Origin of the sequence: Paraburkholderia sp. USG1 (genome assembly GCF_031570135.1) — a bacterium.
In the GTDB taxonomy this organism is placed as follows: Bacteria; Pseudomonadota; Gammaproteobacteria; order Burkholderiales; family Burkholderiaceae; genus Paraburkholderia; species Paraburkholderia dioscoreae.
On the sequence record NZ_JAMWXW010000001.1, the window covers coordinates 170,130 to 227,139 of the forward strand.

General features: G+C 64.1%; 52 protein-coding genes and 1 tRNA gene (1 of these 53 running past the window's edge). 28 read left to right on the plus strand and 25 right to left on the minus strand.

Going from position 1 to position 57,010, the window contains the following annotated elements; translation table 11 throughout:
* From NE850_RS00840 to NE850_RS00875, 8 genes are all read right to left on the minus strand, one after another.
* Positions 1–233, minus strand: partial view of a porin gene (locus tag NE850_RS00840; protein ID WP_310698289.1) — the 5' end (the start) only. 763 nt of this gene lie to the left of the window's left edge; only the first 233 of its 996 coding nucleotides appear in the window; its start codon is at positions 231–233; its stop codon lies beyond the left edge, outside the window.
* A 109-nt stretch (positions 234–342) separates the two neighbouring features.
* Positions 343–888: an amino acid synthesis family protein gene (locus NE850_RS00845; protein WP_310698290.1), complete on the minus strand. Its 546-nt coding sequence runs from the start codon at positions 886–888 to the stop codon at positions 343–345.
* On the minus strand, positions 885–2,297 hold the full coding sequence (locus NE850_RS00850; RefSeq protein WP_310698291.1) for an amidase family protein: 1,413 nt from the start codon (positions 2,295–2,297) through the stop codon (positions 885–887). Before NE850_RS00850 ends, NE850_RS00845 begins: the two co-directional genes overlap by 4 nt.
* A gap of 53 nt (positions 2,298–2,350) precedes the next feature.
* On the minus strand, positions 2,351–3,529 hold the full coding sequence (locus NE850_RS00855; protein ID WP_310698292.1) for an ABC transporter substrate-binding protein: 1,179 nt from the start codon (positions 3,527–3,529) through the stop codon (positions 2,351–2,353).
* Positions 3,530–3,547: 18 nt separating this feature from the next.
* Positions 3,548–4,291 (minus strand): ABC transporter ATP-binding protein, encoded by a 744-nt coding sequence (locus NE850_RS00860; protein ID WP_310698293.1) that lies wholly within the window; start codon positions 4,289–4,291, stop codon positions 3,548–3,550.
* Entirely contained in the window at positions 4,278–5,012 is a 735-nt protein-coding gene (locus tag NE850_RS00865) for an ATP-binding cassette domain-containing protein (RefSeq protein WP_310698294.1), read from the minus strand. Before NE850_RS00865 ends, NE850_RS00860 begins: the two co-directional genes overlap by 14 nt.
* Positions 5,009–6,085, minus strand: coding sequence for a branched-chain amino acid ABC transporter permease (locus tag NE850_RS00870; RefSeq protein WP_310698295.1), 1,077 nt, complete (start codon positions 6,083–6,085; stop codon positions 5,009–5,011). Before NE850_RS00870 ends, NE850_RS00865 begins: the two co-directional genes overlap by 4 nt.
* A gap of 5 nt (positions 6,086–6,090) precedes the next feature.
* Complete coding sequence (locus tag NE850_RS00875) at positions 6,091–6,966, minus strand: ABC transporter permease subunit (protein ID WP_310698296.1); 876 nt, start codon at positions 6,964–6,966, stop codon at positions 6,091–6,093.
* Positions 6,967–7,192: 226 nt separating this feature from the next.
* On the opposite strand from NE850_RS00875, the gene NE850_RS00880 reads away from it, so the two are divergent.
* From NE850_RS00880 to NE850_RS00890, 3 genes are all read left to right on the plus strand, one after another.
* Positions 7,193–7,432, plus strand: a complete 240-nt coding sequence (locus tag NE850_RS00880; RefSeq protein ID WP_310698297.1) for a helix-turn-helix transcriptional regulator — start codon at positions 7,193–7,195, stop codon at positions 7,430–7,432.
* A 342-nt stretch (positions 7,433–7,774) separates the two neighbouring features.
* On the plus strand, positions 7,775–8,014 hold the full coding sequence (locus NE850_RS00885) for a helix-turn-helix transcriptional regulator (protein WP_310698298.1): 240 nt from the start codon (positions 7,775–7,777) through the stop codon (positions 8,012–8,014).
* Positions 8,015–8,328: 314 nt separating this feature from the next.
* Positions 8,329–9,753, plus strand: coding sequence for an amidase family protein (locus NE850_RS00890; protein ID WP_310698299.1), 1,425 nt, complete (start codon positions 8,329–8,331; stop codon positions 9,751–9,753).
* 44 nt (positions 9,754–9,797) lie between these two features.
* Here the strand turns inward: NE850_RS00890 and NE850_RS00895 are convergent, their stop codons facing one another.
* Entirely contained in the window at positions 9,798–10,634 is an 837-nt protein-coding gene (locus NE850_RS00895; RefSeq protein WP_310698300.1) for an FCD domain-containing protein, read from the minus strand.
* 275 nt (positions 10,635–10,909) lie between these two features.
* Here NE850_RS00895 and NE850_RS00900 point away from each other — a divergent pair, with 275 nt between their 5' ends.
* The 12 genes from NE850_RS00900 to NE850_RS00955 all read left to right on the plus strand — a co-directional run bounded on the left by NE850_RS00900 (position 10,910) and on the right by NE850_RS00955 (position 22,987).
* Positions 10,910–12,091, plus strand: a complete 1,182-nt coding sequence (locus tag NE850_RS00900; protein WP_405044785.1) for an acyl-CoA dehydrogenase family protein — start codon at positions 10,910–10,912, stop codon at positions 12,089–12,091.
* A gap of 53 nt (positions 12,092–12,144) precedes the next feature.
* Positions 12,145–12,420: an acyl carrier protein gene (locus tag NE850_RS00905; RefSeq protein ID WP_310698303.1), complete on the plus strand. Its 276-nt coding sequence runs from the start codon at positions 12,145–12,147 to the stop codon at positions 12,418–12,420.
* 16 nt (positions 12,421–12,436) lie between these two features.
* On the plus strand, positions 12,437–13,420 hold the full coding sequence (locus tag NE850_RS00910; RefSeq protein WP_310698304.1) for a 3-oxoacyl-ACP synthase: 984 nt from the start codon (positions 12,437–12,439) through the stop codon (positions 13,418–13,420).
* A 3-nt stretch (positions 13,421–13,423) separates the two neighbouring features.
* Entirely contained in the window at positions 13,424–14,365 is a 942-nt protein-coding gene (locus tag NE850_RS00915; protein ID WP_310698305.1) for a 3-oxoacyl-[acyl-carrier-protein] synthase III C-terminal domain-containing protein, read from the plus strand.
* Between the two features lie 25 nt (positions 14,366–14,390).
* Positions 14,391–15,995 carry an acyl-CoA ligase (AMP-forming), exosortase A system-associated gene (locus NE850_RS00920; protein WP_310698306.1) on the plus strand — a complete coding sequence of 535 codons (1,605 nt, stop codon included), beginning with the start codon at positions 14,391–14,393 and terminating at the stop codon, positions 15,993–15,995.
* Positions 15,992–17,194 (plus strand): pyridoxal-dependent decarboxylase, exosortase A system-associated, encoded by a 1,203-nt coding sequence (locus NE850_RS00925; RefSeq protein WP_310698307.1) that lies wholly within the window; start codon positions 15,992–15,994, stop codon positions 17,192–17,194. Before NE850_RS00920 ends, NE850_RS00925 begins: the two co-directional genes overlap by 4 nt.
* 85 nt (positions 17,195–17,279) lie before the next feature.
* Positions 17,280–18,347 carry an acyl-CoA dehydrogenase family protein gene (locus NE850_RS00930; protein WP_310698308.1) on the plus strand — a complete coding sequence of 356 codons (1,068 nt, stop codon included), beginning with the start codon at positions 17,280–17,282 and terminating at the stop codon, positions 18,345–18,347.
* A 22-nt stretch (positions 18,348–18,369) separates the two neighbouring features.
* Positions 18,370–18,924 (plus strand): GNAT family protein, encoded by a 555-nt coding sequence (locus NE850_RS00935; protein ID WP_310698404.1) that lies wholly within the window; start codon positions 18,370–18,372, stop codon positions 18,922–18,924.
* Positions 18,921–19,982 carry a 3-oxoacyl-ACP synthase gene (locus tag NE850_RS00940; RefSeq protein ID WP_310698309.1) on the plus strand — a complete coding sequence of 354 codons (1,062 nt, stop codon included), beginning with the start codon at positions 18,921–18,923 and terminating at the stop codon, positions 19,980–19,982. The genes NE850_RS00935 and NE850_RS00940 overlap by 4 nt, the downstream gene beginning before the upstream one ends.
* Complete coding sequence (locus tag NE850_RS00945) at positions 19,979–20,905, plus strand: 3-oxoacyl-[acyl-carrier-protein] synthase III C-terminal domain-containing protein (RefSeq protein ID WP_310698310.1); 927 nt, start codon at positions 19,979–19,981, stop codon at positions 20,903–20,905. The genes NE850_RS00940 and NE850_RS00945 overlap by 4 nt, the downstream gene beginning before the upstream one ends.
* A 480-nt stretch (positions 20,906–21,385) precedes the next feature.
* Positions 21,386–22,084, plus strand: a complete 699-nt coding sequence (locus tag NE850_RS00950) for a LuxR family transcriptional regulator (protein ID WP_310698312.1) — start codon at positions 21,386–21,388, stop codon at positions 22,082–22,084.
* 168 nt (positions 22,085–22,252) lie between these two features.
* The gene (locus NE850_RS00955; protein ID WP_310698313.1) at positions 22,253–22,987 is read left to right on the plus strand and encodes an acyl-homoserine-lactone synthase; all 735 of its coding nucleotides are present in this window, start codon (positions 22,253–22,255) and stop codon (positions 22,985–22,987) included.
* 36 nt (positions 22,988–23,023) lie between these two features.
* Here NE850_RS00955 and NE850_RS00960 read toward each other — a convergent pair whose 3' ends face one another.
* Positions 23,024–23,593, minus strand: coding sequence for a hypothetical protein (locus NE850_RS00960; RefSeq protein WP_310698314.1), 570 nt, complete (start codon positions 23,591–23,593; stop codon positions 23,024–23,026).
* Between the two features lie 571 nt (positions 23,594–24,164).
* Between NE850_RS00960 and NE850_RS39380 the strand changes: the two genes are divergently transcribed.
* Positions 24,165–24,332 carry an EamA family transporter gene (locus NE850_RS39380; RefSeq protein WP_405044788.1) on the plus strand — a complete coding sequence of 56 codons (168 nt, stop codon included), beginning with the start codon at positions 24,165–24,167 and terminating at the stop codon, positions 24,330–24,332.
* Positions 24,333–24,511: 179 nt separating this feature from the next.
* On the plus strand, positions 24,512–24,847 hold the full coding sequence (locus tag NE850_RS00965) for a hypothetical protein (protein WP_310698315.1): 336 nt from the start codon (positions 24,512–24,514) through the stop codon (positions 24,845–24,847).
* A gap of 382 nt (positions 24,848–25,229) precedes the next feature.
* Here NE850_RS00965 and NE850_RS00970 read toward each other — a convergent pair whose 3' ends face one another.
* The 9 genes from NE850_RS00970 to cysS form a co-directional block, all read right to left on the minus strand.
* Entirely contained in the window at positions 25,230–25,457 is a 228-nt protein-coding gene (locus tag NE850_RS00970) for an AlpA family transcriptional regulator (RefSeq protein WP_310698316.1), read from the minus strand.
* A gap of 343 nt (positions 25,458–25,800) precedes the next feature.
* The gene (locus NE850_RS00975; RefSeq protein ID WP_310698318.1) at positions 25,801–26,994 is read right to left on the minus strand and encodes a phage integrase central domain-containing protein; all 1,194 of its coding nucleotides are present in this window, start codon (positions 26,992–26,994) and stop codon (positions 25,801–25,803) included.
* Positions 26,995–27,563: 569 nt separating this feature from the next.
* Positions 27,564–28,811 (minus strand): phage integrase central domain-containing protein, encoded by a 1,248-nt coding sequence (locus NE850_RS00980; RefSeq protein ID WP_310698319.1) that lies wholly within the window; start codon positions 28,809–28,811, stop codon positions 27,564–27,566.
* A gap of 138 nt (positions 28,812–28,949) precedes the next feature.
* Positions 28,950–29,043: transfer RNA gene (locus NE850_RS00985), tRNA-Ser, on the minus strand.
* Positions 29,044–29,224: 181 nt separating this feature from the next.
* The gene (locus NE850_RS00990; RefSeq protein ID WP_007181380.1) at positions 29,225–30,475 is read right to left on the minus strand and encodes an aspartate kinase; all 1,251 of its coding nucleotides are present in this window, start codon (positions 30,473–30,475) and stop codon (positions 29,225–29,227) included.
* A gap of 374 nt (positions 30,476–30,849) precedes the next feature.
* Complete coding sequence (tilS, locus tag NE850_RS00995; RefSeq protein ID WP_165186288.1) at positions 30,850–32,280, minus strand: tRNA lysidine(34) synthetase TilS; 1,431 nt, start codon at positions 32,278–32,280, stop codon at positions 30,850–30,852.
* Positions 32,281–32,328: 48 nt separating this feature from the next.
* The gene (locus NE850_RS01000) at positions 32,329–33,300 is read right to left on the minus strand and encodes an acetyl-CoA carboxylase carboxyltransferase subunit alpha (protein WP_007181378.1); all 972 of its coding nucleotides are present in this window, start codon (positions 33,298–33,300) and stop codon (positions 32,329–32,331) included.
* A gap of 124 nt (positions 33,301–33,424) precedes the next feature.
* Positions 33,425–34,474: a DNA-3-methyladenine glycosylase gene (locus tag NE850_RS01005; protein ID WP_007181377.1), complete on the minus strand. Its 1,050-nt coding sequence runs from the start codon at positions 34,472–34,474 to the stop codon at positions 33,425–33,427.
* A 47-nt stretch (positions 34,475–34,521) separates the two neighbouring features.
* A complete protein-coding gene (cysS, locus tag NE850_RS01010) occupies positions 34,522–35,919 on the minus strand; it encodes a cysteine--tRNA ligase (protein WP_007181376.1) in 1,398 nt (465 codons plus the stop codon).
* Positions 35,920–36,151: 232 nt separating this feature from the next.
* On the opposite strand from cysS, the gene NE850_RS01015 reads away from it, so the two are divergent.
* From NE850_RS01015 to NE850_RS01030, 4 genes are all read left to right on the plus strand, one after another.
* Positions 36,152–36,970, plus strand: coding sequence for a tetratricopeptide repeat protein (locus NE850_RS01015; protein ID WP_035518029.1), 819 nt, complete (start codon positions 36,152–36,154; stop codon positions 36,968–36,970).
* A gap of 48 nt (positions 36,971–37,018) precedes the next feature.
* Positions 37,019–37,600, plus strand: a complete 582-nt coding sequence (locus NE850_RS01020; protein WP_310698322.1) for a peptidylprolyl isomerase — start codon at positions 37,019–37,021, stop codon at positions 37,598–37,600.
* Between the two features lie 163 nt (positions 37,601–37,763).
* Positions 37,764–38,258 carry a peptidylprolyl isomerase gene (locus NE850_RS01025; protein ID WP_007181373.1) on the plus strand — a complete coding sequence of 165 codons (495 nt, stop codon included), beginning with the start codon at positions 37,764–37,766 and terminating at the stop codon, positions 38,256–38,258.
* Between the two features lie 58 nt (positions 38,259–38,316).
* Positions 38,317–39,114: a UDP-2,3-diacylglucosamine diphosphatase gene (locus tag NE850_RS01030; RefSeq protein ID WP_007181372.1), complete on the plus strand. Its 798-nt coding sequence runs from the start codon at positions 38,317–38,319 to the stop codon at positions 39,112–39,114.
* Between the two features lie 185 nt (positions 39,115–39,299).
* On the opposite strand, the gene cysE is transcribed toward NE850_RS01030, so the two are convergent.
* Entirely contained in the window at positions 39,300–40,145 is an 846-nt protein-coding gene (gene cysE / locus NE850_RS01035; protein WP_007181370.1) for a serine O-acetyltransferase, read from the minus strand.
* Between the two features lie 199 nt (positions 40,146–40,344).
* Complete coding sequence (locus NE850_RS01040; RefSeq protein WP_007181369.1) at positions 40,345–41,181, minus strand: RNA methyltransferase; 837 nt, start codon at positions 41,179–41,181, stop codon at positions 40,345–40,347.
* A 398-nt stretch (positions 41,182–41,579) separates the two neighbouring features.
* Between NE850_RS01040 and NE850_RS01045 the strand changes: the two genes are divergently transcribed.
* The 4 genes from NE850_RS01045 (at position 41,580) to NE850_RS01060 (ending at position 48,095) form a co-directional block, all read left to right on the plus strand.
* Positions 41,580–42,383, plus strand: a complete 804-nt coding sequence (locus NE850_RS01045) for an inositol monophosphatase family protein (RefSeq protein ID WP_007181368.1) — start codon at positions 41,580–41,582, stop codon at positions 42,381–42,383.
* 210 nt (positions 42,384–42,593) lie between these two features.
* The gene (lplT, locus tag NE850_RS01050) at positions 42,594–43,892 is read left to right on the plus strand and encodes a lysophospholipid transporter LplT (RefSeq protein WP_011488924.1); all 1,299 of its coding nucleotides are present in this window, start codon (positions 42,594–42,596) and stop codon (positions 43,890–43,892) included.
* 173 nt (positions 43,893–44,065) lie between these two features.
* Positions 44,066–46,750 carry a DNA mismatch repair protein MutS gene (mutS, locus tag NE850_RS01055; protein WP_310698325.1) on the plus strand — a complete coding sequence of 895 codons (2,685 nt, stop codon included), beginning with the start codon at positions 44,066–44,068 and terminating at the stop codon, positions 46,748–46,750.
* Entirely contained in the window at positions 46,737–48,095 is a 1,359-nt protein-coding gene (locus NE850_RS01060; RefSeq protein ID WP_007181365.1) for a hypothetical protein, read from the plus strand. The genes mutS and NE850_RS01060 overlap by 14 nt, the downstream gene beginning before the upstream one ends.
* On the opposite strand, the gene NE850_RS01065 is transcribed toward NE850_RS01060, so the two are convergent.
* Positions 48,075–48,614, minus strand: a complete 540-nt coding sequence (locus NE850_RS01065; RefSeq protein ID WP_007181364.1) for a peptidylprolyl isomerase — start codon at positions 48,612–48,614, stop codon at positions 48,075–48,077. The genes NE850_RS01060 and NE850_RS01065 overlap by 21 nt on opposite strands.
* A 32-nt stretch (positions 48,615–48,646) precedes the next feature.
* Between NE850_RS01065 and NE850_RS01070 the strand changes: the two genes are divergently transcribed.
* Positions 48,647–49,906, plus strand: coding sequence for a cupin domain-containing protein (locus NE850_RS01070; protein ID WP_007181363.1), 1,260 nt, complete (start codon positions 48,647–48,649; stop codon positions 49,904–49,906).
* A 232-nt stretch (positions 49,907–50,138) separates the two neighbouring features.
* Positions 50,139–50,408, plus strand: coding sequence for a hypothetical protein (locus NE850_RS01075; protein WP_310698326.1), 270 nt, complete (start codon positions 50,139–50,141; stop codon positions 50,406–50,408).
* Between the two features lie 152 nt (positions 50,409–50,560).
* Here NE850_RS01075 and NE850_RS01080 read toward each other — a convergent pair whose 3' ends face one another.
* The 3 genes from NE850_RS01080 to NE850_RS01090 all read right to left on the minus strand — a co-directional run bounded on the left by NE850_RS01080 (position 50,561) and on the right by NE850_RS01090 (position 54,165).
* Complete coding sequence (locus NE850_RS01080; RefSeq protein ID WP_007181362.1) at positions 50,561–52,816, minus strand: ATP-dependent DNA helicase; 2,256 nt, start codon at positions 52,814–52,816, stop codon at positions 50,561–50,563.
* Positions 52,817–52,880: 64 nt separating this feature from the next.
* Complete coding sequence (locus tag NE850_RS01085) at positions 52,881–53,099, minus strand: DUF465 domain-containing protein (protein WP_007181361.1); 219 nt, start codon at positions 53,097–53,099, stop codon at positions 52,881–52,883.
* Positions 53,100–53,226: 127 nt separating this feature from the next.
* Positions 53,227–54,165, minus strand: a complete 939-nt coding sequence (locus NE850_RS01090) for a hypothetical protein (RefSeq protein ID WP_007181360.1) — start codon at positions 54,163–54,165, stop codon at positions 53,227–53,229.
* Between the two features lie 402 nt (positions 54,166–54,567).
* On the opposite strand from NE850_RS01090, the gene NE850_RS01095 reads away from it, so the two are divergent.
* Entirely contained in the window at positions 54,568–56,916 is a 2,349-nt protein-coding gene (locus tag NE850_RS01095) for a Tex family protein (RefSeq protein ID WP_035518025.1), read from the plus strand.
* The last annotated feature ends 94 nt before the right edge of the window (positions 56,917–57,010 follow it).

The window sequence follows — 57,010 nt, forward strand, 5'->3', positions numbered from 1 at the left end:
TTAATCCGGTAGAAGCTCTCCAGCGTAAAGATCGCCTTGAGCCCGCCTCCCAGATCTTCGGCGCCCGACATTCCCCAGTACGACGTCGACATGCCACCCGATCCAGCCTGCCATGCATTCGACGAACCCGGCGTGCGTATCACCCCTGCGAACGCGTCGGCAAGCCCGTATAGCGATACCGACGATTGCGCCTGCGCGGCGCCCGCCACAGCACACAGCCCGAGCGCTGCCATTGCTTTGCTCCATGTTCCCCGCCTGTCCCAGCCCATGGTCTCTCCTTCTTCGCTTGTGAATGTCCTGTGTGACGCTGCCGCGCAGCCGGCCAACCCTGTCGCCTGCACCTCATGCCGGCCTCACCCGGGCCAGCGGTCTGCCGCTGTCGGCGAGCGCGACGGCGACCAGCAGTTCGGCCGGGCCCGGTGAATCGGCCACCGACAGGCTCGCCGTGTCGAAGTGGTCGAAGCTCCACATGTCCGCGGTCCCGTGCAGCGGAACATCGACGGTCGCACCGGCCGTCGCGCGCTTCGTGACTGATGGCATGATCGAAGTCGCGCCTGGAAGACACGCGCGTACGGCCTTGCCCAGACGTGGATGGAGCAACGCAGCGCCCCATTCGAGTGGAACGTCCATCCCGACGAGCGCGGCCTTGCCGTAGGCCTGCACCGCGGCAGGCGCGCAGCCAAGGGCCTGCAGCGCGCGACCGGCGAGCATCCGGCCGAGGTCGTCGCCGAGCGCGCACAGGACCGTGAGGTCATCGTCGATGTCGGCGAACGCGGGTCTGAGCACGGCTGCCGCAATCACCTGCCGGTGGGGCGATGTCAGCGGCGTGTCCAGTTCGGCGCACCGCTCGACAAGCTGGATGACGACGCGCGTCACAGTGAGGCTCATGATTCCGTCTCCGTCGCGCCGGCCCCGAGCAGCCTCACGTCCGGCGACGGGAAATCGCCTCTCGCGCGCTCATACGCATGCGCGGCCCGCAGCACCAGCGCATCACATCCACGTCGGCCAACGAGCTGTACGCCGACCGGCATCCCACCGGCAAAGTCACAGGGCACGGATATGGCGGGTACGCCAGCCTGGTTGCACCACGCAGTCAGAAGCGGCGCCGTGCGCAGACGACCGGGCAACCCGGGAACCGGAGGCGGGCCGCAATGGAAGGTTGGCGTGATCAGCAGGTCGTATTGCGCGAAGAAAGCCTCTATCGCGACGCCGAGCGCGTGCCGCGCGAGCAGGGCGTCGGCAAACGTCGCGGTATCGATCTGCGTCCCCGCTTCCGCCAGAGCCAGCAGTTCTGGATCAAGCAGGGTCCGGTCAGCCAGTTCCATGTGACGGACACGCTGCGCGAAGAACACCGACCACTGGATCGAATGCATACGGCCGTCGCCGTAGTAATCTGCGACCGGTTCGACGTTGGCCGGCACGACTGTCGCGCCGAGTCCGGCGAACGCGTCTGCGACCTTGCTGATGCTCGCCGCAATGTCCGGTTCCACCTCAATGCCGCCAGGCGACGCGCAGTACGCGATCCGCAAGCCTGCGACACCGCCGTCAAGGGCTGCCGTATAGCACGGTGGCGCGCCGGTGCCGGGATATCCGTCATGGGCACCGGCCATGGCGTCGAGCATCAGCGCGGCATCGCGAACGGTGCGCGCGATCGGCCCGAGCGTGGACAGTGCCGTCCACGACGCGGCCCTGCCTGCCGGCACCAGTGCAAACGTCGGCTTGAAACCCACCACTCCGCTCCAGCACGCTGGAATCCGGATCGAGCCGCCGCCGTCCGTCGCGAGCGAGAGCGGTCCCATGCCGAGTGCCACGGCAACTGCGGCTCCCCCGCTGCTGCCGCCGGATGACAGTTGCGTATCCCAGGGGTTACGGGTAGCGCCCGTCAGAGGACAGTCGGTGACGATCTTGTTGCCGAACTCGGAGGTCGTCGTCTTGCCAAAGAGAATGGCGCCCGCGCTGCGTAGCCGCGCGACGGCCGGCGCATCCTCGTACTCCCGGTCGGGCGACGAGGTCCACGATCCATATCGCGTCGGGAGTCCCCCCACCGCCACGAGATCCTTCACAGAGACAGGCACGCCATCGAGCGGGCCGCACGACTCGCCCTTCAGCCAGCGGCGCTCCGAGTCGCTCGCAGCCTTCAGCGCGCGCTCCTCGTCGAGCGCGCAGAACGCATTGACCGCCGGATCAAGTTTCGTGATCCGGTCGAGCACCGCGCACATGACCTCGACAGGCGACAGTCGCCGCTGCCGGTAACCGGCCAGCAACTGGGCCGCATTCTGCATCACCACGTCATCCATTCTGTAGTCCTGATTGATTCATATGAAAACGGCCCCACTGACGTGAACCGTGACTATCCCTCGCAGGCCGGTGTGACCGGACCCGTGGAGTCGAGAATCGAAAAACTGTTGTCGGCGAGTGCCTGACCGATCCGGGTCTGGCAGAGGACGTGACCGCCGTCGTGGCTCAACCCGGTCCTGCCGCGCGGCAGCGCCACGGACACCACAGGCAACGCGGCACGGACGCGGGCCGCGTCTACGCTTGCGGCCGACTTCACCGCCTCGGCAAAGAGCCGGATACCCGCGTACGTGTTCTCGCCATGCGGCAGCACCACTGCATACCGGCCCAGGCGAGGATCGCGCGCGTCGGCGTAATGCGCCGTATAGCGCGTGAGGAACGCTTCGTTTTCCGGGTTGTCGATGCTCATGAAATACGACGACACGCCGATCGTGCCCGTCGATGCGCCGGTCGTCGCAATCGACAGCGATTCATGCGCGATGTCCGTCACGAGCTGCGGCTTCATCGCGAACGAGCGGTACTGCTTGACGAAGGTCACCGGATCGTCGCCGATGCTGTGCCACACGATCTGGGGGCCCGCACTGGCGACGCGCTGCAGGACCGCGCCGTAATCGCGCGTGCCGAACGGCAACCAGTAGACGTCGAGAAACTTTCCGCCGTGCCGGGTCACTGCCGCCTGCAGCTGTGGGATCAGTACCTTCCGGTTACTGCCGATGTCCGAGACGACTGCGCAGACGGAGCGCCCACCATCGCGCATGAGCCACGCGATAAGCGGATCGATGCGCTGGCTTGCAGCAAGGCCCGTCGTGAGCAGCTGTGGATCACACCGCCCCTCGTCGAAGTTCGGATAGACCACGAGCTTGCGGGCCGACCTCGCCGCCTGAAGGGCCGCTTCGCGCTCCGACGGCAGCACCATGCCGGTGATCATCGCCACGTCGTCGCGCATGAAGAGCTGCCGTGCCTTTTCGAGCGTCACAGCCGTCGACATCTGTGTGTCCTCGACGCTCAGCTGCAGCGGCCGTCCGAGCAGGCCGCCTGCAGCATTGATCTCGTCCACCGCCAGCGCAGCGCAGTTGCGGTTCGTCTGCCCCACCCGCGTGAGAGGTCCGCTGAGAGGCGCGAGCAGGCCGATCTTCAGCGGCCCGGCTGCACGCGCGAACGGGGAAACGGCCGATGTGGCGAGGGAGGCGGCTGCACCGAGCAGCACGGTTCGGGAAAATTCACGTCGGTTCATGCGTGGTCTCTGTGATAGTTACTGGATGTTTTCAGGGCGAAGGTCCGCCTCGACTTCGGCGGCCGGAGAGAGCCATCGCGCGAGCGGGTGTTCCTCCGTTCCGCTGCGAGGCGGCTCGACCGGGCCGGCATGCACGAGCCGGCCGTTGCTGAGCACGATGCAACGCTGTGCGCTTCCCAGGACGAGGTCGAGGTTCTGCTCGACAAGGAGAACGGCCAGCTTCGAGCGGCGGCAGAGTTCTGGAATCACCTCCCCGATGCGCTCGACCAGGTTCGGCTGCACCCCGTCGGAGGGCTCGTCGAGCAACAGCAGCTTTGGACGGCCGCACAGCGCGCGGGATATGGCGAGGACCTGCTGCTCTCCACCGGAGAGCGTCCCGCCCTGCTGGGACAGTCGCTGCTTGAGCACCGGAAAATAGTCGAACACCTCCTCGAGGATGTCGGCACCCCCTGCGGCCTGCGTGCCCATCAGGAGGTTTTCGCGCACGGTGAGCCTCGGAAAGATCCAGCGCCCCTGGGGCACAAGACCGATACCCCTGCGGGCAATCTCATGCGTGCGCAACCCGTTGAGCGGCTGCTCCAGGAAGTGCACGGTGCCGCTCGTGCGCGCAAGCAGTCCCATGATCGCCTTCACCAGCGTGGACTTGCCTGCGCCATTGCATCCCAGCACCCCGACAACCTCGTTGGGCAGCACGTCCAGCGAGAGCTGATGGATCACGTCCACGTCGCCATACCCGGCGCACAGGTTCTCAATGCGCAGCATGAGCGGCCCCCCTGCCCAGATAGATGCGGCGGATCTCCGGGTCCCCCGCTATCTGCGCGAACGATCCCCGGCGCACCACCTCGCCCCGGTGCATTACCCAGGTCTCGCAGGACAGGGCCTGCACGAAGCCGAGGTCGTGCTCGATCGCAAGTACAGCGCACCGCTCACGCAACCGGTGGATGAGGCGAACGAGACGCTGTGCATCCTTCGTGGACAGACCGGCCGCCGGCTCATCCAGCAGCAGCAGCGTCGGCTGGCACATGATGGCCATGCCGATCTCCAGCCACTGGCGCTCGCCGTGAGACAGGTGCGAGGCAAGCCGGCCCGCCTCTGCCGACAGACCAACCTCTTCCAGCACTGCATCGGGGTCCGGCATCGCCGAATCGCGGTACGCTGCGACGCCCATCCCGGCAACCATCAGGTTGTCGCGCGCGCTCATCGCCAGAAAGGTGTTGGTGCCCTGGAACTTGCGCACCACGCCACGGCGGCAAAACTGATGCATCGGACGGCCCGTCATCCGCTCGCCGTCCAGATACAGCTCGCCGCTGCCGGCCGCGATGGCGCCGGAGAGCAGACCCACGAGCGTGCTTTTACCGGCGCCGTTCGGCCCTATCACGCACAGCAGGTCACGAGAACCGATCGCGATATCGACGCCGGCTACGGCCTTGATGCCACCGAACGCCCGGGACAGACCCGCGCCCTGGAGAAAGGGCGCGCTCATTGCCGCTCCTCCTGCGCGTGCCTCGCGCGATGGAACGCCGTAGTGTTCGACGTGGACCGGGAAATTCGACGCGCCGCGCGCACGATGCCGGACACCCGAACGCCGTTGGGCAGGAAAAGCACGCACACGAGAAAGAGACCACCAAGAATCAGTGGCCAACCGTCTGTGCTGTAGCTCGACACGACCTGTTTGACCAGCGTCAGGACCACAGCGGCGGCGACGGGTCCTCCGGTCTTTCCGCGGCCGCCGATGGCCACCCAGAGAATCACCTCGGTCGAGAGCAGCGGCGAGAAAACGTCAGGCGCGACGACACCGGAGCACGCGCCCATGAGCGCGCCGGCCAGGGCCGCCAGCATCGCCGAGACAACCAAGACCAGCAGAAGGTGGGACGCGGTGTGATAGCCACATGCCTTGGCGCGCCACTCATTGCTCGCGATCGCATCGAGTACCTTGCCGTACCGGCTGCGACACAGCAACCACAGGAGTGCGGTCGCCGCCAGCAGAACCACGGACACGGCATACCAGGAGGCAGCGGGCGCGCCGAAATCGACTATGTAACTGCCGATGGCGAACGAGAGTGCGGGGATGCCGAGGATACCGGTGTCGCCTCCCGTGACGGACTGCCAGCTGACGGCGAGCTGCTGCGCAACGATCAGCACCGCGAGACTGATGATGGCGAAGAAGTGCAGCCGCACGCCAGCGAACAGCAGGAAGTAGCCGATCACCATCGCAACGACCGCGGCGCATCCCACCGCACACACAAGTCCGATTACCGGCGTCTGCGCGAACTGCACCGTCGCAATGGCAAAGCCGTAGGCACCAAGCCCGAGAAACGTCGTATGTCCGAGCGTGAGAATGCCGGCACGTCCCCAGAGCAGGTCATAGCTGAGCGCGAGGATGCCCATGATCAGCGCGTCGCGGACCGTCGACAATATCCAGGGTCCGGCAAAGAGCGGCACAAGAATACCGGCGACCGCGGCTGTGCCCCACATCAGCATGGGTGGAACGTCCCTGGCGCCGAGTGGTGGCTGCGAAAACCACAAATGCAGAAGCGCTGCGTGTTTCCCTGACATGCGTTTTATCCTTTACCGAGAAGCTGATGGGCGGCGCTGAACCCCGGGATCAGGCCCTGCGGCCTGAACCGGATCACCACGATCGAGAGGATCAGCACGACGGCCGATGCCAGAGAGGGATCGACGCGATAGCTGAGCAGCGTTTCTGCGCTGCCGATGACCACACTGCCGAGGATGCTGCCGGCGATGGAACCGATGCCGCCCAGGACGATCACGAAAAACGCCTTGGCGAGGTATGAGACCCCCATGTGGGATTCCACCGAGACCATGGGCGCCACCAGTACACCGGCGAGTGAGGCGAGCGCCGCGCCGCCCGAGAAGGCGATGCGGTTCAGCCGCCTCGTGTCGATGCCCGCTGCCTCCGCCATGGCGGGATGCTGTATGACAGCCCGCAACTGGGTGCCGAAGCGCGTACGGGCGAACAGCAACCAGCAACACGCGATGACTATGAGCGCCACCGCGATCACGAAGATGCGGTAGGCGGGATAACTTCCGCCCGGCACTGGAACCGCACCATCGAACGGCGCGTACACGAGCATCGGCTGGGTACCGAAGATGATCTCCAGTCCCTTCTGCAGGATCAGGCTGATCGCATAGGTCGCGAGCATCGTATCGAGCGGACGCGCGTACAGCATCCGGATAACCAGTCGCTCAAGACACCAGCCAAGTCCCCCCCCCACTGCAGGTGCCACGAGCAGCGCAACCCAGTAGCCGTGCGCACCGGTGACTGCCTGGACGGTCGCCAGCGTATAGGCGCCGATCGTGACCCACTCGGCGTGTGCGAGATTCACGATATCCATCATGCCGAACACCACCGCCAGGCCCACCGCAATCATCGCAAGCAGACAGACGTAGCTCGCAATATTCAGGATCACTACCATCCTTTCCTCACAGATCGATCACTTCCCCATCACTCCAGTCACCAGCCAGCACGGTGCCGGGACGCGGCGTCCCGTGCTGACTGCCCCCCGACTACCCGGCTTCCCACAGCGCGTTTACACAAAATATTGTGTGTTTTACGGCGATAAATTGCGTTTACACAATTTATTGTGAATTTGTCAGCGTTCGCTCCCCGATACTCGATGCGTCCCGCCCAAACGAGTCCGCATGACCAAGGAAGCACTGACCGAAGCGCTCGGGAAAGAGATCCGCTCACGCCGCAGGCAGAAGAAACTGACGCAGACCGGTCTCGCCCTGCGCGCCAACGTTCATCTCAATACCATCTCGCTCATCGAGCGCGCCAAGACGTTCGGCGGCATCGATGCATTATTCGATATCGCCCGCGCACTCGACATATCCCTTTCCCAGCTGCTCAAGGCCGCAGAAGAACGCGCAGACGGTCGCTGACGACACCGCCCCGGCCTTCTGACTGCCGTCATCCGGGAACGGCTCGCGTCATCTGCGGCCGGCCCCCTGACGTCAACAGTGACTACCTACGACGCCAGCACCCCCGCTAGCCTCACGCCCCCAGCCCTAGACAGCACGCACGCACCCTCGTCCCCGGTCAGCGCACCGAAAACTGTTCTCCCTGCCAGATGGCTTCTTTGCCACGGCACGCACTTCGCGCCAAGCCGGTTTACACAAAATATTGTGAATTTTAGTCCGCAAAAAACCCGTTTACACAATCTATTGTGAATTTCATGACGTTCGTTCCCCGATACTCGATCAGCCCTACCCACTTGTGTCCGCATGACCCCGGAAGCACTGATCGAAGCACTCGGGAAAGAAGTCCGTTCGCGCCGCCGGCTGAAGAAGCTGACGCAGGCTGGTCTTGCCCTGCGCGCTAGCGTTCATCCGAACACCATCTCGCTCATCGAGCGCGCCCAGACGCCCGTCGGATTCGATGCGCTTGTCGACATCGCAAACGCGCTCGGCACCACGGTTTCGCAATTGCTCAAGTCCGCCGAGGATCGCGCCAGCCCGCGCTGAACTGTCGCGCAGCGGACTCCTTCGCACGCGGCACGCTGACCGGCCAAAACGTCGCCGGCCGCCTATCCCCCGTCCCCGACACTGTATGACAAACGGTAGTCATCACGCACGCCCAGACTCGAAACATAAGCGGTCGCCACCGTTCGTGACCGGCTATTCATTAATATTAAATTAGGCTCGCCGAAATCTGGTGTCAACCGGCGCTTGTACCGCGTTTACCCCTATTATCATGGCCTATGTACGGACGAACTCCGTTCTTGACATTGAGCCCAATCAGCAATATTGTCGATTTGTTATAATTAATTGGTGGCGACATGCAGGGCGAACTCTGTGAATTGACGGCGAGCGAACTCCTGGCGCTTTACCGCACCCGGGCGGCTTCGCCGGTAGAGGCCATGTCCGCCGTACTCCAGCGCATCGAGCAGCTTGATCCGGCGGTGAATGCCTTCCGCGAAATCGCGACCGACGCGATCAGCATGGCCCGGGCATCCGAAACGCGCTGGCAGCATGGTCGCCCCCTCGGACCACTGGATGGCATTCCAGTCAGTATCAAGGATAACGTGGCGGTTTCCGGTCTTGCCACACGTTATGGCTCACGCGCGTCCGACGCGTCACCATCCACGACGGACAGTCCTTGCGTCGCCCGGCTGCGCGAGTCCGGCGCCATCTGTTTCGGCAAGACTACACTGCCAGATTTCGCCCACAAGATCGTCACCGACAGTCCGCTCACGGGCATTACCCGGAACCCCTGGGACAGGGACCGCACGCCCGGCGGCAGCAGCGGCGGTGCTGCGGCGGCGGTCGCGCTGGGCATGGCGCCGGCCGCGATCGGTACCGATGGCGGCGGATCGATCCGGATTCCGGCCGCCTTCACAGGCACCTTCGGCTTCAAGCCGAGCTTCGGGCGCGTTCCCCATGCGCCGAGGGGACCGTTCGGGCTGATGAGTCATGTTGGGCCGATGACCCGTTGCGTTGCGGATGCCGCCCGCATCCTTACCGTGATCAGCCGGCCGGACAGCCGGGACTGGTATGCACTGCCCTTCGAGGCGAGCAATTACGAACTGGGCCTCAAATGCCAGCCGACACCGGGCGGCATCCGCATCGCATATAGTCCCGCTCTGGGCCTGGACGTCACTCCCGAGCCGGACGTCCAGAATGCAGTCATCCGGGCTGTGGAGGTCTTTCGACAGCTCGGCGCGCAGGTGCAGCCGGAGGATCCACCCGGAATTGCCCGGTGCAACGCGGTCCACGCCACCCTGTGGCCTGCCTGCTGCCGCCAGCTCGCCGATGGCATGACTGACCGCGGCGCGGCACTCGATCCCTCGCTGCTGGCCTATGCCGACACGGGCGCCGCAGTCTCCCGCGAGGCGCTGCTCGCCGCACTGATCGAGCGCGGCGAACTCGGAGCGGCAGTCAATGCCTTCTTCGAGCGGCACGACCTCATCATCTGCCCCGTCTACTCCCGGGTCGCAATGCGGCTCGCCGACCTTCCGGCCGTTGACAACCTGTTTCCGCATTTCACGGCCTGGTGCAACCAGCTCGGATTACCGGCTGCCAGCGTCTTCGCGGGCACGACAGTCGAAGGACTGCCGCTGGGTATCCAGATCGTCGGCGGCCGTCACGCCGATGCCCTGGTACTCTGGGCAAGCCATATCATTGAACGTGCCTTCGGACTCGCTCCCCTGGCCGACCTGGCCCGCTCGCTCTCCGCCTCCCTCGCCAACCGGAAACCTCACTAAGATCGGCCCGCAACGGCCCCCCGCGATCGATGTCCGGACGCCCGCTACGGGCTCTCCTTCCGGCCCCCATGCAGGTCGAGATCTGAGTCGAGCACAAGCTTCTGGCGCAGGGCCGCATGTACCTTGCGCAGCTGCGCTTCAGCTTCGTCCATATGCGCCGCCATCAGCTTCTCGACCGCAGCGACGTCACGTCTGCGCGCGGCATCCAGAATGGCCCGATGGGCCGCGACCGTCTGCCTGCCGAATGCCTGGTACTCATGCTGCGTCACGTTGCCGGCGACGATCACCAGGCTATGCAGCATCTGGTTGATGATCTGGCAGACGCAGCGCAGGAAAGCATTCGGATTCGCCAGCGCCAGTACATCATGGAAATGGATGTCCTCATGCCGCTGGTCCAGCGCGTGCTCGTGACTGGCGACAAACGGCTCGCAGACTTCCACGCTACGCTCGAGCGCCTCCAGGTCCGCCTCTGTCAGATACTCGACCGCCCCCGCCGCCAATAGTGGCTCCAACACGCGCCGCACCGCGTAGATGTCCTCGAGGCTGATGCTCTCGAAAAAGAGGTAGTTCTGCAGTGCCTGGAAAGCACGCGCAAGGGGCACTCGGGTAATGGTCGCGCCCCCGTCCGGTCCCGTACTGAGCCGCACCAGGCCCTGCACCTCCAGCGCCTTGAGCGCGTCGCGCATCGAGCCGCGGCTGACGTTGAACATCTCCTGAAGCTCCGCTTCCTTGTTCAACCGCACGCCGGGACGCACCCTGCCATCGGTAATCCAGCTCTTGATGAGCTCCGCTACCTGATCACCCCGCTTGGTCGTGCGCGGTCCCCGTTTGTCCCGCTGCGGCAATGCCTTTTTTGCTGTGGTCTCTTTTCGCCCTGCCATACGTCACACCCGTAGTTGGCCATTCGTCGTTCGGTTCAGGCGTCATTATCGGCCATCGCCGGGCCCCACGCCCTCACGCCGCCGCCGGCTTCAGCGCGCACCCTCCGAAGGTTCGGGGGTGACGACGGTACCTCCCGGTGTCTACGCTTAATTCACACGATGCCTGAGCGCCTTCCGGGCGCCCTGGCGGCAGCCGTGCCTGGGCGCAATTGCGCTGGTTGGGGGGAGAACGGGTCATGACGCGGCATGCAGATACATCGCAGCCAGCACACTCGATGAGCGAAATAGATCTGGCGCTCACGCGCCGCGGCGCGGATCTTGGGCAGCTCGCCAGGGGCATGCGAGCATTCAGCCGGGATTCCGACGCGAGCGGTGACATCGCCGGACCGCCCTGGCGCCCCGAAGACGTTCCTGCGCTGAACCTTAGCCTGGTGCCCGAGACCTATGGCGGATGCGCCGAGACGCAGCCTCTGGTCGCGCAGGCCACGCTGATGTCCTGGCTCGCAGAGGCCGACGCCAGCCTTGCGCTCGCATTGCCTGGCCCCGGTCTCGCCATGCCACCGGTCGTCGCGCTGGCATCGGCCGCGCAGCAGGCGCAGTTCTTCCATCGCTTCCGATCAGTCACCCCACGCTGGGGCGCATTCGCGATTACCGAACCCGACTGCGGTTCGGACGCAACCGCAATGCGCACCACGGCGCGCCAAACCGCCCGCGGCTGGGTCCTGAACGGCACCAAATGCTTCATCACGAACGGCGCCCGCGCTGACTGCGTGGTCACCTTCGCCACACTCAACCGGCAGATGGGCCGCTACGGCATCCGTGCCTTCCTGGTCGATCGCGAGACGCCAGGCTTCTCGGTCACGCGTATCGAAAAAATGGCCGGCCTGCGTGCAAGCCAGCTCGCGATGCTGTCGTTCACCGACTGTGAGGTGCCACACGACGCCATGCTCGCGCGCGGTGACGAGCAGCCGCTTGACGACGCATTCTCGGGCGCGCAGCGCTCGTGGGACTACTTCCGCCCCCTCCTTTCCGCAGTCATGGTCGGTACGTGCCGCCGCGTACGCGCCGAACTCGCCGCCTGGCTCGAGGCGGGCGGCACGCCCGCGGCGCCCCGACTTCGCGTCGCCGACATTGACGCGCTCCTGCTCGACATCGACCGCCAGATCACCTCCGCATGGCTCCTCTGTCATTGCACGGCATGGAAAACCGACCAGGGACTTGCGACCTCCGTGGAGTCGTCCATGACCAAGGCTTACGCCTCGCGCGTAGCGGCCAGGGTAGCGCGTACCGCAATCGACGTGGCCGGGATCGACGGCGTTGCCGCGCATCCCGCGCTGGATCAGGGTTACCGCGACGCCAAGGCGTTCGACATCATGGAAGGAACCGGTGATTTCCAGCGGCTCATGATCGCGCGAGCTGCGCTCCGGTCCCCGCAACAACCGTGGGATACCGCGTAGCCGGCAGCAACGACGACCCGACCACCGAGTATTCCCCCTGACGGAGACATTCGATGACGCAGATCCCCAGTTCGGCCCGCGAGGACATCGCGGCCACCATCAAGACCTGCCTGCTGGCCAGCATCGGCAGTACCCTGGACACGACGTTGATCTCGGACGACACGAACCTTTTCGATCTGGGCGTCGACTCGATGAACATGACCGAACTGCTGCTGCAGCTCGAACAGCGTTTCGGCTTCACGCTGGCCCCCGAGGACCTCTCGTCCGACCTCTTCGTGCGCTTCGGCAATCTGGTCTCGTTCGTGCAATCCCATGCGCAGCGCAACTGATCCGGCGCGCGCAGCGATGCGCATCAGCACCACGTCGCGATACATCCCGAGCGGGCGCGTACCGCCGCAGGCGCAACTGCGCGGTGCGGCCGGGGCCTCCACGTCCTCCCGCGACGTCGTCATGCAGTCAATCTATTCCGACGTGCTGAGGTGGCGGATTGCAGCCTGTCCGCCAGATGACGTAGATGAAACCTTTCGGCCGCCCTCCCCGCAGCAGGTAGCGATCGAACGCAACATCACGCTGACGGACATGGCTTTGCTGGCCGCCCGGCAGGCAGTCCGGCGATCGTCGTCCGAGGCAAGGCAGACCGTGGACCAGATCGTCGTGTGCGCGACCAGTCTCGAGCACGACCTCGCCATGTCATGTGCGGGGCGGCTGCACAGCGAGTTCAGGTCGACCCGACCGCCGCTCGCCGTCGGGCAGCTTCAGGGTGTCGCGTCATTCCTGGGACTTCGGATTGCCCGCGGCATGATGGCCGAAGACGGGGACCTCGAGTCGGTCCTTGTCGTGGGCGCCGAACGATGGCTTTCCCCCTTTTCCCGTCTGGCCGGTGCCGTCGCTGCGCTGGGCGACGGCGCCGCGGCCGCCGTTGTCCAGCGCGGCCCAGCCGGGGGCTGGTCAGTGCGCAGCGTGACCGTACGAACGCCGCCCCTTCGCCGCAGCGTCGAAGCCTGGATCGATGACGAGGCCCTGTCCAGCGTCATTGACGAAGCCTGCAGCACCGCCGGACTAACCGCGCGTAGAGTCCAGTGGATCGTTCCGCCCTGCATCGCGCCCGCGCTCGTCCGCACGATCGGTGCACGCGCTGGCTTGCCGGCCGACCGGACATGGAGTGCCGGGCCCAACGACATCGGTTATCTGTGCGCTGCGGATCCGCTCGCGCAGTTCGACGCGTTTCTCAGCGTAGTCACGCCCGCCGTCGGAGATCACGTACTGCTGTGGTCCACTGGCCTGCAGGGACAGGCTGCCTGCGCTGTTCTCGAATATCAGGCGGGTTGAACCATGTTCGCGTCCGCCAGCACACTGTCCCTGTCTGCCGTCGCCTTCCGGCTGCCGAAGCAGACCGTCGACGCTAATACCTGGGCGCGTCGGTGCGGGCTCCCCGGGCAGCGGGCCGAAGCACTGATGCGCAATGGTGTGCACCAGTTCCATGACGCGGCAGCTGGATCGCCGGTAAGCCTTGCATGCGATGCCGTATCGGCGCTGCTCGCACAGACTGGCGCCGCGCCCCCGGACATCGACGCTCTGGTCTATACGCACACGATCCAGAGCAGTGTGCTCGCCCCGCCGGCCGGCACTGCAGCGTTCATCCAGTCGCACATGGGCCTGAGACGCGCACTTGCGTTCTCGGTCATGCAGCAGAACTGCGTCTCGCCGATGGCCGCAGTCCGCATACTTCAGGCGCTGTCGGTGGAAGGCCAGCCGCTTCGGCGCGCCATCGTGGTGTGCGCAGACGTCATCGGTTCCGGATGCGACCATCTGCGTGCGATCGAGGATCTCGCGCTCCACGGCGACGGTGCGTGTGCCTTTCTACTGGAGCGGGATTGCGATCGCAACCGGATTACCGGCCTGCACCTGTATACCGACCACCGTTATTTTCGCGGCACGGATGACGAACTGCAGCCCGTTCCCGATGACCGCTACTACTGGTCCGCATTCACCACGATGCGCGCCGCCCTCGCGCAGGCCGGGATCACGGGACGTGACCTCGCGGCCGTGTTTCCTCACCACGTCAACCTTCCTGGCTGGTCCCGCCTGATGACGATGCTGGCCGTGCCCCACGAGCGGCTCGTCACGTCGAACTTCGGGAAATTCGGTCACGTCTTCGGCGCCGATCCATTCATCAATTTCGGTACGTCCCCGCACCGCGCGCCAGGCACGTCCTCGCTGCTGTTTTCGAGCGGACTCGCCGGCTGCTTCGGCGCGATGGTCATACGCCACTGACCAGGAACGTCATCGGAGTCCAGCAATGAGAAATCTCCTTGACCTCGTCCAATCACACGCACGGCGTACCCCGGATGCACAGGCGCTCGTCTGCTCAGAGACCGTCGTCACGTACAGGGAACTGGTCAACAGCGCCCACGCGTTCGGACATGCCCTGACCGCGCTCGACATCCCGCCAGGTGCGCGCGTCGCGATCTTCCTCGACAAGCGCGTTGAGGCCGTCGTTGCCATGCTGGGCGCGACTGCCGCGGGCGGCGTGTTCGTTCCGGTCAATCCGCTTCTCAAGCCGGCGCAGGTCAGCCACGTGCTGCGCGACTGCGGCGCGGCATGTCTCGTCACCTCAGGCTTGCGCGCCCATACCCTGGCTGAAGCAGGGTCCTCGCCCGTGGCAGACGTCATCATCGTGGATGAGCCCGGCGTGCCTCCCGCGAATCTGGAAGCGGCTGGCCGGATTCATCGCTGGCCCTGGACCACCGCCGTTACCCCGAATGACGTTGCAGACACAACCTTCTGCAAAGCGTGCGTCGACACGGATCTCGCCGCCCTGCTCTACACCTCCGGCTCCACAGGACTACCCAAGGGCGTGATGCTCAGCCATCGCAACCTCCTCGAAGGTGCATGGAGCGTCGCCGAGTACCTTGGCCACGGGCCGTCAGACCGCATCCTCGCAGCGCTCCCGCTGAGCTTCGACGCCGGACTGAGCCAGCTCACATCCGCCTGGGCCGCCGGCGCCACGCCCGTTCTCCTGAATTACCTGACGGCCCACGACGCGATCGCAGCGTGCGAGCGCGAGCACATCACCGCGCTCACCGGTGTGCCGCCGCTGTGGATGCAACTCGCGGGCGCGGCATGGTCCGACGCGGCGCGACGCCACCTGCGCTACTTCGCGAACACGGGCGGCCGCCTGCCACTGCCGGTGTTGCAGAAACTGCGGGCGTTGTTTCCGGGTGCGAAGCCGTTCCTGATGTATGGCCTCACCGAGGCCTTCCGCTCGACATTCCTGGACCCCGCTGAGGTCGACCGGCGACCGGACTCCATCGGCAAGGCCGTCCCGAACGCACGCGTGCTTGTCGTGCGTCCGGACGGTACGCCATGCGAGCCCGGTGAACCCGGCGAGCTGGTGCACACAGGCGCCTTTGTCACGCTCGGATACTGGAACGACACCGCACGGACCACCCAACGCTATCGCCCATCCCCCGAAGTGAAACCGGGCGGCGCGCAGCGGGACACCGCGGTCTGGTCCGGTGACCTCGTGCAGCGTGACGCAGAAGGCTTTCTCTATTTCATCGCCCGCAACGATGCCCAGATCAAGAGCTCAGGTTATCGCATCAGCCCCGAGGAAATCGAGGAAACCGTCCACGCAAGCGGTCTCGTGCACGAAGTCGCCGCGTTCGGCATACCGGACGGGGAACTCGGCGAAGCTGTCGCCCTGATGGTGGTCATGACAGGCGACACAGTGACAACCGACGGGGTACGCGACTGGTGCATCAAGCAGCTGCCGCGGTACATGGTCCCCCGAGATATCGTCCGTTGTGCGGAGATTCCACGCAACGCCAACGGCAAGTTCGACCGCGCTGCGCTGCGCACGGCATTCGCGGCCCACGCTTCAGGCTCCGGACAGACATCATGAACCATTCTCTCTCCAGCCCGGGCCAGCCGTTCGGGGGTGCCGACATCCGTCAGCTTGCCGAACGCGCCGGGCGCACACCGTTCTTCGCCTACGACCGCGCCGCGATCACGCAACGCATCCGGGAACTACGCCGCCTGATACCCGGCAACATGCAGCTCCACTATTCGATCAAGGCCAACCCGATGCCGTCCGTCGTTCATCATCTCGGCGGGGAAGTCGACGGCTTCGACGTGGCTTCGGCGCAGGAAATGGCCCTCGCGCTCGATGCGGGTGCGCCACCTGGAGACATCGGGTTCGCCGGCCCCGGCAAGTCCCACGACGACCTGCGGCGCGCCGTTGCATGCGACGTCAACATCCATATCGAATCGGAGACGCAGCTGCGCCTTGTCACCGCACTGGGATGGGAACTGGGCGTGAAACCCCGTGTCGCGATCCGGATCAATCCCGACTTTCAGGTCAGCCACAGCGGCATGCGCATGGGCGGCGGCGGCACCCCGTTCGGCGTGGACGTCGATCAGGTGCCGACGCTCCTGCGCGAACTGGCAGCACGGGAAGTCGCACTCAGCGGTTTTCACATTTTCTGGGGCTCGCAATGCCTGCATGCGCCGACAGTGATCCAGGCGCAGCGACTAAGTGCGGAACTCGTCGAGCGCCTGGCCGGCGACCTGAGCGTGGAACCCGGCTTCGTCAATCTCGGCGGCGGCTTTGGCATCCCCTATTTCCCGGGGGAAACACCGCTGGATATCGAGGCCGTCTGTGGCGCCATGCACGGCTGGCACGCGCGGCTTCACTCACTGCTTCCACACACGAAAACCATCCTGGAACTCGGACGATATCTGGTCGGCGAAGCAGGCATCTATGTGTGCCGCGTCATCGACCGCAAGGTCTCGGGCGGCAAGACGTTTGTCATCACCGACGGCGGTCTGCATCACCATCTGGCGGCCTCCGGCAACTTCGGCCAGGTTCTGCGCCGGAATTTCCCGGTCTTTCTCGGAAACCGGGCCGATGCCACGTCGTACGAGCGCTGCCACGTGGTCGGCTGCCTGTGCACGCCTCTCGACCGGCTCGCCGACGACGTGGAATTGCCCGCGTCGCGTATCGGGGATTATGTGGTGATCAGGCAATCGGGTGCCTATGGCCGCTCAGCCAGCCCGGAGCATTTCCTGGGTCACCCGGCCCCCGTCGAGATGCTCGTCTAGCCTGGACACCACGGAGAACAGCATGGTAATGACTGGATGTTCTGTCGCGGTACCTGAACGCGCAACATGGGATCTCAGTGAAGAAGTGCAGGACCTGCGTGCAGCGACCGAACGGTTCGCGCGCGACCGCCTTGAGCCGCTGCTTCGGCAGCCGCCCAATCCTTCGGCATGGCTCGAGACTGTCCGGCTGGCTGCAACGCTCGAAGTGGGACGCATGATCCTGCCGGAAGCTCGCGGCGGCATGAACATCAGCCGGCACGACCTGGCGCTCATCATGGAACAACTCGCCGCCGGCCCGCTTGAGCGGGCCGTCCAGCTCTCGCTCAGCAGCCCCGCACTGATGACACTGCGCGATTGCGAGGCGCTTGACCGTCTGCCTGATCACGACGTCAGTCACTATTTCGACGGCACGACGTCGATCGCACCGGGTATCGTCGACGTCGACGGTACCGGCGTGTGGGTGCTGCGCCAGCACCGCAGTTCGCCCTTCATGACGATTCAGGAGCGCGACGGGCACATCACTCTCGTCATCGCGACAGCAGATGCAAGCTCACCGGAGCCCGGCAACGCCACAGTCGTGTTTACGGATGGCCTGTGCCTCGAGCATTACGACCTTGCCACGTCCAAAGCGCACGTCGCCACTGTCCCTCCTGCTGCGGGTATGAGGCCGCACGATCCCGCCCGGCTGTGGTTAGTCGACGTTGCGCTCTATCTTGGCGCACTGCTCTGCGGGGCGATGCGGCAAAGCGCCCGTTTCGCGCTCTCATACAGCGCGGGTCGCCAAAGCTTCCGCAAGCCGCTTGCGGCCCATCAACTCGTCGCCTCGCGCGTCGCCGACCTGGTCACGGCGGCCCATGCCTGCCACCTCTTTCTGCGCAGCGCCGCGATGCTCGACGGCGACATGCAGGTCGTGACCGTCAGCCAGATGGCCCGTCACATCGCAACCGAGGCGCTGGATGCAAGCCGGGAACTGGTGCAGCTGTGCGGCGGGCACGGCTACGTCGAAGGACTGCCCCCTGCAGCGCGGTTCCAGACAATGCACTGGTTTGCGATGCTTCTTTCCGGCGTCGGCCAGAGCCTGACCGCAACTGCGCCAGCGCGCGCTGGGACGGAGAATCCGCGTGAGCAACTGCAACCAGGCCCGCGTTCCTGAGGGGCAAAAGGACCGGTGTGTCCTGGCCGCAGGAAGAGCGCCATCCTGCTGGCTTCGCGAGCCCGATGGTGACGACCTGCACGATATTGCCGCCTGGCTCGCGCAGCCGGACCTCAACCAGTGGTTCGATTTCGGGCTGGGCCGCCAGACACTGCCGCTCCTCGCCATCCAGTCGATGGCCCGCAGCGGCCGGCACAGGCTTCGGGTTTTCGGCGCCATGGGACACCACACGCCGAGTGGCCTTGCGGCCGTCAGCGACATCACGCATGCATTCGGAACCGGATCCTTCTGGGTCCTGCGCGACGCACGAAGACCCGCCTGCCGTGACATGACGCTGCTCGCATCGACGCGCGTGCTGCATGATGCCTTCATGACCGACCGTCTGCAGTGCATCACGGCGTGGGCGGTGGACTGTAACGTGCGCTCGCGCCGGCTCCTCGAGCGCATCGGGTTTCGCCCCGCTGGACAGCAGCGCAACTGCCACGTCATGCAGGGCTCCCGCTTTGGACGCGTACTGTACGACCTGTTGCCGGGAGACCTCGCCCTGGCCACCGGGACGCCCGCGGGTGAGCCATGAGCCGCCCGGTCATCACCGCACTGACGTCGTGTGTGCCGCCCGCCATGCCGCTGTCCCGATGGCTTGAAAAAGAATCAGCACTGCGCACTACCAGCAACCCAGGCTGGAACACCTGGATGCGTTCCTGGCATCCGGACTATGGACACTGGCTGGAGGCATCACCGCAGATTGAGGCCGGTCATCCGCCGACCTTGAGTCACGATCCAGCGATTCCGGATCGGTGCTACATGATCCCTGTCGAAACCACACTGGACCAGACAGGACTCGCCGCGCAGGTACTCAGGAACATTTGCGCCAGACGCCCCGGCAACGCCAGCCCGATCGACGTCATCATGTTCTGCCATACCACGCCCGGCGAGCATGTCCCGGCCACAACCGCCGGCAGGCTGTGCGAGGAAACCGGCGCGTCGTGCCTGGCGTTTTCGGTATCGCAACAGCAGGGAGCGTCGGTCTTCACTGCCTTGAGACTTGCCGGTGACCTGCTGCTTGCCGAGGCGGACGTCCACACCATCCTGATTGTCGCTGCCGAGAAATGGTGCCCACCGTTCACAAGATGCGCGACGGGCGGAGTGATACAGGGGGACGCCGCCGGCGCGCTGCTCATCCAAAGAGCCGCCCCTGAAAGTGGCGGGCTGAGGATACTCGATGCCGAAACGCGCCGCGTTCCCCATCGCAGCCAACCCGGTATCACAGAAAGCGACGAGTCCTGGGCATCCACACTGACAAAGCTCATCGATCTTCTGCTCGCCCGGAACGGCCTCCGCCGCAACCAGATAAACGATGTGATCGGCCATCAGGGGATGCCATCCCTCAGTGTCGCAGTGCACAGCCATCTCGATCGCCCCGCCGTGCGCGAACGGCGCGAAGAGTCTGCTCACCTTGGCGCGGCCGAGTCCATCGTCCGACTCGCACAGACACCCGATTGCCTGGCCCCCCGCCACGACCGCCGCACCCTGCTGTGGGGGTTCGGCATCGGGGGCTTCATCGGCGCCGCGTTGCTCGAGGCGCGCGGCATGCCCTTCCAGGACCGCCGGTCCACCAGGCGCTCTGCCTCATGACGCAGGATCCCGCTATCACCCATGTCGCCTATCATCTTCCCGGGCGCGTCGATGACGTCGGAAGCTGGGGCAGGCGCGCCAGACAATACGCTGCCGTGCCGGGGCTCGAACGTGCCGGAATGCATCGGTACCACCGCGCCACGGGCCAGACCGCAATCGGGCTCGCGGCCAGCGCAATCCGGCAGGTCATGCTCGCCTCGTGTGTCGCGGCGGACACCATCGACTGCCTAGTCTACGTGCACACCCTGCAGGGCAGCATCGCTCCACCGCCCATGTCGCTGCCCGGTCTGCTGTGCGATCACTTTGGTTTTACCCACGCCGAGACGTTTTCCCTCGCCCAGCAACACTGCGCCTCGGCACTGGGCGCACTGCGCGTCATCCGTGCGATGTTCGTCGCGCGGCCGCACATGCGTCGCGTCCTGCTCGTCGGCGCGGACGTCATGCCACTTGAACCAGAGCGACTCATGCGCGGCGAAGGCATCATGGGTGACGGCGCGTTTGCCGCGCTCGTGCAACGCGGCGGCGCGACCAACCGGCTGCTTGCAGTGGGGACCCACTGCAGCGGACTGGGGTGGCGCGGCACCTCAGGACTCGACAGTCCGTCCATCGCCGCGCGCCAATTTCTTGCAGCCCGCAGCCTGATCAGCACCACGCTCCGGCAGGCGCACTGCCCCCCCGAAGACCTGCAGCTCATCCTGCCACACCATCTGGACCTTCCTGCATGGTACCGGCTGCTGGACTCGCTCCGGATTCCACGGGAGCGGCTGTTCGCCAGCAATTTTGGGCGGGTCGGACACGTCACCGTCAGCGATCCATTCATCAATCTGGCCGACTGCGATGACGTCCTTGTTCCCGGTCGCCCGTTCCTCCTTTTCGCGCGGGGCGTCGGCGGGTTCTGCGCCGCAGCGGTCCTCTGCCGGTAATCGGATCAATAACCACCGGCCCACAGCTACGCTTAACGGCGTTCCGGTCGCACGGACAGCCCCTCAGCGAAGCAGCATCGCGGCCCTTTTTTCCCGTCGCAACGACCTTTACCGTCGAGGCTTGCCGACTGCCGCGCACTGAAAGTGGCACGACGTGCGAATCTATTCTACTGACTATAATATGTGTAAAGCGGTTACCGGAAACGTCAGCAGCCGGCGTCTGGTAGACCGTGCCGGAACTCCATTCTGGCAACCGGATGCCGGCCTCTGACTGGCTCCTCACTCCCGGAAATGCCTCTCGCATGAGCTGCGCACATCGTGTGCAGGGACCAGCACTTTCATGCGGTACTGATGTTCCGGACCCCGTGGGGCAGCGCCGAGGTAGTCGATATGAAAGATGCATCGCAGGACCCTCCCAATGCGGTCCTCCGCCCCACGTCACCTGCAGTTGACCGCTCGCAGGGAGCCGTCACGGCACCGATGATGCCACTCGCATATGCCGCCGATCTTCCCTCACTCGCCGACTCCTTCGGAAACGCCGCCAACGCGTTGGGCTTTCCCCATTTTGTCATCAGCCGCGTTGCACGTACCCGTTCCCCCTGCCTCCCTCGGACGGCATTGGAGGTAATCTGCGGCGATTATCCGGATGAATGGGTCCGGCACTATCAACGCCGTAACTACGCCTGTGCCGATCCCGTTCACCGCGCTGCATTCACCCAATCGGCACCCTTTCGCTGGCACGACATTATCGGCCTGAGCAAGGCCGAACATCGAATCCTCGACGAGGCGCGGCAGGCCGGTTTGCCGGGCGGCCTCAGCGTGCCGCTGCACCAGCCCGGCGGTAGCATCCTGCTCTTCAGTCTGGCGGGACCTCTCGAATCGGTCAACGATGCATTCAACGCCCGGCTCGCCTATCTCATCAGCACCCAGTTTCACTTCGAGCTGCACCGGCTCACGCGCACACGGTCAACGAAAGCCTCCCACTTCCTGACACCCCGTCAGCGGGAATGCCTCACCTGGGTCGCTCGCGGCAAAACCTCAACGGAAATCGGCATCATCCTCGGGATCTCCCGCTATACCGTCGACTATCACATCGAAGAAGCGATGAAAGCGCTCAACTTCAACAGTCGCACAGCGGCGGCCGTCAACGCGACCGTCCAGGGTCTGGTCGAACCCTGACGCCCCGCTTTCGATCATCCCGTCTGGCCTTCTCTTTCGCGTGCCGATTGCCTGTGGCAGCGGTACCCGCTGCATAGGCAATTGTGCCTCCACCCTCCGCAACTTCCGAGTTTCTGGTCCGAAATCGCACTGATAGCTTCGCCTCAACGGCTAACACGAGGAGGAGCCATGTCACACGTCATAGCCGGCAGACTCGACGATCTGCCAACCAGTTTGCGTCACCGTCTCGGAGCCTTCCGTCACAAGGTTTTTGTCCAGCGGTTGCACTGGGAGATTCCCGGCGTCTCAGCTGACGCCACGGCCGAATGGGACGAATTCGATGGAGGCGACACCATCCAGCTCGTGGCCCTGGCCACCGATGGAACGGTCTGCGGATGCGCGCGCCTGATGCCCACGACAGGGCCATGCCTCCTTCGCGATGTCTTCCCGCAACTCGTATATCCGGAATCCGTACCCTCCTCGCCTTCGATCTGGGAAATGTCCCGGTTTGCGGGAACAAGCCTGTCGAACCAGCTCGACGCGACCACATCTGGCATGTCGCTATTTCCCTATTCGATGGCGCTTGCTGCCTCCTTTGGTGTTATACGACTGGTCGGGGTACTCACGCGCTCCGTCGCCCGTCTGTACCGGCGCTATGGACTCGCCCTCGTCGATCTCGGTCATGGCGGGCCGGGAAAGCCTTCCGACATCGTTGCATGCGCAATCGATCTGACACCCGCCAGCTTCAGCTGCATCCATTGCGATGCCGGCACGTTGCTGGGCGCAATCTGCCGCCTTAGAGATTCGCCGACAGCTCAACGCTTTCGAATCGATCATCCCCGCCCTGCCGATTGGCAGTCAAACGCGCCCCGGACAATCAGCGGCACACCGATGATCCACCCGGGCGACTCGCCCCATCCGTAACCGCACAATCGTGCTGGGCTTTGGAGCAGACCCGCATCACCTGCCGCCAGCCCGCCGGCAGTGGTGACGGTTGTCAGCGTCCTTGACCCAGTCGGGCCTGATTGCAGACGCGTAGGCCTGACCGCTGCGGGACGCCTCGCCGTTCATCTGTGAGTTCAAACCCAAGCGCTGATCAATCGCATGTGCGACTGTGGTTGACTTCGGCGCTTTTGCGTCGTCGCAATCGGCCCAGAACGCATACATTGCATCGAACAGCACGGACAGCGTTTTCGTCATATACGGCAATCGGACCAGGGTGCCACGCCCAAGCTCATCAACACCGGGCGGCCTACATTGCGTCTGAGGTCCGTCGTCGGGCATCATGACCCGCAGCGTGTCCAGCTCGCGCTGAAGACGATCTTCCAGCGAAAAGTGAACCGTCGCCGTATGGGCCAGCGCCCTGCGCAACTCACAGATCTGTCGGTCCTTCAATTCAATGAGCCTGCGCAGTCGATGAACTTCGTTCTCAGCCTGCCGCAAACGCAGGTCGGGACTGACACCAGGAGCGTATGTCGCGAGGCCGCGTTCACCGCCACCCTGCCTCCACGCACTGAGTTCTTTCATCATGTTCTCTGCCTCGAGTGAGCATGCGCGTCTCGTGGCGACGAAACCGGCTTCTACCACGTTCAGGGGTCAGGAATGCCTCCTCGCGCGCTCCCGGGCGATATCGGCAATTTGACCGCAGGGGACGCAGCCGGGCCCTCCACACCTCTTTTTTCGTATTTCTCAAACGAAAGATCAACTGCGAAACAAGGCAGGATGTCGGATGCAGGTGCAACGATTAACGTTATGTCGAAAAGGTGTGAGCGGATGAGCCGGTGATGTGTTTGTATTCCGGTTGCATAGATCGCATGCTGCCATAGTTTACGGGGAGGACAGCGGTCTGCGCGACGCCTCGGCCTAAACCCGCCGTCGAGCACTCTCGCCCGATGGTCGCTGGCGACGCCAGAACGCTGACGGGCCGTCGTTCGCGTGGCAGTGCGCCTCTCCGATAAAGAATCGTCAGAAAAACGCTACATAGACCAGTGCAGGCTTCCTGGTTCCTCTGCACCGGACAGGTAGCGGGCGCCTGGATACTGGCGTCTTGACGGCATCCCGTAAAAGCTCACCAGCCACCGTACAACCTGACAGCACAGCCGTGCCGCTGAAACCAGTCAGCGCCCGGACAGGCAGCCTGTTTACCTATCTCGAGCCGGTGTACAGGATCGCTCTAGCGGCGCTACTCGTCCATGAAGTCCCCAACATCAGGACCATCATCGGCTGCGCCATCGTCCTTATGTCGGTGTTCATTGTGTCGAGATCGTGATGAACTTGGCATGCGAGTCCCGTCAGCACCGCCGCGGCGAACGCACCTGTACTTGTGCTCGCCAGTGCAGTCTGAATTTCGGCCCACCAGTAGTGCCCCGGTACGGCACGCCGTCAATCCACATCCGGCCGGTGAAACACGGAGCAACCGTAGCCATTCACTCCGACCATCAGTCACACATGCAGCCAACGAATGCCAATATGCTGATGGCACTGCGTCTCGCACGCGCAAAAACGCTGCTGGAATCGGCGCCGATGTCCATGTTTTTTGCATTGCTGCAGCGGGGATTCATACGATGGGAAGGGCAACCTCGCGCGCAGGCAATCCGCTCACCCGGCACGCCTGTAAACCAGCAGGCGCTGAGCATAACGGCCCACGGCTTCGCTGCGCTCGACTGGCTCTCCAATACGGCGCAATCGACCGACCGGGCTCATCGTCAATGGGCTCCTTACGGCGATGACTGGTCCGGACGCGAACCGGCACAGTTCGCCTCGCATAGGCTGGTCAGCCATTGAAACCCGTCGGCGGCCACTATGTCGCGGCAATTTCGAAACGGTCGCGCTCTTAAGTCTCATGCAGATTGCGATGAATCCACCGGTCAATTGTCATGGCACGACATATAGCTGAACGGGCAGTCCGAATCGCTTGCTGAAGCGTGCCCAGCACAAGCCGTCAGCACACTTGGATCCAGAGCGTGTCACCGTTCCCCGACGCAGTGACCTCGTGGCGCCACTTGCAGACGTGGCCGTCGCCCATGCCAATACGCCCCCTGAAGAACCATAATTGTGGTCCCGTCCATGGACAGGCAGTGCCGGCTGACGGATTCGCTATAGTCCGGAAGTGGACCGGCTGACGCAGAAGCCGGAAGGCAGCCGCCCACCGAAGAGAAGAAGGCAGTTATTCCCGCCCCAGACGGGCGGCTTCAGCGCGGCTTGCGATCCATGCATCGACCTCGCTTTCAAGCCATGCTACCCGCCCGCCGCCGAGCTCGACCGGTCTGGGAAACTTTCCCTCAGCGAGGTAGCGATAAACCGTGCTCGCCCCGAGACCCACCCGGGCGCGCACCTCCCGAAGACGGATAAGGCGCTCTTTCGCTCCCGCGTACTCAACAGCCTGCTCAATCACGATGAAGGCCCTCCCGACGAAGTCCAGACATCACAGGACACTGCCAGACTAGCGCGTGCAGCCAGGCGCATCAAACGCACACCCAGGAAGATCGTTGCAGCGATCCCGCGCGCCGCTCATGCACCGGACGTCCCATCGTTTCCCACGAGTTCCCGTCCCGCAGCGAGAGAAAGTCCATTCTTGCTTCTTCACGCCCGTACGCGAAAAAACTTCGCTATTTGCGGATCCGTGAGCGGCATCAATCGAAGCACATCTGAACGGGGGACCGTTGACGGGCCGAGCCAGATCCCACGCTAACGGGAAACGTCTGCGAGCCAGCGTTCGCAGGTAACCGGTGAACCGGCTACGTGGCCCGTGCACAGTAAGCCGCCCAGTCGTCCATCATCTGCCTGCGGCGCCGGAACAGGTCACCACGTCGATACGCGGCCTCCACCTTGTCGTCCACCGAGTGCGCGAGCGCCATCTCCGCCATCTCGTTCGGATAGGTCGTGCACTCGGCAGCCCAGTCGCGGAAGGTCGACCGGAAACCATGTACGGTGATACCGGTTCGCTCCATCCGCCGAAGGACCGCGAGCATTGCCGTGTTCGACAGGGACTTCCCTCTTTTCATGCCGGGGAAAAGCAGCTCACCGTCGGCTTCGTCGAGCAGACGTTGCACGAGCTCAATGGCGGGTGCGGACAACGGAATCCGGTGCATGCGATCGGCCTTCATCCGTTCCGCCGGCACGGTCCACATGGCGGCATCAAGATCGAACTCGCCGCGCGTGGCCCCGAGCACTTCGCTGGTCCGGGCGGCGGTCAGAATGAGCAGTTCAAGCGCTCGTGCTGCCAGGCCCTTCTGCGCCCTGAGCAGCGTCATGAACTCGCCAGCCCCGGCATAGGGCAACGCTGGACGATGCCGGACCTTGCGCACCTTCGCGCGCGCAGGAAAGACCTTGTCGAGATGCCCTTTCCAGCGAGCCGGGTTGTCGCCTTCCCGATACCTGTGCACCGTCGCCCAGTCGAGCACGGCCTCGATCCGCCCGCGCACACGACTGGCCGTTTCCGTCTTGATCTGCCAGATCGGCTCGAGTACGCGCACGACCAGCGTTATATCGATATCCTGGGCGCATAGCGGCCCGATGACCGGCGAGGCGTAGGTGGCCAGCGTATTCTCCCACTGCGCGACGTGCTTGCTGCTCTTCCAGCCTGCCCGGTTGGCCTCGATGAACGCCTTCGCGCATTCGTCGAACGTCCTGCTGCGCCCGGCCTTTACCTTGTGCTGCATGAGCTCGGCACGCCTGACCTCGATCGGGTCCAGACCTTCCAGGATCATCTTCCGGTAGCGCGCCGCACGCTCGCGCGCTTCGGCCAGCGTCGTGACGTGAAGCGGTCCCAGCCCCATCTCCCGCAGTCTGCCCTTGCGTCTGAATCGATAGACCCATGAGCGCGTCCGCGCAACCGACACCTGAAGGTAGAGGCCCCCACCATCGCAGTAACGGCCGGGCTTGCTCAGACGTGCAACGCCGAGTGACGAAAGACGGTGAATGGCTCCCATGGCTGCCTCCTGTCAGACCATATTTATGATCTCACCCAGAGGGTACATGGCTGAGTCAATCTGGACAATAAAAAATCCCGCAATACCTTTACCGGCGGGGCTTTCCGGCTTTTTCCGGGACACTCCCGCACTATCCGGGAAAGCTCGCTGCAGGGCTGCCACCGACGGCCCTGCCAGTCGATGTTATATCTCAAGGATACCGAATTAAATGGTGCGTCAACTACGCCGGAAATTTTCATGCCGTATTGGTCAGGCCGATGAACCTCTCCGACAGCCAGGCCCGGATCAGCCAGCCACCCACCCTGTGGCAAACGCGGGTGATCGCCCTCCCCCCACCCTCACAGAGGGCGACCGGATGATCACGCGCGGCCGCCGCGGGAGTCACCCCTGATGCTATCCCGTCCACAGCCGATACGGCGGCGTCGAATCTTCCAGTTCATCCTCACCCTACCGGCTCACCCGTACAGACATGCCACTTGCCTTCATTGCTGGCCGACCGGGGATAAGACGTGAGTGCGCATGCAGTGCGCCCGTGCCGGACGCACTGCATCGCCGGGTAACAGTGGTGTCTATGCCGTCGCGCTTTCTGTCTCCGCCTGACCTTCGCACCACATTGCCCAGTCGTCCATCATCTGCCGCCGGCGCTGGAACATGTCACCACGACGGTAGGCTGCCTCCACCTTGTCATCGACCGTGTGCGCGAGCGCCATCTCCGCCATCTCGTTCGGATAGGTCGTGCACTCGGCTGCCCAGTCACGGAAGGTCGAGCGGAAGCCGTGCACTGTCAGACCGTTGCGCTTCATCCTGCGCAGGACCGTCAGCATCGCCATGTTCGACAACGGTCTCTCTTTCTTTCCACCCGGGAACAGCAGTTCGGTATCTGCTTCATCAAGCAGCCGGCGCACGAGACCTGCCGCCGCCGCTGACAGGGGCACCCTGTGGGCACGCTGCGCCTTCATCCGTTCGGCCGGCACCGTCCACATCCCGGCCTCAAGATCGAACTCGCCCCGCCTTGCCCCGATGACCTCACTGGTCCGTGCCGCCGTGAGAACCGCAAGCTCCAGTGCCCGCGCCGCAAGCCCCTCCTGGACCCTGAGCACCTTCATGAACGCGGCCACTTCCGTGTAGGGCAACGCGGCATGATGCCGGACCTTGCGTACCTTCGTGCGCGCAGGCAGTACCTTGTCGAGATGCCCCTTCCAGCGGGCCGGATTCTCGTCGTCGCGATACCGGTGTGCCTTCGCCCAGTCCAGCACCGCCTCGACGCGCCCACGCACCCGACTCGCGGTTTCAGGCTTCGCCTCCCAGATCGGCTCGAGCACACTCACGATGTGTGCCGTGTCGATGTCGCGCACCGAAAGGCTGCCGATGAACGGTGACGCGTAGGTGGCCAGGGTGCTCTCCCACTGCGCCACGTGCTTTTCGTTTTTCCAGCCCGCGCGGTTGGCCTTGATGTAGGCGGTGGTGCATTCATCGAAGGTCTTGGTGCGTGCGAGCTGCGCGGCGCGCTGCGAGCGCTCACGGCGCCGCTCCTCGATGGGATCAAGGCCGTTGCCAAGCTGCCTGCGGCAGCCCTGCGCGCGCTCGCGGGCGTCGGCCAGCGAAACGCACCGCAGCCCGCCGAGACCCATTTCGCGCAGGCGCCCCTCATGCCGGTAACGGTAGACCCAGGAGCGCGCGCCTGCGGGCGACACCTGGAGATAGAGCCCGCCGCCGTCACAGTAGTAGCCAGGCCCTGTCAGCCGGACGACACTGAGCGCGGAAAGACGGTGGATGGAGCGTGAATTTCTGGTGGCTTCTGCCTTCCTCGTACCCATACTTTTACCCATACTTTTGCAAGCGATTGACGGGTATGGGTTGGGAAGGTCCGGGACAAGAAAAAACCCCGGAAGCCGCTTGTGGCGGGCTTCCGGGGCTGATCCCGAAACGGTGCGGCATGCTCCGGGAATGACTCCTGGCGGAGACGGAGGGATTCGAACCCTCGATCCAGGTTTTGGCCCAGATGCTCCCTTAGCAGGGGAGTGCCTTCGACCTCTCGGCCACGTCTCCCAAACTTTCGGTCGCGCAGGGAGTCAGCGCGACGAAGCCAAGATAATAGCGGGCCGAACTGCGAAGGTCAATGTCTGGCGAACATTTTTTGTGCCAGTTTTGTCATCGATGACGCAATTTATTCACATCGACCGCGCAAAACAAACGGAGCGCTCCTGTCCACTCCGTTGCCCAAAGCTACTTACGCCTGATCCAGTTCGAACGCTTTATGCAGCGCGCGCACAGCGAGCTCCATGTACTTCTCGTCAATCAATACCGAGATCTTGATTTCGGAGGTCGAGATCATCTGGATGTTGATGCCCTCTTCCGACAGCGTGCGGAACATGGTGCTCGCGATACCGACGTGCGAGCGCATGCCGACGCCGACCACCGACACCTTCGACACCTTCGGATCGCCCAGCACCTGCTCGGCCTGCACGTGGCCCTTCACCTGGCCCGTGAGGATGTCCATGGCGCGCTGATAGTCGCCACGGCCGACCGTGAACGTGAACGCCGTTTTACCATCCACGCTCTGGTTCTGAATGATCATGTCGACGTCGATATTCGCGTCCGCCACCGGGCCGAGAATCTGATACGCGATGCCCGGCTTGTCGGGCACACCCATCACGGCGATGCGAGCTTCATCGCGCTGAAACGCGATACCCGAGATGACTGCTTTTTCCATGGTCTCGTCTTCTTCAAAAGTAATCAGGGTGCCCGACTTCATTTCAGCGTCGAGCGGCATCAGCGGATCGGTCAGGCTCGACAGCACACGCGTTTTCACCTGATATTTGCCGGCGAATTCCACCGAGCGGATCTGCAGCACCTTCGAACCCAGGCTTGCCATTTCCAGCATTTCTTCGAACGTCACGCGATCGAGCCGGCGTGCTTCTTCCACCACGCGCGGGTCGGTCGTGTAGACACCGTCGACGTCCGTGTAGATCAGGCACTCGTCAGCCTTCAGCGCAGCCGCGACGGCGACCGCCGACGTATCCGAACCGCCGCGGCCGAGCGTAGTGATATTGCCGTCAGGATCGATGCCCTGGAAGCCGGTGATCACCACCACCTTGCCCGCGTCGAGATCGCGCAGCACGCGCTCGCCGTCGATTTCGCTGATACGCGCTTTCGTGAATGCGCTATCCGTTTTGACCGGCACTTGCCAGCCGGCGTAGCTGACCGCGTCGACGCCGGCTTCCTGCAGCGCGATGGCGAGCAGTCCGGAGCTGACCTGCTCGCCCGTAGCGGCGATCATGTCGAGTTCGCGCGGGCTCGGCTGAGCCGTGATTTCTTTCGCGAGACCGAGCAAACGGTTGGTTTCGCCGGACATCGCCGACGGCACGACGACCATCTTGTGGCCAGCCTTGTGCCATTTCGCGACGCGCCTGGCGACGTTCTTGATGCGCTCGACCGAGCCCATCGAGGTGCCGCCGTATTTGTGTACGATGAGTGCCATTGTCGTTCTGAACTGGAGGAGAAACCGCGCTGGCGCGCTGGAGACGACCGCACAAAAGCACAGGAGCGCAACGTCTTGTGAACGACGGCAAAATGTGTGGCGGCGTAAATGCAGCACGCGTGCAGCACGCGCGGATTTGCCCGGGAATGATCGCTGATGGCTTATCGGAAACGACGGATCACGATCGCAGACCGGTAAAAGCGACGGCAAAAGCGGTCGGGCAAACAAGCTAAATTACCCGATCGAGCGTAAAAAGACAAGCCGCAAAGGCCATCGAAATGCGTTCAATAAGGGCGGCAAAGGCTTGTTTCACGCGGATTTGCGCCACGTTTGCGGATTCACCGGTTAGCTCATCGGGGTGTCCGACCGGCCGGTCAGGCGATCAGCAGATCTTCGCGCCACGCTATGCTGACGTGTGATCCAGCCTCGTCGGGCTGCTCTGGCAACGCAGCGCGATTCACCCCGAGCAGGGGCACGAACAGCAGCTCCTCGCCGACGTAGAGCAGTGGCACGTCGCGTTTCCACGCGGGAATACCGCGCTCCTGGAACAGGTTTTTCAGGGTGCGGCCCGGCGCATTGCGCGCCGCACCCGTGCGCATCCGTTCGCCGCCGCTGCGCGAGCGTGCGCTCAACACAGCGCCCCGCAAAAGACTGATAGGCATCGCGTCGGGCTCGCCCGCGGCCGCATCGGCGAATACGAACGTGCCGCGCCATTGCGGCAAGCGCCAGACCGACTCGCCCTGCCATGCCAGTTCGCCGACCGCGCGCGGGGCGAGCGCGGTTTCGTCGGCGGGCTCGCTGCTGTCTCCGGATTCCCAGTACACGAGGCCGCGGTAGCTGCGCAATGCATGACCCGCGTGATCGACACGCAGCGCATGGCCCTCACCCGCCGCGCCGATTTCGCGCAGTTGACGCAGCGCGTCGCCAAGACGCACGCTCGACGCAGCGGCGAGGCCCAGCGTGCGCATCCAGTAGCGCATGAGGTTAAGCGCGCGGTCGTCGTCGAGCGCGAGCAAGGCGTCGTGCGAGAGCGCGCGTCCTTCGTCGCGTGATGTGGCTTCCATGTCGATGCGCGCGAGTTCATCGAGCAAGCGCTGCGCGGACGCCGCGTGTGCCGCCGTGCGAGCCAGTGCGTCACGAAAGCCGGGAAAGTGGACAGCGAGCGCCGGCATCACATCGTGGCGCAACGCGTTGCGCGCATAGCGCGTGTCCGCATTCGACTCGTCGTCGATCCAGCGTAGCGCACGCTCGCTCGCATATTGTTCGAGCTGCGCACGCAGCAGATGTAGCAAAGGCCGCACGCGTGTTGCCGACGCCTTCGCCGGCAAATACTCCGGCGCCATCGCGGCAAGACCCGCGAGGCCGGCACCCCGCAGCAACTGCAGCAGCACCGTTTCCGCCTGATCGTCCGCATGTTGCGCGAGCCAGAGCGTGGCGACACCGCGCGACGCGCACATGCCTTCGAGCGCGCGATAACGCGCATCGCGCGCGGCGGCCTCGACGCTCACACCCGTGTCACGCGACACCACGACGCGCTCCGCAGCGAACTCGACGCCACGCTCCCGCGCGAACGCGTCGCAATGCGCGAGCCACGCATCCGCATGAGCGCTCAGGCCGTGATGCACGTGCAACGCCACGCAGCGCGACGCGCCAGCGACACGCACTGCGGCATCGAGCAGCACGCTCGAATCCACGCCGCCGCTAAACGCAATCGCAATACGGGCGGTTGCGGAAAGCCTGGACAACGAAAAGCCGACCGCCTCGATAACGAGGCGGTCGGCAGATGTTTCGGCGGTGGAAGTCACGTCGCTCGCACGCTGGGCGCTGAAGGACGAAAGAGAACGCGCGCGGGCTTAGGCACCCGGCGTCGTTTCCTTGAACTTGCCGTACGACATCAACCGTTCGAAACGGCGTTGGCGCAGGTCATTGATGCTCATGCCCTGGAACTGGCGCAGCGAATCGGCAAGCGCACGGCGCAGCATGGCGGCCATGCCCTTCGGATCGCGATGCGCGCCGCCGAGCGGCTCGTTGACGATCTTGTCGATCAAACCGAGCGCCTTCAGCCGATGCGCGGTCAGGCCAAGCGCTTCCGCGGCTTCCGGCGCTTTCGCGGCGCTCTTCCACAGAATCGATGCGCAGCCTTCCGGCGAAATCACCGAATAGGTCGAGAATTGCAGCATCAGCACGCTGTCGCCCACAGCAATGGCCAGCGCGCCGCCCGAACCGCCTTCACCGATGATCGTCGCGATCAGCGGCGTCTTCAATTCAGCCATCACGTACAGATTGCGGCCGATCGCCTCCGACTGACCGCGCTCTTCCGCGCCAATGCCCGGATACGCGCCCGGCGTGTCGATGAAGGTGAAAATCGGCAAGCCGAATTTTTCGGCGAGACGCATCAGACGTTCGGCCTTGCGATAGCCTTCCGGACGCGGCATGCCGAAGTTGCGCAGCGCGCGCTCCTTGGTGTCGCGGCCCTTCTGATGGCCGATCACCATGCAGGCCTGGCCGTTGAAACGCGCAAGGCCGCCGACGATCGACAGGTCGTCCGCATAGTTGCGGTCACCGTGCAGTTCGTGGAAATCGGTGAACAGCTCGTTCACGTAGTCGAACGTGTATGGACGTTGCGGATGGCGAGCGATTTGCGAAACCTGCCACGGCGTGAGGTTCGCGTACAGATCTTTGGTGAGCTGTTGACTTTTCTTGGACAGCCGCTCGATCTCTTCCGAAATATCGACGGCCGAATCGTCCTGCACGAAGCGCAATTCTTCGATCTTCGCTTCGAGTTCAGCGATCGGCTGTTCGAAATCCAGAAAGGTGGTCTTCATTGGTTGTAATCCTTGGACTTACCGGCAGCGCGTATTCTAACCGCGCTCGCCGATGTCAAAACCATTTCTCAACTATCAATTTTTAACAGTCGATAGTTTTTGATCTGATTCCGTTTCTTGTTCTTCAGTAGTCGACCGGCAGCGGGTCCAGACTACGCCACATATACCAGGTGGCGACGGTACGCCACGGCTCCCAGTTGGCGGCGACTTCGCGCGCTTCGCTGCGCGTGACCGGCTCACCGCTGAAATAGTTGACGCTGATCGCACGGATCAGTCCCAGGTCGTCGAGCGGCAGGACATCCGGGCGCGACAGATTGAAGATCAGGAACATCTCCGCCGTCCAGCGGCCGATGCCGCGAATCTGCGTGAGCTCGGCGATCACCGCCTCGTCTTCCATCGACGTCCATTTGCCGACGTGCAACGCACCCGAAACGAAATGCTGCGCGAGATCGAGCACGTACTCGGCTTTGCGTTTGGACAACCCGCATGTAGTCAGCTTTTCCAGACCGAGCTTGATGAACTGCTGCGGCACCAGCTTCGGGCAGGCGGCCTCGACTTTCGCCCACGCTGCTTGTGCTGACGCGACCGAAATCTGCTGCCCCACCACCGAGCGCGCGAGCGTGACGAACGGATCGCCGCGGCTCAACAGATGCACCGGACCGAACTTCGGAATCAGCTTCTTCAGAATACGATCGCGCTTGACAAGGTCGGCACACGCCTTGTCCCAATACGCCGGCCGCGTAACCTCGGGCGTGAGGCCGCCGATCTGCACCGGCACCGCGACTTCGCTCGCGCTCGCCGCTTCGCCCCCCGCGGTAGCGGATGCGCGCGTCTTGCGCACGACTTCGCCTTCGTGCCCCTCGCCTGTCACACGGGCCAGTTCCTGCACGTCGCCGGCCAGTTCGGCCGGCAATGCGCCATTGCTCTTTGCACGCGACGCCTTCGCGCGTTTCGCGACAGGCGCATGTACCGACGCGCCGTTGAGCGCGCGCTTGACCGAAGTCTTTTTCGATGCGCCCGCTGCGGTCTCGGCCACCGCCCCGGCGGCTTTCGACGATGCTTTCTTTAACACGCCGCTGCCCGTGCGAGCCGACGTGCGTGTCGACTTTCCCGCGGCTGCCGCGTTTGTTTGAGACGCGGCTCGTTTAGCCGGCGTCTTCGTGGCCGTTGCCATCCTGCCTCCTGCCTGGCGAGTCGATCAAAGGGAAGCTCGAGGTGCGCTCACACGCGCCGCCACTCGGTCAACCCGCCGGGTTTGTCTTCAAGTGCAACGCCGGCCTCGAGCAATTCGGACCGGATCCGGTCTGCCGCCGCAAAGTCCTTCGACTGCTTCGCGGCCGCGCGCGCGGCAATCTTCGCTTCGATCGCTGCGGCCTCGAGCGCGCCCACGGCCGCTGTGCCCGCCGCCTGCTGCAGGTAGGCACGCGGCTCGCGGCCGAGCAGTCCGATCACCGCGCCAAGCGAACGCAATTGACGGGCCAGCGCGGAGTCGCGCGTGCGGTTCACTTCACTTGCCAACTCGAACAACACCGATACCGCAACCGGCGTGTTGAAGTCGTCGTTCATTGCTGCCTGGAAACGCTGCGCATACGCTTCGTTCCAGTCGAGTTCCGCGCCGTCAGGCGTGACGTCCTTCAGCGCGGTGTACAGACGCGTGAGGGCGTTGCGGGCGTCGTCGATATGCACGTCGCTGTAGTTCAGCGGCGAGCGGTAATGCGCGCGCGCGATGAAAAACCGCACGACCTCGGCATCGTACTGCGCCAATACTTCGCGAATCGTAAAGAAGTTGTTCAACGACTTCGACATCTTCTCATTGTCGATCTGTACGTAGCCGTTGTGCATCCAGAAATTGACGAAGGTTTGACCGGTGGCAGCTTCACTTTGCGCAATCTCGTTTTCGTGGTGCGGAAACTGCAGATCCTGGCCGCCACCATGAATGTCAAAATGTTCGCCGAGCAACGTGCAGCCCATCGCCGAGCATTCGATATGCCAGCCCGGACGGCCGCGCCCGTACTTCGAATCCCAGCCGGTGTCGGCGGGCTCGTCGGGCTTGGCCTGTTTCCACAGCACGAAGTCGAGCGGATCCTGCTTCGCGTCGTTCGCGGCGACGCGCTCGCCCGCGCGCAGATCTTCGAGCGACTTGCCCGAGAGCTTGCCGTAGTTCGCGAACTTGCGCACCGCGTAGTTCACGTCGCCGTCGCTCGCCTGATAGGCGTAGCCGTTCGCCTCGAGCCGCTCGATCATGCCGAGCATCTGCGGAATAAAATCCGTGGCGCGTGGCTCGATGTCGGGCCGCTGGATGCCGAGCGCGTCCGCGTCTTCATGCAGTGCCTTGATGAAGCGGTCGGTCAGCGATTTGATCGTTTCGCCATTCTCGACCGCGCGCCGGATGATCTTGTCGTCGATGTCGGTGATGTTGCGCACGTAGGTCACGTCGTAGCCGAGCGTGCGCAACCAGCGCTGCACGATGTCGAACACGACCATGACCCGCGCATGACCGACGTGACAATAGTCGTACACGGTCATCCCGCAGACGTACATCCGCACGACACCGTCTTGCAGCGGCACGAAAGTTTGCTTGTCACGCGCGAGCGTGTTGTAGATGCGCAGTGATTCCATAGAGAACGGTGCGTGGGCCGAAAGAAATCCGCAATGTGTTTCATGCGCGCCGCGCCCAGCGAACAGACGGCGGGGTGCAGCGCATACAGCAAAACCGGTGCAACGGGTGCGGCGGTCAGGCTGCGGTCAAGGCGGAGACGACCACGAGTGGCGAAAAGACAGTTTGCGGTTCGACGGAACGCGCAGACCTTTTGTTAGAATGGGTCGGAGTATAACATCCAGACCTGAGCCTATGAAACCTTCAAGCGGCCGCGCGCGCAGCGCTGCGACCCTCGCCGCGACGGCCTTTGGTAGCGTCGCGCGCGGCGTGACGCACGGCATGAGCGGCGGCGTTGCGCCCGGCGCGACCCGTGCCCTCGCTTTGCGCATCACCCTGGCTGTGGCCCTTGCGACCGTGCCGGCAGCGGCCGCCTTTGCGCAGAAGACCGCCACGCTGCCGCAAGGTCCCGCCGTGCGCGACAACACGCCGGAAATCGACGCGTCGATCGCGCAGAAAAACTGGGCCGCCTCCTTGACCCAGCTCGACGCGCGCATCGCCTCGAATCCGCGCGACGCGCAAGCGAAGTTCAAGCGCGGCACGGTGCTCGCCCACCTGGGCCGCGACGACGAAGCCATCACCGCGTTCACCGAACTCACGCAAACCTACCCCGAGTTGCCCGAGCCGTATAACAACCTCGCCGCGCTGTACGCGAAGCAAGGCCGTTATGCCGAAGCGCGCGCCGCGCTCGAAACGGCGACCAAGGTCAACCCGGGCTACGGCCTCGCATACGAAAATCTCGGCGACCTGTATCTGCGTATGGCCAACGAAGCCTATCGCCGTGCGCAGAGCCTCGGCAAGGTGAGCCCCACCACCACGCAGCGCCTCGCGGACATCCAGAAGGTCATCTCGCCGGTCAGAACCCACGCGCCGGCACAGCAGGCCGCCACCGCGGAAGACAACTACACCGCGCGCGCCACCTCGAACATGAACATGACGCAGACGCCGAGCTTCCAGTACGGCGGCGCGAACGGCTCGCTCGCCATGCCGCCCTACATGGCGCCGTCGAAGTAACGCCGTTAAGTTTTCGCGCAACACGTTTTTCCAACCCTGAGGATCTTCATGAAATGGTTGATGTTGGCGCTCGGCAGCGCCGCCCTGATCGCAAACGCGCCCGCCTTTGCCCAGTCCGGTTCGCAAGCCGCGCATCCGTCCGTCCTCTTCAAGACATCGGAAGGCGACATTCGTGTCGAGTTGTATCCCGAGAAAGCGCCCAAGACGGTCGCCAACTTCCTCGACTACGTGAAGTCCGGCCAGTACAGCGGCACGATTTTCCATCGCGTGATTCGCGGCTTCATGATTCAGGGCGGCGGCTATACGCAGAGTTTCGCTGAGAAGCCCACGCGCGCTCCGATCGTGCTCGAAAGCCGTAACGGTCTGAAGAACACGACCGGCACGCTCGCCATGGCGCGCACCAGCGATCCGAATTCGGCCACCGCGCAGTTCTTCATCAACACGGTGGACAATGCCGGCCTCGACTATCCGAATCCGGACGGCAACGGCTATGCGGTGTTCGGCAAGGTCACGGGCGGCATGGACGTCGTGAAGAAGATCGAAGGCACGCCCACCACCTCGCGCGGCCCGATGAGCGACGTGCCGCAAAAAGCGGTCGTGATCGAGTCGGCTACGGTCGTCGGCAAGTAATTGCAGCAATCAAGGCGCGCAACATACGGCAACACACAGCAACACATACAGCGCGCCTGAATAAAAAGCGTCAGCGCACAATCCACGCCCCGGCGCGGCCCGGCGTCAGTTCATGACGACTTGCCGCGCCTTTTACCCACCCCGTTCATCAAAGGATTCCATCATGGTTGAACTGCACACGAACCACGGCGTCATCAAACTCGAACTGGACGCTGAAAAGGCGCCGAAATCGGTTGAGAACTTCCTCAACTACGTGAAGGCCGGCCACTACGACAACACGGTGTTTCACCGCGTGATCGACGGCTTCATGATCCAGGGCGGCGGCTTCGAGCCCGGCATGAAGCAGAAGCCGACGGCCGAGCCGATCACCAACGAAGCGAACAACGGTCTGAAGAACGTGAACGGCTCGATCGCGATGGCTCGCACGAACGACCCGCATTCGGCCACGGCGCAGTTCTTCATCAACGTGAACGACAACGACTTTCTGAACCATTCGTCGCCGACGCCGCAGGGCTGGGGCTACGCCGTGTTCGGCAAGGTGGTCGAAGGCATGGACATCGTCGAGAAGATCAAGAAGGTCAAGACGGGCTCGAAGGGCTTCCATCAGGACGTGCCGGCTGACGACGTGGTGATCGAAAAAGCTGTGATCGTCGACTGAACGTGAACGAAGCGTGAACCAAGCGTCGACTCGTTCGAACTGACATCAGGCACCTTCAATGCTGCAAGAAACGCCGCTGCGAAGCGTCGCCGCGGGCGTGCCTGGCGAGGGCAAGCGCCCGCACGCCGCACGCCCGTTTTTTTTCCTCTCCGATCTTCACTTGAGCGAGGCGATTCCGCATACGGTCGCCGCGTTCGAGCATTTCATCCGCGTCACCGCCGAGCAGGCCGATTCGGTTTTCATCCTCGGCGACCTGTTCGAGTACTGGATCGGCGACGACATGCTCGTCGAGCCGTTCGTCGCGCGTATGGCGGCGCTGCTGCACACATTGTCCGAGCGCGGCATTGCGCTCTACGTCATGCACGGCAACCGCGATTTTCTGCTGGGCAAGCGTTTCATGAGAGCGGCCGGCGCGATCTGGCTACCCGACCCTTTCGTGATCACCGCATTCGGCACGCGTATCGCGCTCGCGCACGGCGACGGGCTGTGCACCGCGGATCGCGGCTATCAAATGTTCCGACGTCTTGGGCGCAGCCGTTTCGCGCAGATGCTTTTTCTGGCGTGGCCGTTCCGCTGGCGTCAGAAGCTCGCCGAGAACATGCGCTCGAAAAGCGAACAAGGCCGCGCGCGGCCGGTTTCGCCGAAGTACGACGTGACGGCCGCGGCGGTGGGCGCGTTGTTCAAGTCGTCGAAAACGGCGACCATCATTCATGGGCACACGCACCGGCCGGCGCGGCATCGCGAACCGGGCGGCACGCGCTGGGTTCTGCCGGATTGGGATCTGGACCACGGCGAGCGCCGTGGCGGGTATCTGCGTATCGATGCTGAAGGGATTCGGGCGCTGCCGCTGGATTGATTGTGGCGGCAGTTGATTACGGCGCTGTCGCCGCTCAGCGTGCCAGCATTAATACTGGCCTGCCTGCGGGCCGCATTCAGCGCTGCTGGCTGCCCTTGGGTTAGCGCCCGCGCAGTGTGGTGTTGATGGTGGCGCCAAGCGCGAGCGTTCGGCTTCGGCTTCGGCTTCGGCTTCGCCTGGCAGCATCAGCGCTCCGCCACCGCCCCATCCACCTTGCCCGCGATTGCGGCCGACAGGCGCCGCAGATCGAGCAGCGCCGCGTCCGCGCCTTGTATTGCTTCGAGACTCGTGCCCAGCCGGTCCAGCGCATCGACGATTTCGTCGATGCGCTTCGCTTGCGTGGCCGCGTGATCGATCAGGCCGTGAATCGCCAGCGACACGGGATCGTCTGCATTCGGCGTGATGCCGTACGCGCAGAAGCCACTGCTTCCGACCGAGCGTTTCGCATCGCTCGCGGCGCCGCCGGAATCGGAATTCACCGCAGCGGAAGCCACTTCCGACGCCACCGCAGCCGCCGCCGGCACGATGATCCGCGCCGGATTGCCCACCGCAGTGCCGCGCGCCGGCACGGGCTTGGTCACCACCGCGTTCGAACCGATCTTCGCCTCCGCGCCGATCGTAAAGCCGCCGAGCACCTTCGCGCCCGCGCCGACGATCACGCCGCGCTCGAGCGTCGGATGCCGTTTCGCCCCGCGAGTGAGCGACGTGCCGCCGAGCGTCACGCCCTGGTAGATGGTGCAGTCGTCGCCGACCTGGGCAGTCTCGCCGATCACCACGCCCATACCGTGATCGATGAATACGCGCCGCCCGAGCGTCGCGCCCGGATGGATTTCGATGCCGGTCATGAAGCGCGCCACCTGCGAGACGAAACGTGCGAGCCAGCGGCGCCTTGCCTGCCAGCATGCATGAGCGAGCCGGTGCAGCACGAGCGCGTGCAGCCCCGGGTAACACGTGAGGACTTCCCAGGCGCTGCGGGCGGCGGGGTCGCGCTCGCGGATCGTGGCAATGTCTTCGCGAAGTCTCGTGAACATGGCAAGGGACTGTGTTGTAGGAGAAAGGGCCACACGCGCGACAACGCACGCATGCCGGCACGGCTTGCCGCATAGCACGGCAGCAGCTTTGCTTAGAACGTTTCGAGGATTGTAGGGCGAATGCGCGCAACGTGCCGCAAGCCCACGCTGCCGGCGGGGTCGTCGCCGGCTATCCGGCTATCGGAACGGCACGCCGTTCTCAGGACGCGTCGCCGCCCTTGGGTCCGGTCTTCAACAGAATGTGTTTGGCGATGCCGCGCACGATATTCACTTCCTCACGCTCAAGACCGGAGCGCGCGAACAGCCGCCGCAGACGCGACATCAGCTTCTTCGGATTGGCCGGATCGAGAAATTCGAGCGCGACCAGCGCGCTTTCCAGATGCATGAACATGCTTTCGATTTCGTCGCTCGCCGCGCGTGCGCCGGCCGGTTCGGCCGGTCCCGCCGCCGCCCGAGGCGCGGCGTGCGCCGCGGTCGTTGCGCTATCGGCCGAAAGATAGGTGGTGCGCAACTCGTACGCGAGCACCTGCACGGCCTGCGCGAGATTGAGCGAGCTGTAGGCCGGATTGGCCGGAATATGCGCGAGCGCGCTGCACCGCTCGACATCCTCGTTCGACAAACCCGTGCGCTCGTTGCCGAATACCAGCGCGATCTCGCCGTGCATCGCCTGCTCGCGCGCGACGCCGGCCGCGGCGCGCGGCGCCCATTGCGGCGGCCCGTATTCCCGCAGCCGCGCGGTCAGCGCGATCGACCAATGCACGCCGCTCAAGGCGTCGGCGAGCGTCGGCACGACGTGCGCGGAGGCCAGCACGTCGTCGGCGCCGCTCGCCATAGCGATGGCCTCCGGATCGGCCTGTACCTGCGGCACGCGCGGCGACACCAGCACGAGCCGCGAGAAACCCATGGTTTTCAACGCGCGCGCCGCGGCGCCGACATTGCCGGGGTGGCTCGGCTCGACGAGCACGAAGCGGGTCGAGGTAAAGCCGCCGCGCAATTCGGCTACGGCACGATCGGAAGAATGGGGGGTATGGTCCACGATGGAATTCGGCAAACTAAAGACGCGTATGGTAGCGCCAACGCCGTAGCCGGTCAGGACTGCACGCAAGTGCGCACGCAAATACGCCCGCGAACACGCTCGCGACCGGTGGGCCGGGCCGCGTAGAAACAGGCAAATTGTCCACCTGCCCCGCGAACGCTGCCGCGGCGCCCGGACTCAGGTAAAATGCCGAAACTCGCGTCCAGCTTTGCCATCCGGCCTTGCATGAGCGCCTCGTTCTTATCCAATTCGTCTCCGTCGGCGGAATGCGCACCGGTGCTGTACCGGGCGGCCGTTCCGTGCTGTTTCCGCGCCTCCCAGAGAGCGCCCGATTAGCGCAGGTTAGCGCTCATTTACCGGCCAGCAGCCGTGCTGCCCCGGCACAAGGATCCAGTCTCATGCATCCCATGCTCAATATCGCTGTGAAGGCCGCGCGCCGCGCAGCCCAGCTTATCAACCGTGCGTCGCTCGACCTCGATCTCGTCCAGGTCAGCAAGAAACAGCACAACGATTTCGTCACGGAGGTCGACAAAGCGTCTGAAGCGGCGATCATCGACACGCTGAAGACCGCCTACCCCGATCACGCCATCCTCGCGGAAGAATCCGGCAAGTCGGATAACGAATCCGAATACCAGTGGATCATCGATCCGCTCGACGGCACCACCAATTTCATCCACGGTTTTCCGTACTACTGCGTGTCGATCGCACTGGCTCACAAGGGCATCGTGACGCAAGCCGTGGTCTACGACCCGACCCGCAACGACCTGTTCACCGCCTCGCGCGGCCGTGGCGCGTTCCTCAACGATCGCCGCATCCGCGTGGCCAAGCGCGACCGTCTGGCTGACGGCCTGATCGGCACCGGCTTCCCGTTCCGCGAAACGGACGGCCTCGAAGCGTATGGCCGCCAGTTCGCTGAAATGACCCAGGCCTGCGCCGGCCTGCGCCGTCCGGGCGCCGCCGCGCTGGATCTGGCGAACGTCGCCGCCGGCCGCATGGACGGCTTCTTCGAGCAAGGTTTGAATGCGTGGGACGTCGCCGCGGGTAGCCTGCTGATCACAGAAGCCGGCGGCCTGGTCGGCAACTACACGGGCGATTCCGATTTCCTGCACATTGGCGAAATCGTCGCGGGCAACCCGAAAGTCTACGCACAGATGATTCCGATCCTGTCGCGCTACAGCCGCACGCGCCAGCAATCGGCTTAAGCGCTCGCATCATGGCGCCCGTTTCTTGCCGGCATCCGGAATGAGAAAGCGGCTTCGGCCGCTTTTTCGTTGGCGCGCCTGCATGCAGCGGGCGTTCGTGCTACAAAAGCGGGAAGCCGCGCCGGCGTACTCGATTGCCGGCTGCGTTTCGCGCGTTTTCGCTGCGCCCTGCTTTGCGCCTGACTGCGCGCACAGCTTCCAATCCGCTTCATGAAAAAAGGCTTCTACACAATCATCGCGGCGCAGTTCATTTCGTCGCTTGCGGACAATGCGCTGTTGATCGCGGCCATCGCGTTGCTCTCCGTGATTCGCTCGGCCGCCTGGGTCACGCCGCTGCTGCAGATTTTCTTCACTGTTTCGTACGTGCTGCTCGCGCCGTTCGTCGGCGCTTTCGCCGATTCGATGCAAAAGCGGCACGTCATGTTCATCTCCAACGCGTTGAAGGCGAGCGGCTGCCTGATGATGATCGCCGGCGTTCATCCGATGATTGCGTACGGCGTGGTCGGCTTCGGCGCGGCCGCGTATTCGCCCGCCAAGTACGGCATCCTCACTGAACTGCTGCCCGCGGAAAAACTCGTCAAGGCGAATGCGTGGCTCGAATCGGCCACCGTGCTGTCGACCATTGTCGGCACGATGGTGGGCGGCGCGCTGATCAGCACCTTCGCGGACAAATTCGTCGCGCATGCGCATCTGCCGCTGATCCGCTCTTCCGCCGACCTCGCCATGTTCGCGACGATGGTGACCTACGCGATCGCCGCCGCGATCAACATCTTCATTCCCGACACCGGCGCGCGTTATGAAAACCGCCTCAAGGAACCGAAGAAGCTGGTCGGCGATTTCTATCATTGCTTCAACGTGCTGTGGGCCGACAAACTCGCGCAGATCGCGCTGTGGGTGACGACCCTGATGTGGGGCGGCGCCGTGACGCTGCAATTGCTGGTGCTCAAATGGGCCAACGTGAATCTCGGGCTGTCGCTCTCGAAGGCGGCGGTCATGCAAGGCGTTACGGGTCTGGGCATCGCGGTCGGCGCGGCGGCCGCGGCCGCGCTGATTCCGTTGCGCAAGTCGCTGCGCGTGTTGCCGGTCGGCATCCTGACCGGCGCGGTGGCGATCGCCATGGCGTTCTACAACAAGGATCTGTTCCCGCCGGGTTCAGGCATTCGCATCGGCACGTACGTCCTGCCGTTCTACATTCTGCTCGCCTATCCGCTGATGATCCTGCTCGGCGCGCTGTCGGGCTTTTTCATCGTGCCCATGAACGCGCTTCTTCAGCATCGCGGCGCGACGCTGCTCTCCGCGGGGCATTCGATCGCGGTGCAGAATTTCAACCAGAATCTCGCCGTGCTGCTGATGCTCGGCGCGTACGCGCTGTTGCTGACGGCGAAGATGCCGGCGCAATGGATCATCGTCGTGTTCGGCACCTTCATCACCTTCATGATGTGGCTCGCAAAACGGCGCAGCGCGATGAACGCGCGCATGGTGGACATGCGGGCCCTGGTGGAAGAATGAGGCCGTAACGAAGATGAAGCGGGCGCGGCGCGGCCGGCCCGCGCCCTGTTGCCACGGGCTTCTCGCCAGAGCTTGGGGTTCGCCGTGCGGATTGGCCATCCGGCCAAGGTCCGTTCGCCCTGACGACAGGTTAAACTCACGCCCTGAACAGCTAACGCAAGAAGACACCGAGGATGGGCATTCAAACCGCAGCGGCCAGCGACGTCGCACAACATACGCCGATGATGCAGCAGTACCTACGCATCAAGGCGGAACATCCCGGCACGCTGGTGTTCTACCGGATGGGCGACTTCTACGAACTTTTTTTCGAAGACGCGGAAAAAGCCGCGCGCCTGCTCGATCTGACGCTAACACAGCGTGGCGCGTCGGCGGGCAATCCGATCAAAATGGCCGGCGTGCCGCATCACGCAGTCGAACAATATCTGGCCAAGCTGGTCAAGCTCGGCGAATCCGTTGCGATTTGCGAGCAGATCGGCGACCCGGCAACGTCGAAGGGTCCGGTCGAGCGCAAAGTGGTCCGCGTGGTCACGCCGGGCACGCTCACGGACGCCGCGCTGCTGTCCGACAAGAGCGACGTCTACCTGTTGGCCATGTGCGTCGCGCACAATCGGCGCGGTGTCGCGACCAGCGTCGGTCTCGCATGGCTGAATCTGGCAAGCGGCGCGCTGCGCCTCGCTGAACTCGCGCCGGACCAGGTGGCGGCCGCGCTCGAACGCATTCGTCCCGCGGAAATTCTGGTGGCCGACACGCCCGGCGACTCCGCAAGCTGGACGCCGCCGGTCAACGCCGGCGCCCTCACCCGCGTCCCGGTCTGGCACTTCGACATCACCTCGGGCACGCAGCGCTTGTGCGATCAGCTGGAAGTGGCCGGACTCGACGGTTTCGGCGCGCATTCGCTGACCTGCGCATGCGGCGCGGCCGGCGCGCTGCTGCTGTATGCCGCCGCCACGCAAGGCCAGCAATTGCGTCACGTGCGCAGCCTGAAGGTCGAGTACGAATCCGAATATATCGGCCTCGACCCCGCCACGCGCCGCAATCTCGAATTGACGGAAACACTGCGCGGCACGGAGTCGCCCACGCTGTGTTCGCTGCTCGACACCTGCTGTACGACGATGGGCAGCCGTCTGCTGCGTCACTGGTTGCATCATCCGCCGCGCGAATCGGCGGTGGCGCAGGCGCGTCAGCAGGCGATCGGCGCTTTGCTCGACGCGCCGCTGGGCGCGGGCGTCGACGCGTTGCGCGGCGCGTTGCGGCAGATCTCAGACATCGAACGGATCACCGGGCGTCTCGCGCTGCTGTCGGCGCGGCCTCGCGACCTGTCTAGCCTGCGCGACACCTTCATCGCGTTGCCCGAGTTGCGCACGCAGCTCGCGGCCGTTTCGCCGAATGCGGATTCGCTGGCCCGCATCGACGCCTCGCTCGAACCGCCGCAAGCCTGCGTCGAACTGCTCAGGCGCGCGGTCGCCGAGGAGCCATCGGCGATGGTGCGCGACGGCGGCGTGATCGCGCGCGGCTACGATGCGGAACTGGACGAATTGCGAGATATTTCGGAGAACTGCGGGCAGTTCCTGATCGACCTCGAAACTCGCGAGCGCGCACGCACGGGCATCGGCAATCTGCGCGTCGAGTACAACAAGGTGCATGGCTTCTATATCGAAGTCACGCGCGGCCAGACCGACAAGGTGCCGGACGACTATCGCCGCCGCCAGACGCTGAAGAACGCCGAACGCTACATCACGCCGGAACTGAAAACGTTCGAGGACAAAGCGCTGTCCGCGCAGGAACGCGCGCTCGCCCGCGAACGCTCGCTTTACGACGCATTGCTGCAGGCGCTGCTGCCTTTTATCCCGGATTGCCAGCGGGTCGCCTCGGCGCTTGCCGAACTCGATCTGCTGGCGGCCTTCGGCGAGCGTGCCCGCGCGCTGGATTGGGTCGCGCCCACGTTCTCTCCGAACGCCGGCATCGAGATCGAACAGGGACGGCATCCGGTTGTGGAAGCGCAGGTCGAGCAGTTCATCGCCAACGACTGCGCGCTTACGCCCGAGCGCAAACTGCTGCTGATCACCGGCCCGAACATGGGCGGTAAATCCACCTTCATGCGGCAGACCGCGCTGATCGCGCTGCTCGCCTATGCGGGCAGCTATGTGCCCGCGCGGCGCGCCGCCTTCGGGCCGATCGACCGTATCTTCACCCGTATCGGCGCAGCGGACGACCTCGCCGGCGGCCGCTCCACCTTCATGGTCGAGATGACAGAAGCCGCCGCGATCCTGAACGACGCCACGCCGCAAAGTCTCGTGCTGATGGATGAGATCGGCCGCGGCACGTCCACCTTCGACGGGCTCGCGCTGGCGTGGGCGATCGCGCGGCATCTGCTTGCGCACAACGGCTGCCATACGCTCTTTGCCACTCACTACTTCGAACTGACGCAACTGCCGGCGGAGTTTCCGCAGGCGGCCAACGTGCACCTGTCGGCGGTCGAGCATGGGCACGGCATCGTGTTCCTGCACGCGGTCAGCGAAGGTCCCGCCAATCAGAGCTACGGCCTGCAGGTCGCGCAACTCGCCGGCGTGCCGAACGCGGTGATTCGCGCGGCGCGCAAACATCTTGCGCATCTCGAACAGCAGTCGGCCGCGCAGCCCGCGCCGCAACTGGATCTGTTCGCCGCGCCCATGCCGATGCTGCTCGAAGACGCGGACGACGAGCGTGAGTCGAAAGCCGAAGCGGCTGTGCCGCCCGCCATGCAGGCGCTTGTCGAGCGTCTGCGCGGCATCGATCCGAACGATCTGCGGCCGCGCGAAGCACTCGATCTGCTGTACGAATTGCACGAACTGGCCGCCGTGCCGGATGCGGATCATTGACGCACCCAGGCGCCCGCAGCGTCCGCGCAAGCTCCGCGCGGCGCTGACTCTCGCCCTCACGCTCTCGGGCGGCGGCGTGCCGCTCGCGGGGTTGGCGGCGGGGTTGTCGACTTTCGCGCCGGCGGCCCACGCCGACACGCCGCGCTACACGTTCGCGGTCATCGCCAACACAATGCAAAGCGCCGCCGACGAAGCCCCCACGCAGCGGCTGATCGAAGCGATCAGCCGCGAGCACGACATGTCGTTCATCGTGTACGACGGCAATCTGAAGGGCGCCAAAGAGGCCTGCCGCGACGCGCTCTACGAACGTCGCCACGCGCTGCTCGAAACGTCGCGGCCCGCCCTCTTCTTCATTCCCGGCCAGCATGACTGGGCCGATTGCGGCACGGCCGAGGCCGGCGGTTTTGATCCCGTCGAACGGCTCGATCAGTTGCGTCAGACGCTCTTCGCCGACGCCACGTCGATGGGCCAAAACCCGATCGCCTTGACGCGTGAAAGCGAAGTCTCGCGCTTTCACCCCTATCGCGAGAACGTGCGCTGGCAAGTGGGCGATACCGTATTCGTCGGCCTGAATGCGCCGAGTCCGAACAATCATTATCTGACCGCGGGCGGCCGCAATGGCGAATTCGAAGATCGCGTGATCGCCAATGCATTCTGGCTCGAACATGCCGGCGAATATGCGAAACGCCGCGACGCGCGCGCAATTGTCGTGTTCATTCAAGGCGATCCGGACCCCGAGCGTTATGAACGTCCCGACCGTTTCGCGTGGCTGCGTTTTGCACGCAATACCCGCCGCGACGGCTTCCTGGAATTCAAACGCAGCCTCGTCAAGCTCGCGCAGATTTTCCGCGGACCGGTGCTGGTGATTCATTGCGACGACGAGCGTGCGAGCGCCGGCTTTGTGATCGATCAGCCACTACGCAATGACAAGGGAATGCTGGTGACGAATCTCACGCGTGTCGCGCTCGCGCCGCATGATCGTCTCAATCAGTGGATTCAGGTTGAAGCGGATCTCGGCAGGAAACCGCCGTTCCGCGTGAGTGTGCGCGATGTGCCGAGGCAAATGCCGATGCCCACGGCGCAACCCGTCATGCCGCGCGACGCGCCGGCGGCCTCGATGCCGGCTGTACCGGCGCTCGGACCCGCCTCGGAATTGCCGCCGCTGTTGCAGACGCCCGGGGATTCGCAACTGGATCAGCAACCGCGCATACCAGCCGATCAGGGCGGCGGCGGATACGGACCGGCCACCTCCACGCCGCCCGCCTCCGCTGCGCAGCCGCGCACGCCGGGCGCTTCTTCAAGCGTGCCCGGCATGCCCGCCAGCTCAATGCAGCGTGGGCCCTGACTTGTCTTCTTCATCGTCCTCGTCTTCGTCGAGAACTTCGAGGCCGTCGGCGCCGTGCGCATGTTCGTGCTGGATTTCGTCTTCGGTAGCCGGACGCACGTCTTTCACGGTCAACGCGAAACGCAGCGCCATGCCGGCGAGCGGATGGTTGCCGTCGAGCACGACTTTGTCTTCCGCAACGTCGGTCACCACGTAGACGAGCGAATCGAGATCCTCGTCGCCTTCTTCCGGCGTGCCTTCGAATTGCATGCCGACTTCGAGCGGTTCCGGGAAGCGATCGCGCGGCTCGATCTTCACGAGATCGGGGTCGTACTCGCCGAACGCGTCTTGCGGCTCCAGCTGGATCTGGGTCTCGAAGCCGGCCTCATGGCCGTCGAGCTCTTCCTCGATCTTGGGGAACGTGCCATCATAGCCGCCGTGCAGATAGACCATCGGCTCGTCGCTTTCCTCGATCAGATTGCCCTGCGCATCCGACAGCTTGTAAGCGACCGACACGACGGTGTTCTTTGCGATTTTCATTCGATTCTCCAGAATACAACTCACATTATACGATGCCCAAGCGGCCCACTGACCACCCGGCCGACGCTGCATCGGCACGGAATTCGTCGCCGGCTTCAAAGCCGGCTCTGCCCACTCTTCCGGTACTGCCGCCCTCTCCAGACACGCCGACAGCGCTGCTCGGCAATTTGACACCGTCGCAATTCATGCGCCGCTACTGGCAAAAAAAACCGCTGCTGATTCGCCAGGCGATACCGAACGTCGAGGCACCGCTCTCACGCGAAGAATTTTTCGAGCTGGCCGATCAGGACGAAGTCGAGGCACGTCTGATCACGCATTTCCGCAATAAATGGCAGCTGGAGCACGGCCCGTTCGCACCTGACGAACTGCCGTCGGCGAAGCAGCGCGCCTGGACGCTTCTCGTGCAAGGCGTGGATCTCCACGACGATCGCGCGCGCGCCTTGCTCGACCGCTTTCGCTTTGTGCCCGACGCTCGTCTGGACGACCTGATGATCTCGTATGCAACCGACGGCGGCGGCGTAGGCCCCCACTTCGATTCCTACGATGTGTTTCTATTGCAAGTAAAAGGCAAGCGCCGCTGGCGCATCGGCGCGCAGAAAGATCTGACACTGCAAGCCGGCTTGCCTTTGAAAGTTTTACAGAATTTCCAGGCCGAAGAGGAATGGCTGCTCGAACCGGGCGACATGTTGTACCTGCCGCCGCACATCGCGCATGATGGGATCGCCGAAGGCGAATGCATGACCTGCTCGATCGGTTTTCGCGCGCCTTCCACGAGCGAGTTGACCGCGCAATTCCTCTATCATCTGGCCGAGCGAGGCGAATCGGCAGGCAACGCCGGCGCGCTTTATCGCGACCCGCAGCAGCCGGCTGTCGAGCGTCCGGCGGAGCTGCCCGCAGCGCTTGTCGAAAGGGTTGGCGCAATCCTTGCTGGCATCAAATGGAAAGAGCAGGATATTGCGTCGTTCCTTGGCACGTATCTCAGTGAACCCAAGCCGAGTGTCGTCTTTGATCCGCCGCAAAGGCCGCTTAATGAAGCACGTTTCATCAGTCAGGCATCGAAGTCAGGTATTCGGCTGGACCGCAAGACTAATTTGTTGTACAACCGCCGTTTTTTCTTCATAAATGGAGAGGAAACATCATTCGATGGCGCAAAAAAGTGGTTGTTTGACCTCGCAGATTGCCGGTGTATGAGTGCGAAACGCTTTGTAACACTCTCGCACGATTCGCCGGTGACAGCACGGCTACACGAGTGGTATTGTGCGGGCTGGATACAAGTGGGCGAGCTTGCGTAACTCTGCCTGCCTGCTATACCGTACAGTGAAATTTTGTATGAGAAAGACAACGTATTGACCCCGGATTTATGGATTGTCAGTACGAAAGTGCATATAATTTCCGCCCAAGCCGTAGGGAAGATTCCAGCTCGTCAAAAGAGCGTCTCCACCAGCGGCCCAGGTCGGTGTTGGAGCACATTACCGGTTTTATTTTGCGCTGTTGCTTACCTTTAAACCATAAAAGGACGTGATCATGAAGAAATCCCTCCTCGTAGCATCCCTGTTGGCAGCTGTGGCACTGGCTGCATGCAACAAGAGCAACGACCAGGCAGCTGCCCCGGCTAGCGACGCAGCTGCTGCTTCGGCACCGGCTGCTGCAGCTTCGGATTCGGCTGCTGCTGCTTCGGGTGCTGCTGCGAGCGACGCTGCTGCTTCGGCTACGTCCGCTGCTTCGGACGCAGGTGCTGCTGCTTCGGACGCCGCTGCTTCGGCTGCTGCTCCGGCTTCGGGCGCAAGCCAGTAAGCTGTCGCATAGGGCTCGCCTCTGGGCGAAACTGCATCGGGAAATCACCTCGATTTCCCGATGCAGTAAAGCAAAACGCCACGGATTCACATCCGTGGCGTTTTGTCATTTAAGCGCCGCTATTTGCAGTAGCGCTTATTGATTCCGATCAGCTATTGCGCCGGTGTTTCATTCTCTTCGAAAAACTCGCGAACCACCTCGATCTCACGCGTGCGTTTAAATGGCGGCAGGCTCTGCCATATACGGCGCCCATACGGTTTGTCGACGAGTCGCGTATCGCAGATCATCAGCACGCCGCGATCGGTCTCCGCGCGAATCAGACGCCCTGCTCCCTGCTTCAGTGTGATCACGGCCTGCGGCAACTGATGCACGGCGAACGGGCTCAAACCCTTTTTGGTCAGCGCGTCGAGACGCGCCGACAGAACCGGATCGTCGGGCGGCGCAAACGGCAGCTTGTCGATCACTACCAGCGACAATGCGTCGCCGCGCACGTCCACGCCTTCCCAGAAACTCTGGCTGCCCACCAGAATCGCGTTGCCATATGAGCGAAAGCGATCCAGCAGCTCGGTGCGGCTCGCGTCGCCCTGCACGAGCAGCGGATAGCTCCAGCCGCGTGCTTCGATCGTGTCGCGCAGCTTGGCCGAAATGCGGTCCACCGCGCGCAGCGTCGTGCACAACATGAAAACGCCGCCGCCCGACGCCTCGATCGCCGGCAATGCGGCGTCGAACACGGCGTCGGTGAACATCGGCGAAGACGGCTGCGGCAAATTGCGCGGCACGTATAGCAGCCCCTGCGTCGAATAATCGAAGGGACTGGGCAACGTCATCGAGCGTTTCGCGTTCAGGCCCATCTGCGCGGCGTAGTGAGTGAAATCGCCGCGCACCGAGAGCGTGGCCGACGTGAAAATCCACGCGCGCGGCACGCCGGCGCGCTGCTTCGCGAAGATCGGCGCGACCGACAACGGCGTTTCGTGCAACTGCACGGTATGCGAGAAGACTTCGATCCAACGCACCTTTTCGTTCGGGTCGGCGCGCTCGGCTTTGCCGTCGGCTGAGGCAGCGTCAGCGTCCTCGCGCTCGGCCTCCGTGGGCGGCGTGGTCCAACCGGCAAGCACGCCTCGCAGTTCGCGTGCGCGGCGCAGACAAGCGCCGATCGATTCGGCTCGCTCGGCCTGGCCCGCCAGCGCGGACGTGAGGGCATCGAGCTCGGTCTCCAGCGTTTCCAGTGCGGGGAACAATGGATGGTCGTCCGGCAGTTGGCCGATCGACAGGCGCACCGAGTCTTCCTTGAAGGCAAGCCGCACATCGCGCGCCGCGCGCTCGAGCGTCGAGCCGAGCGTGACCCAATCGACCGTCTCGCGCGCATGACCCAGCCCCTCGGCCACCGAATCGCGAGCCAGCTCCAGAAACTGCGTGGTCGAGAGCGTCTCGCCGAAAAACAGCGTTGCGGTTTCGGGCAACTGGTGCGCTTCGTCGAAGACGATGGTGTTGGCGGTGGGCAGCAGTTCAGCCATGCCCGTATCGCGCAACATGATGTCGGCGAAAAACAGATGGTGATTCACCACCACGATATCCGCCTGCTGCGCCTCGCGGCGCGCCTGCATTACGAAGCAGTCCTTGTAATGCGGGCACTCCTGGCCAAGACAGTTTTCGCGTGTCGACGTGACCATCGACCACACCGCCGCCGTTTCGGGCACGCTGGCCAGTTCGGCCTTGTCGCCGGTGCGCGTGATCTTGGCAAAGCGCACGATATCCTGCAGATAGGAGGTTTCCTGGCGCGATGGCAGACGGCCGTTATCCGCTGTGCGCTGCAGATAGTAGTGGCACAGGTAATTCGCGCGCCCCTTGAGCATCGCGACCGAAACCGGCACCGCGAGCGCGTCGCGCACAGTCGGAATATCGCGCTGAAAAAGCTGATCCTGCAGATGCTTCGTGCCGGTGGAGACGATCACCTTGCCGCCCCATAGCATGGCCGGCACGAGATACGCGTAAGTCTTGCCCGTGCCCGTACCGGCTTCGACGATCAGCGTGTTTTCGCTGCCGTCGAGCCCGCCCGATTCGGCGCCCTCAGCGGCCTCGGCGGCGGCATCCGCACCCGGCGCCTGCAGACGGCGTGCCGGCCGCTTCTGCGCCTCGAACATCGCGGGCTCGGGCATCGCGCGGCCCGACGCTTCCATTGCCGCGGCCACCGCGCGCGACATTTCTATCTGCGACGCCCGCGAGCGGTAGCCGTCGATCTGCCGCGCCAGCAAGCCGTTGTCGGCGAAGATCTCGTCCAGCTCGGCGGCGCGGCGCGGGTTCAGCGACGCGCTCAGTGCGGACGCGGCAGGACGCGGCGCCGGTGTAACGACACTGGCTGCGTCGTCGCCCGGCGTGGCACGGGATGAAGTTTCAAGCGGTGAATTCAAGGCAAGCGTTTCCTGCAAAGTCCGGCTCGCGCGGCGCGCGCCCGGCGCCTGCCAGGCCGCGAACTCAGGCGCGTGCGTCCGGTTCGAGCTGCAATTGCAGCAAGATGATGGTGTCTTTGACTTTGAGTTTGCGCTTTTTCAGGCGCTGCAACTCGAAGTCGTCGATGCCGGGCTCATCCGACATTCGGTCGATCAGGCGATCGAGCCCACTATGCTCCGATTCCAGTTGCAGAATACGGTCGCGAAGTGTGTCCGCGTTAATGACGTGATGTTGATCGCGCATACTCGCCTCCTCTCGTCGACGGCGCGGGCGGCGTGTGCTGCCCGATACCTGAGGTTGCTGTCCGGCTTAAAACGCGTTACGGCGACTACGGCCCTGCCACGCAGTCTCAGGGCCTACTCCGGGAATCTTACTGCTGCTCCTGTTGCTGCTTCTGCTGCTCTTCGAGTTGCTGCTGCTTCAATGCGTCCTGACGTTTCTGTTCGGCTTTCTCGGCCGCCTGTTTCTGACGTGCTTCCACGTCGGCCTTGTGCTGTGCCGCGTCCGCCTGCTTCTTCTCGAAAGTCTGCTGCTTCTGCACGCGCTCCTGAGCCTTCTGCGCACCCTGCGCACGCGCCTCGTCGAGCTTGCGCTGGAAGTCGGCCTGCTTCTGATCGTACGCCTGCTGGTTGGCCGCCGCCTGCGACGGGCTGACGCCGCGCTGCGCCTGATCCAGCGCATGTTGACGCTGCTTCTCCTGATAGGCCTGTTCATTCGCGCTGCGCTGCGGCGCCTCGGCGGCGCGCTGCGCCTGATCGAGCTGATGCTGGCGCTGCTTGTCTTCGTAAGCCTGCGCGTTGCGCGCGTCTTCGGCGGCACGCTGCGGCGCGCTCGCTTCGTCCTGTGCGCGTTTGAACGCGGCCTGTTCGTCGCGGGTGCGGGCGCGCTGCGCGCGCTGTTCGCCGTCGAGCGCGAGCTGTTCCTTGCGAATATCGGCCTGCACCGAGCGCATGTTGTCGCGCGCCTTGTTCAGGCAATAGTTGACGAAGAACTTGCTATAGCAGTCGTGTTCCGCAACGCCGTAGCGATAGTTGTTCTCCTCGGTACGCTGATCCAGGACTTTTTGCCGCGCGTCGAAAGCACTCTCCTGCGGGACCGCGTTGCCGGCGTTGTCCGTGCCGTCGCCGGTCGTTCCGCCCTGCGCATTCGTGACGCTCGCGGCCTCCCCGCCCGACGCTGCGGCCGGCGCGAGCGCGCCGGCGGGCCGCGCAACGTTGCTGCTCGCCGGCGTTATGGATTGCGCCGCAGCCGGTGTGGACGCGGCCAACGCGGCGGCGAGGACACATGACGCGCACGACGCGACAAGCATCCCACTGGGAAGAAACGGGAACCTGAACACCGGGCGCGAAGCCGATACGAGCGAGCCGACCGGTGAGCGCGACACGAGCGGCGAAAAACGCGACAGCGAGCGCGCCAGGAAACGCGACGATAAAAACAACGGCAGTTGTGTCAAGCGAGAGACCAAGCGGGAGCCCAGGCGGTTGAGGGACAAGGAGATCGGCAACGTCGTAGAGGGTCAACGGAACATGCCCGAAATTCTATCACCCTGCGGTTGAGCCCTTTTGCATTTATGGCAAAATGCCCCGCTCCAGCAACCTGGTCGCAGCGCGCACGCCCGGCGTGCCCCGACGTGCCACGTGGCCCTCATGTGCCGCCCACGTCCGGTCAGCGCGCGGCCTCCGAACTGAGTCCGCAGGAACACCAAGACCTTATGACGGAAACCGTAGCACTCAAGATCGTACAGCGCATCGCCGCCGAACTGTCCGTCCAGCCGCGCCAGGTCGCGGCCGCGGTGCAACTTCTCGACGAAGGAGCGACTGTTCCGTTCATCGCCCGCTACCGTAAGGAAGTGACCGACAATCTCGACGACACGCAATTGCGTAACCTCGAGGAACGCCTGCTGTATCTGCGCGAGCTGGAAGACCGGCGCGCCGCGATCATCGCCAGCATCGACGAACAGGGCAAGCTCACGGACGAACTGCGCGCCGCGATCGAAGGCGCCGACAGCAAGCAGGTGCTGGAAGACCTGTATCTCCCGTACAAGCCGAAGCGCCGCACGCGCGCGCAGATCGCCCGCGAAGCCGGTCTGCAGCCGCTCGCCGACGCGCTTCTCGCCAATCCCCTGCTCGACCCGCAAACCGAAGCCGCCGCCTACGTGGACGCCGAGAAAGGTGTCGCCGACGTGAAGGCCGCGCTCGACGGCGCGCGCGACATTCTCTCGGAGCAGTTCGGCGAAACGGCCGAGTTGCTCGGCAAGCTGCGCGACTACCTGTTCAACCAGGGCGTGGTGTCGTCGAAAGTGGTGGAAGGCAAGGAAAACGCCGAAGAAGAGAAGTTCCGCGATTACTACGACTACTCGGAAACCATCCGGACCGTGCCGTCGCATCGCGCGCTGGCGCTGTTCCGCGGCCGCAATGCGGGCGTGCTGATGGTCAAGCTGGGCTTGGGCGAGGAACTCGACGCGCAGGTGCCGCATCCGGGCGAAGCGCTGATCGCGCGCCACTTCGGCATCGCGAATCAGAACCGTCCGGCCGACAAGTGGCTCTCCGACGTGTGCCGCTGGTGCTGGCGCGTGAAGGTGCAGCCGCATATCGAAAACGAGCTGCTGACCAATCTGCGCGACGAGGCCGAGCACGAAGCAATCCGCGTGTTCGCGCGCAATCTGAAAGACTTGCTGCTGGCCGCGCCCGCCGGACCGAAGGCCGTGATCGGCCTCGATCCGGGCATGCGCACCGGCGTGAAAGTCGCGGTGGTCGATCGGACCGGCAAGGTGCTCACCACCGACGTGATTTATCCGCACGAACCGCGCCGCGACTGGGACGGCTCGATCGCGAAACTCGCGCGCATCTGCGCGCAGACACAGGCTGAACTGATCAGCATCGGCAACGGCACGGCGTCGCGCGAAACGGACAAGCTCGCGAGCGAACTGATCGCGCGTCATCCGGAATTCAAGCTGCAGAAGATCGTCGTGTCCGAAGCCGGCGCGTCGGTGTACTCGGCGTCGGAGCTCGCGGCGAAGGAATTCCCCGACATGGACGTGTCGCTACGCGGCGCCGTGTCGATTGCGCGCCGTCTGCAGGATCCGCTCGCGGAACTGGTGAAGATCGAACCGAAGGCGATCGGCGTCGGCCAGTATCAGCACGACGTGAACCAGCGCGAACTGGCCCGTTCGCTCGACGCGGTGGTGGAAGACTGCGTGAACGCCGTCGGCGTGGATGCGAATACCGCGTCCGTCGCCCTGCTCGCCCGCGTGTCGGGTCTGAACGCCACGCTGGCGCGCAATATCGTCGACTATCGCGATGCGAACGGCCCGTTCCCGTCGCGCGAACATCTGCGCAAGGTGCCGCGTCTGGGCGACAAGACGTTCGAACAGGCAGCCGGCTTCCTGCGCATCAACAACGGTGAGAATCCGCTCGACCGTTCGTCGGTTCACCCGGAAGCGTATCCGGTCGTCGAACGCATGCTCGCGAAAATCAGCAAGCATGTCGGCGAAGTGCTGGGCAATCGGGATGCGTTGCGCGGCTTGTCGCCCGCGGAATTCGTCGACGATCGTTTCGGCCTGCCGACCGTGCGCGACATTCTGCTCGAACTCGAAAAGCCGGGCCGCGACCCGCGTCCCGAATTCAAGACCGCGACGTTCCGTGAAGGTGTCGAAAAGGTCAGCGATCTGACGCCGGGCATGGTGCTCGAAGGCGTGGTGACGAACGTGGCCGCGTTCGGCGCATTCATCGACATCGGCGTGCATCAGGACGGTCTGGTGCACGTGTCGGCCATGTCCACGAAGTTCATCAAGGATCCGCATGAAGTCGTCAAGGCCGGCCAGATCGTCAAGGTGAAGGTGCTGGAAGTCGACGTGAAGCGCCAGCGTATCGCGCTGACCATGCGGATGGACGACGAAGTCGGTGTAGCCGCGGCACGCAGCGGTGGCGGCGCCCAGCAGGAGCGTGGCGGCGCGGGCCGCTCGGGCGGCGGTGGACGCGGCGCGCCGCAACAGCGTTCGCGCGAGCCGGAACCGGGCGGCGCGATGGCGGCTGCCTTCGCCAAGCTCAAGCAGAAGTAAGCTCGCCGCGCCTGGCGCGCGATTCGCTCACGCGCCAGTTGCGCTGGTTGCCCTTGCCGGGCATGACATAGTGCGCGCTCACTCGGTCAGCCAG

Excerpts from the sequence above, each read along its gene's own strand:
- NE850_RS00845 (WP_310698290.1), bottom strand. The coding sequence starts at position 888 with ATGAGCCTCACTGTGACGCGCGTCGTCATCCAGCTTGTCGAGCGGTGC.
- NE850_RS00850 (WP_310698291.1), bottom strand. The coding sequence starts at position 2,297 with ATGGATGACGTGGTGATGCAGAATGCGGCCCAGTTGCTGGCCGGTTAC.
- NE850_RS00855 (WP_310698292.1), bottom strand. The coding sequence starts at position 3,529 with ATGAACCGACGTGAATTTTCCCGAACCGTGCTGCTCGGTGCAGCCGCC.
- NE850_RS00860 (WP_310698293.1), bottom strand. The coding sequence starts at position 4,291 with ATGCTGCGCATTGAGAACCTGTGCGCCGGGTATGGCGACGTGGACGTG.
- NE850_RS00865 (WP_310698294.1), bottom strand. The coding sequence starts at position 5,012 with ATGAGCGCGCCCTTTCTCCAGGGCGCGGGTCTGTCCCGGGCGTTCGGT.
- NE850_RS00870 (WP_310698295.1), bottom strand. The coding sequence starts at position 6,085 with ATGTCAGGGAAACACGCAGCGCTTCTGCATTTGTGGTTTTCGCAGCCA.
- NE850_RS00875 (WP_310698296.1), bottom strand. The coding sequence starts at position 6,966 with ATGGTAGTGATCCTGAATATTGCGAGCTACGTCTGTCTGCTTGCGATG.
- NE850_RS00880 (WP_310698297.1), top strand. The coding sequence starts at position 7,193 with ATGACCAAGGAAGCACTGACCGAAGCGCTCGGGAAAGAGATCCGCTCA.
- NE850_RS00885 (WP_310698298.1), top strand. The coding sequence starts at position 7,775 with ATGACCCCGGAAGCACTGATCGAAGCACTCGGGAAAGAAGTCCGTTCG.
- NE850_RS00890 (WP_310698299.1), top strand. The coding sequence starts at position 8,329 with ATGCAGGGCGAACTCTGTGAATTGACGGCGAGCGAACTCCTGGCGCTT.
- NE850_RS00895 (WP_310698300.1), bottom strand. The coding sequence starts at position 10,634 with ATGGCAGGGCGAAAAGAGACCACAGCAAAAAAGGCATTGCCGCAGCGG.
- NE850_RS00900 (WP_405044785.1), top strand. The coding sequence starts at position 10,910 with ATGAGCGAAATAGATCTGGCGCTCACGCGCCGCGGCGCGGATCTTGGG.
- NE850_RS00905 (WP_310698303.1), top strand. The coding sequence starts at position 12,145 with ATGACGCAGATCCCCAGTTCGGCCCGCGAGGACATCGCGGCCACCATC.
- NE850_RS00910 (WP_310698304.1), top strand. The coding sequence starts at position 12,437 with ATGCGCATCAGCACCACGTCGCGATACATCCCGAGCGGGCGCGTACCG.
- NE850_RS00915 (WP_310698305.1), top strand. The coding sequence starts at position 13,424 with ATGTTCGCGTCCGCCAGCACACTGTCCCTGTCTGCCGTCGCCTTCCGG.
- NE850_RS00920 (WP_310698306.1), top strand. The coding sequence starts at position 14,391 with ATGAGAAATCTCCTTGACCTCGTCCAATCACACGCACGGCGTACCCCG.
- NE850_RS00925 (WP_310698307.1), top strand. The coding sequence starts at position 15,992 with ATGAACCATTCTCTCTCCAGCCCGGGCCAGCCGTTCGGGGGTGCCGAC.
- NE850_RS00940 (WP_310698309.1), top strand. The coding sequence starts at position 18,921 with ATGAGCCGCCCGGTCATCACCGCACTGACGTCGTGTGTGCCGCCCGCC.
- NE850_RS00945 (WP_310698310.1), top strand. The coding sequence starts at position 19,979 with ATGACGCAGGATCCCGCTATCACCCATGTCGCCTATCATCTTCCCGGG.
- NE850_RS00950 (WP_310698312.1), top strand. The coding sequence starts at position 21,386 with ATGATGCCACTCGCATATGCCGCCGATCTTCCCTCACTCGCCGACTCC.
- NE850_RS00955 (WP_310698313.1), top strand. The coding sequence starts at position 22,253 with ATGTCACACGTCATAGCCGGCAGACTCGACGATCTGCCAACCAGTTTG.
- NE850_RS00960 (WP_310698314.1), bottom strand. The coding sequence starts at position 23,593 with ATGATGAAAGAACTCAGTGCGTGGAGGCAGGGTGGCGGTGAACGCGGC.
- NE850_RS00965 (WP_310698315.1), top strand. The coding sequence starts at position 24,512 with ATGCAGCCAACGAATGCCAATATGCTGATGGCACTGCGTCTCGCACGC.
- NE850_RS00975 (WP_310698318.1), bottom strand. The coding sequence starts at position 26,994 with ATGGGAGCCATTCACCGTCTTTCGTCACTCGGCGTTGCACGTCTGAGC.
- NE850_RS00980 (WP_310698319.1), bottom strand. The coding sequence starts at position 28,811 with ATGGGTACGAGGAAGGCAGAAGCCACCAGAAATTCACGCTCCATCCAC.
- NE850_RS00990 (WP_007181380.1), bottom strand. The coding sequence starts at position 30,475 with ATGGCACTCATCGTACACAAATACGGCGGCACCTCGATGGGCTCGGTC.
- NE850_RS01000 (WP_007181378.1), bottom strand. The coding sequence starts at position 33,300 with ATGAAGACCACCTTTCTGGATTTCGAACAGCCGATCGCTGAACTCGAA.
- NE850_RS01005 (WP_007181377.1), bottom strand. The coding sequence starts at position 34,474 with ATGGCAACGGCCACGAAGACGCCGGCTAAACGAGCCGCGTCTCAAACA.
- cysS (WP_007181376.1), bottom strand. The coding sequence starts at position 35,919 with ATGGAATCACTGCGCATCTACAACACGCTCGCGCGTGACAAGCAAACT.
- NE850_RS01015 (WP_035518029.1), top strand. The coding sequence starts at position 36,152 with ATGAAACCTTCAAGCGGCCGCGCGCGCAGCGCTGCGACCCTCGCCGCG.
- NE850_RS01020 (WP_310698322.1), top strand. The coding sequence starts at position 37,019 with ATGAAATGGTTGATGTTGGCGCTCGGCAGCGCCGCCCTGATCGCAAAC.
- NE850_RS01025 (WP_007181373.1), top strand. The coding sequence starts at position 37,764 with ATGGTTGAACTGCACACGAACCACGGCGTCATCAAACTCGAACTGGAC.
- NE850_RS01030 (WP_007181372.1), top strand. The coding sequence starts at position 38,317 with ATGCTGCAAGAAACGCCGCTGCGAAGCGTCGCCGCGGGCGTGCCTGGC.
- cysE (WP_007181370.1), bottom strand. The coding sequence starts at position 40,145 with ATGTTCACGAGACTTCGCGAAGACATTGCCACGATCCGCGAGCGCGAC.
- NE850_RS01045 (WP_007181368.1), top strand. The coding sequence starts at position 41,580 with ATGCATCCCATGCTCAATATCGCTGTGAAGGCCGCGCGCCGCGCAGCC.
- lplT (WP_011488924.1), top strand. The coding sequence starts at position 42,594 with ATGAAAAAAGGCTTCTACACAATCATCGCGGCGCAGTTCATTTCGTCG.
- mutS (WP_310698325.1), top strand. The coding sequence starts at position 44,066 with ATGGGCATTCAAACCGCAGCGGCCAGCGACGTCGCACAACATACGCCG.
- NE850_RS01060 (WP_007181365.1), top strand. The coding sequence starts at position 46,737 with ATGCGGATCATTGACGCACCCAGGCGCCCGCAGCGTCCGCGCAAGCTC.
- NE850_RS01065 (WP_007181364.1), bottom strand. The coding sequence starts at position 48,614 with ATGAAAATCGCAAAGAACACCGTCGTGTCGGTCGCTTACAAGCTGTCG.
- NE850_RS01070 (WP_007181363.1), top strand. The coding sequence starts at position 48,647 with ATGCCCAAGCGGCCCACTGACCACCCGGCCGACGCTGCATCGGCACGG.
- NE850_RS01075 (WP_310698326.1), top strand. The coding sequence starts at position 50,139 with ATGAAGAAATCCCTCCTCGTAGCATCCCTGTTGGCAGCTGTGGCACTG.
- NE850_RS01085 (WP_007181361.1), bottom strand. The coding sequence starts at position 53,099 with ATGCGCGATCAACATCACGTCATTAACGCGGACACACTTCGCGACCGT.
- NE850_RS01090 (WP_007181360.1), bottom strand. The coding sequence starts at position 54,165 with ATGCTTGTCGCGTCGTGCGCGTCATGTGTCCTCGCCGCCGCGTTGGCC.
- NE850_RS01095 (WP_035518025.1), top strand. The coding sequence starts at position 54,568 with ATGACGGAAACCGTAGCACTCAAGATCGTACAGCGCATCGCCGCCGAA.